This is a genomic window from Peribacillus loiseleuriae (assembly GCF_001183985.1).
GTDB lineage: Bacteria > Bacillota > Bacilli > Bacillales > DSM-1321 > Peribacillus > Peribacillus loiseleuriae.
In genome coordinates this window covers 4,418,634-4,475,496 of record NZ_LFZW01000001.1, presented here as the reverse complement: position 1 = coordinate 4,475,496, position 56,863 = coordinate 4,418,634, and the positions used below count along the sequence as shown (strand labels likewise).

General features: G+C 39.4%; 57 protein-coding genes, 22 tRNA genes and 3 rRNA genes (2 of these 82 only partly in view). 64 read left to right on the top strand and 18 right to left on the bottom strand.

Going from position 1 to position 56,863, the window contains the following annotated elements; translation table 11 throughout:
• The 3 genes from AC625_RS20750 to AC625_RS20740 form a co-directional block, all read left to right on the top strand.
• Positions 1-755, top strand: partial view of a methyl-accepting chemotaxis protein gene (locus tag AC625_RS20750; protein WP_049683004.1) — the 3' portion only. Its footprint begins 499 nt before the window's first position; 755 of the gene's 1,254 nt are visible here — the last part of the coding sequence; its start codon lies beyond the left edge, outside the window; the stop codon is at positions 753-755.
• A gap of 368 nt (positions 756-1,123) precedes the next feature.
• A complete protein-coding gene (locus AC625_RS20745; protein ID WP_049683003.1) occupies positions 1,124-1,942 on the top strand; it encodes a GNAT family N-acetyltransferase in 819 nt (272 codons plus the stop codon).
• A gap of 145 nt (positions 1,943-2,087) precedes the next feature.
• Positions 2,088-2,981 (top strand): DUF4349 domain-containing protein, encoded by an 894-nt coding sequence (locus AC625_RS20740; protein ID WP_049683002.1) that lies wholly within the window; start codon positions 2,088-2,090, stop codon positions 2,979-2,981.
• Between the two features lie 128 nt (positions 2,982-3,109).
• Here the strand turns inward: AC625_RS20740 and AC625_RS20735 are convergent, their stop codons facing one another.
• Together AC625_RS20735 and AC625_RS20730 are read right to left on the bottom strand one after the other, a co-directional pair.
• Entirely contained in the window at positions 3,110-3,442 is a 333-nt protein-coding gene (locus AC625_RS20735; RefSeq protein WP_049683001.1) for a phage holin family protein, read from the bottom strand.
• Between the two features lie 278 nt (positions 3,443-3,720).
• On the bottom strand, positions 3,721-4,623 hold the full coding sequence (locus AC625_RS20730) for a TetR/AcrR family transcriptional regulator (protein ID WP_049683000.1): 903 nt from the start codon (positions 4,621-4,623) through the stop codon (positions 3,721-3,723).
• Positions 4,624-4,889: 266 nt separating this feature from the next.
• Here AC625_RS20730 and AC625_RS20725 point away from each other — a divergent pair, with 266 nt between their 5' ends.
• Both AC625_RS20725 and gntK read left to right on the top strand, forming a co-directional pair.
• The gene (locus tag AC625_RS20725; RefSeq protein WP_049682999.1) at positions 4,890-5,729 is read left to right on the top strand and encodes a YitT family protein; all 840 of its coding nucleotides are present in this window, start codon (positions 4,890-4,892) and stop codon (positions 5,727-5,729) included.
• Between the two features lie 193 nt (positions 5,730-5,922).
• Positions 5,923-7,467 (top strand): gluconokinase, encoded by a 1,545-nt coding sequence (gene gntK / locus AC625_RS20720; protein WP_049682998.1) that lies wholly within the window; start codon positions 5,923-5,925, stop codon positions 7,465-7,467.
• A 148-nt stretch (positions 7,468-7,615) separates the two neighbouring features.
• Here the strand turns inward: gntK and AC625_RS20715 are convergent, their stop codons facing one another.
• Positions 7,616-8,203: a GNAT family N-acetyltransferase gene (locus AC625_RS20715; RefSeq protein WP_049682997.1), complete on the bottom strand. Its 588-nt coding sequence runs from the start codon at positions 8,201-8,203 to the stop codon at positions 7,616-7,618.
• A gap of 108 nt (positions 8,204-8,311) precedes the next feature.
• On the opposite strand from AC625_RS20715, the gene pdxR reads away from it, so the two are divergent.
• Positions 8,312-9,706, top strand: coding sequence for a MocR-like pyridoxine biosynthesis transcription factor PdxR (gene pdxR, locus AC625_RS20710; RefSeq protein WP_049682996.1), 1,395 nt, complete (start codon positions 8,312-8,314; stop codon positions 9,704-9,706).
• 89 nt (positions 9,707-9,795) lie between these two features.
• On the opposite strand, the gene AC625_RS20705 is transcribed toward pdxR, so the two are convergent.
• A complete protein-coding gene (locus tag AC625_RS20705) occupies positions 9,796-10,221 on the bottom strand; it encodes a hypothetical protein (RefSeq protein ID WP_049682995.1) in 426 nt (141 codons plus the stop codon).
• Positions 10,222-10,617: 396 nt separating this feature from the next.
• Here AC625_RS20705 and tnpB point away from each other — a divergent pair, with 396 nt between their 5' ends.
• From tnpB to AC625_RS27970, 15 genes are all read left to right on the top strand, one after another.
• A complete protein-coding gene (gene tnpB, locus AC625_RS20700) occupies positions 10,618-11,811 on the top strand; it encodes an IS200/IS605 family element RNA-guided endonuclease TnpB (protein WP_049682994.1) in 1,194 nt (397 codons plus the stop codon).
• Between the two features lie 70 nt (positions 11,812-11,881).
• Complete coding sequence (locus AC625_RS20695) at positions 11,882-12,457, top strand: hypothetical protein (RefSeq protein ID WP_049682993.1); 576 nt, start codon at positions 11,882-11,884, stop codon at positions 12,455-12,457.
• A gap of 202 nt (positions 12,458-12,659) precedes the next feature.
• The gene (locus tag AC625_RS20690; protein WP_049682992.1) at positions 12,660-13,292 is read left to right on the top strand and encodes an FMN-dependent NADH-azoreductase; all 633 of its coding nucleotides are present in this window, start codon (positions 12,660-12,662) and stop codon (positions 13,290-13,292) included.
• A 435-nt stretch (positions 13,293-13,727) separates the two neighbouring features.
• A complete protein-coding gene (locus tag AC625_RS20685; protein WP_049682991.1) occupies positions 13,728-14,918 on the top strand; it encodes a M14 family metallopeptidase in 1,191 nt (396 codons plus the stop codon).
• A 462-nt stretch (positions 14,919-15,380) separates the two neighbouring features.
• Positions 15,381-16,217 (top strand): peptidoglycan-binding protein, encoded by an 837-nt coding sequence (locus AC625_RS25185; protein ID WP_053178156.1) that lies wholly within the window; start codon positions 15,381-15,383, stop codon positions 16,215-16,217.
• Positions 16,218-16,604: 387 nt separating this feature from the next.
• The gene (locus AC625_RS20675) at positions 16,605-17,306 is read left to right on the top strand and encodes a polysaccharide deacetylase family protein (protein WP_245645057.1); all 702 of its coding nucleotides are present in this window, start codon (positions 16,605-16,607) and stop codon (positions 17,304-17,306) included.
• A 15-nt stretch (positions 17,307-17,321) separates the two neighbouring features.
• Complete coding sequence (locus AC625_RS20670; protein ID WP_049682990.1) at positions 17,322-17,918, top strand: DedA family protein; 597 nt, start codon at positions 17,322-17,324, stop codon at positions 17,916-17,918.
• Between the two features lie 176 nt (positions 17,919-18,094).
• Positions 18,095-19,231, top strand: coding sequence for an MGDG synthase family glycosyltransferase (locus AC625_RS20665; RefSeq protein WP_049682989.1), 1,137 nt, complete (start codon positions 18,095-18,097; stop codon positions 19,229-19,231).
• A 50-nt stretch (positions 19,232-19,281) separates the two neighbouring features.
• Complete coding sequence (locus AC625_RS20660) at positions 19,282-19,701, top strand: hypothetical protein (protein ID WP_049682988.1); 420 nt, start codon at positions 19,282-19,284, stop codon at positions 19,699-19,701.
• Positions 19,702-19,994: 293 nt separating this feature from the next.
• A complete protein-coding gene (locus AC625_RS20655; protein ID WP_245645056.1) occupies positions 19,995-20,393 on the top strand; it encodes a hypothetical protein in 399 nt (132 codons plus the stop codon).
• A 299-nt stretch (positions 20,394-20,692) separates the two neighbouring features.
• Complete coding sequence (locus AC625_RS20650) at positions 20,693-21,313, top strand: TetR/AcrR family transcriptional regulator (RefSeq protein WP_049682986.1); 621 nt, start codon at positions 20,693-20,695, stop codon at positions 21,311-21,313.
• Between the two features lie 58 nt (positions 21,314-21,371).
• Positions 21,372-21,533 carry a DNA-binding anti-repressor SinI gene (gene sinI / locus AC625_RS20645; protein ID WP_156187599.1) on the top strand — a complete coding sequence of 54 codons (162 nt, stop codon included), beginning with the start codon at positions 21,372-21,374 and terminating at the stop codon, positions 21,531-21,533.
• A 516-nt stretch (positions 21,534-22,049) separates the two neighbouring features.
• A complete protein-coding gene (locus AC625_RS20640) occupies positions 22,050-22,364 on the top strand; it encodes a thioredoxin family protein (RefSeq protein WP_049682984.1) in 315 nt (104 codons plus the stop codon).
• Positions 22,365-22,827: 463 nt separating this feature from the next.
• Positions 22,828-23,010, top strand: a complete 183-nt coding sequence (locus tag AC625_RS20635) for a hypothetical protein (protein WP_034310968.1) — start codon at positions 22,828-22,830, stop codon at positions 23,008-23,010.
• 236 nt (positions 23,011-23,246) lie between these two features.
• The gene (locus AC625_RS27970; RefSeq protein WP_245645055.1) at positions 23,247-23,378 is read left to right on the top strand and encodes a DUF6254 family protein; all 132 of its coding nucleotides are present in this window, start codon (positions 23,247-23,249) and stop codon (positions 23,376-23,378) included.
• Positions 23,379-23,605: 227 nt separating this feature from the next.
• Here AC625_RS27970 and AC625_RS27350 read toward each other — a convergent pair whose 3' ends face one another.
• Positions 23,606-23,773, bottom strand: coding sequence for a hypothetical protein (locus AC625_RS27350; RefSeq protein WP_180320126.1), 168 nt, complete (start codon positions 23,771-23,773; stop codon positions 23,606-23,608).
• Between the two features lie 572 nt (positions 23,774-24,345).
• Here AC625_RS27350 and AC625_RS20630 point away from each other — a divergent pair.
• The 3 genes from AC625_RS20630 (at position 24,346) to AC625_RS20620 (ending at position 26,346) form a co-directional block, all read left to right on the top strand.
• Positions 24,346-24,546, top strand: a complete 201-nt coding sequence (locus AC625_RS20630) for a cold-shock protein (protein WP_028393766.1) — start codon at positions 24,346-24,348, stop codon at positions 24,544-24,546.
• 372 nt (positions 24,547-24,918) lie between these two features.
• Positions 24,919-25,479, top strand: coding sequence for a hypothetical protein (locus AC625_RS20625; RefSeq protein WP_049682983.1), 561 nt, complete (start codon positions 24,919-24,921; stop codon positions 25,477-25,479).
• A 387-nt stretch (positions 25,480-25,866) separates the two neighbouring features.
• Positions 25,867-26,346, top strand: coding sequence for a C40 family peptidase (locus AC625_RS20620; protein ID WP_049682982.1), 480 nt, complete (start codon positions 25,867-25,869; stop codon positions 26,344-26,346).
• A gap of 111 nt (positions 26,347-26,457) precedes the next feature.
• Here the strand turns inward: AC625_RS20620 and AC625_RS20615 are convergent, their stop codons facing one another.
• From AC625_RS20615 to AC625_RS20605, 3 genes are all read right to left on the bottom strand, one after another.
• Complete coding sequence (locus AC625_RS20615) at positions 26,458-26,997, bottom strand: GDYXXLXY domain-containing protein (protein ID WP_049682981.1); 540 nt, start codon at positions 26,995-26,997, stop codon at positions 26,458-26,460.
• The gene (locus tag AC625_RS20610) at positions 26,987-28,048 is read right to left on the bottom strand and encodes a DUF2157 domain-containing protein (RefSeq protein WP_049682980.1); all 1,062 of its coding nucleotides are present in this window, start codon (positions 28,046-28,048) and stop codon (positions 26,987-26,989) included. The genes AC625_RS20615 and AC625_RS20610 overlap by 11 nt, the downstream gene beginning before the upstream one ends.
• A gap of 170 nt (positions 28,049-28,218) precedes the next feature.
• Positions 28,219-28,291 (bottom strand) — tRNA-Ala (locus AC625_RS20605).
• A 297-nt stretch (positions 28,292-28,588) separates the two neighbouring features.
• Here AC625_RS20605 and AC625_RS28400 point away from each other — a divergent pair.
• From AC625_RS28400 to AC625_RS20595, 3 genes are all read left to right on the top strand, one after another.
• Positions 28,589-28,804, top strand: coding sequence for an aldo/keto reductase (locus AC625_RS28400; RefSeq protein ID WP_342671004.1), 216 nt, complete (start codon positions 28,589-28,591; stop codon positions 28,802-28,804).
• Complete coding sequence (locus tag AC625_RS20600) at positions 28,785-29,378, top strand: aldo/keto reductase (protein ID WP_342671003.1); 594 nt, start codon at positions 28,785-28,787, stop codon at positions 29,376-29,378. The genes AC625_RS28400 and AC625_RS20600 overlap by 20 nt, the downstream gene beginning before the upstream one ends.
• Before the next feature lie 143 nt (positions 29,379-29,521).
• Positions 29,522-30,106, top strand: a complete 585-nt coding sequence (locus AC625_RS20595) for a DUF421 domain-containing protein (protein WP_049682979.1) — start codon at positions 29,522-29,524, stop codon at positions 30,104-30,106.
• A 123-nt stretch (positions 30,107-30,229) separates the two neighbouring features.
• On the opposite strand, the gene AC625_RS20590 is transcribed toward AC625_RS20595, so the two are convergent.
• Entirely contained in the window at positions 30,230-30,604 is a 375-nt protein-coding gene (locus AC625_RS20590; protein WP_049682978.1) for a nucleotide excision repair endonuclease, read from the bottom strand.
• Between the two features lie 145 nt (positions 30,605-30,749).
• Here AC625_RS20590 and AC625_RS20585 point away from each other — a divergent pair, with 145 nt between their 5' ends.
• Positions 30,750-31,052 carry a type II toxin-antitoxin system HicB family antitoxin gene (locus AC625_RS20585; RefSeq protein ID WP_049682977.1) on the top strand — a complete coding sequence of 101 codons (303 nt, stop codon included), beginning with the start codon at positions 30,750-30,752 and terminating at the stop codon, positions 31,050-31,052.
• A 112-nt stretch (positions 31,053-31,164) separates the two neighbouring features.
• Here AC625_RS20585 and AC625_RS20580 read toward each other — a convergent pair whose 3' ends face one another.
• Positions 31,165-31,893, bottom strand: a complete 729-nt coding sequence (locus AC625_RS20580) for an MgtC/SapB family protein (RefSeq protein WP_245645054.1) — start codon at positions 31,891-31,893, stop codon at positions 31,165-31,167.
• Positions 31,894-32,032: 139 nt separating this feature from the next.
• On the opposite strand from AC625_RS20580, the gene AC625_RS20575 reads away from it, so the two are divergent.
• The 25 genes from AC625_RS20575 to AC625_RS20455 all read left to right on the top strand — a co-directional run bounded on the left by AC625_RS20575 (position 32,033) and on the right by AC625_RS20455 (position 40,440).
• Positions 32,033-32,923: a DMT family transporter gene (locus tag AC625_RS20575; protein ID WP_049682976.1), complete on the top strand. Its 891-nt coding sequence runs from the start codon at positions 32,033-32,035 to the stop codon at positions 32,921-32,923.
• Positions 32,924-33,597: 674 nt separating this feature from the next.
• A 16S ribosomal RNA gene (locus AC625_RS20570) occupies positions 33,598-35,147 on the top strand.
• A gap of 233 nt (positions 35,148-35,380) precedes the next feature.
• A 23S ribosomal RNA gene (locus AC625_RS20565) occupies positions 35,381-38,316 on the top strand.
• Positions 38,317-38,383: 67 nt separating this feature from the next.
• Positions 38,384-38,499 (top strand): 5S ribosomal RNA (gene rrf / locus AC625_RS20560).
• Together the 16S, 23S and 5S rRNA genes with 21 tRNA genes alongside form the textbook arrangement of a ribosomal RNA operon.
• A gap of 12 nt (positions 38,500-38,511) precedes the next feature.
• Positions 38,512-38,587 (top strand) — tRNA-Val (locus AC625_RS20555).
• Between the two features lie 11 nt (positions 38,588-38,598).
• A tRNA-Thr gene (locus tag AC625_RS20550) sits at positions 38,599-38,674 on the top strand.
• Positions 38,675-38,703: 29 nt separating this feature from the next.
• Positions 38,704-38,779: transfer RNA gene (locus AC625_RS20545), tRNA-Lys, on the top strand.
• Between the two features lie 6 nt (positions 38,780-38,785).
• A tRNA-Leu gene (locus tag AC625_RS20540) sits at positions 38,786-38,867 on the top strand.
• A gap of 11 nt (positions 38,868-38,878) precedes the next feature.
• A tRNA-Gly gene (locus AC625_RS20535) sits at positions 38,879-38,953 on the top strand.
• A 12-nt stretch (positions 38,954-38,965) separates the two neighbouring features.
• Positions 38,966-39,054 (top strand) — tRNA-Leu (locus tag AC625_RS20530).
• Positions 39,055-39,068: 14 nt separating this feature from the next.
• Positions 39,069-39,145, top strand: a tRNA-Arg gene (locus tag AC625_RS20525).
• A 6-nt stretch (positions 39,146-39,151) separates the two neighbouring features.
• Positions 39,152-39,228, top strand: a tRNA-Pro gene (locus AC625_RS20520).
• Between the two features lie 23 nt (positions 39,229-39,251).
• Positions 39,252-39,327 (top strand) — tRNA-Ala (locus tag AC625_RS20515).
• A gap of 23 nt (positions 39,328-39,350) precedes the next feature.
• Positions 39,351-39,427 (top strand) — tRNA-Met (locus AC625_RS20510).
• Positions 39,428-39,435: 8 nt separating this feature from the next.
• A tRNA-Ile gene (locus AC625_RS20505) sits at positions 39,436-39,512 on the top strand.
• A 14-nt stretch (positions 39,513-39,526) separates the two neighbouring features.
• Positions 39,527-39,619: transfer RNA gene (locus AC625_RS20500), tRNA-Ser, on the top strand.
• A 30-nt stretch (positions 39,620-39,649) separates the two neighbouring features.
• A tRNA-Met gene (locus AC625_RS20495) sits at positions 39,650-39,723 on the top strand.
• Positions 39,724-39,726: 3 nt separating this feature from the next.
• A tRNA-Asp gene (locus AC625_RS20490) sits at positions 39,727-39,803 on the top strand.
• A gap of 42 nt (positions 39,804-39,845) precedes the next feature.
• Positions 39,846-39,918 (top strand) — tRNA-Phe (locus AC625_RS20485).
• A gap of 25 nt (positions 39,919-39,943) precedes the next feature.
• Positions 39,944-40,019, top strand: a tRNA-His gene (locus tag AC625_RS20480).
• A 5-nt stretch (positions 40,020-40,024) separates the two neighbouring features.
• Positions 40,025-40,098 (top strand) — tRNA-Gly (locus AC625_RS20475).
• A 6-nt stretch (positions 40,099-40,104) separates the two neighbouring features.
• A tRNA-Ile gene (locus AC625_RS20470) sits at positions 40,105-40,181 on the top strand.
• Between the two features lie 17 nt (positions 40,182-40,198).
• A tRNA-Asn gene (locus AC625_RS20465) sits at positions 40,199-40,273 on the top strand.
• 1 nt (position 40,274) lies between these two features.
• Positions 40,275-40,365 (top strand) — tRNA-Ser (locus AC625_RS20460).
• Positions 40,366-40,368: 3 nt separating this feature from the next.
• Positions 40,369-40,440: transfer RNA gene (locus tag AC625_RS20455), tRNA-Glu, on the top strand.
• A gap of 136 nt (positions 40,441-40,576) precedes the next feature.
• On the opposite strand, the gene AC625_RS20450 is transcribed toward AC625_RS20455, so the two are convergent.
• Entirely contained in the window at positions 40,577-40,768 is a 192-nt protein-coding gene (locus tag AC625_RS20450; protein ID WP_049682975.1) for a hypothetical protein, read from the bottom strand.
• Between the two features lie 225 nt (positions 40,769-40,993).
• On the bottom strand, positions 40,994-41,923 hold the full coding sequence (locus AC625_RS20445; protein WP_049682974.1) for a 1,4-dihydroxy-2-naphthoate polyprenyltransferase: 930 nt from the start codon (positions 41,921-41,923) through the stop codon (positions 40,994-40,996).
• 274 nt (positions 41,924-42,197) lie between these two features.
• On the opposite strand from AC625_RS20445, the gene AC625_RS20440 reads away from it, so the two are divergent.
• The 8 genes from AC625_RS20440 (at position 42,198) to AC625_RS20410 (ending at position 51,574) form a co-directional block, all read left to right on the top strand.
• Positions 42,198-43,607 carry an isochorismate synthase gene (locus tag AC625_RS20440; RefSeq protein ID WP_049682973.1) on the top strand — a complete coding sequence of 470 codons (1,410 nt, stop codon included), beginning with the start codon at positions 42,198-42,200 and terminating at the stop codon, positions 43,605-43,607.
• On the top strand, positions 43,600-45,348 hold the full coding sequence (menD, locus tag AC625_RS20435; protein ID WP_049682972.1) for a 2-succinyl-5-enolpyruvyl-6-hydroxy-3-cyclohexene-1-carboxylic-acid synthase: 1,749 nt from the start codon (positions 43,600-43,602) through the stop codon (positions 45,346-45,348). The genes AC625_RS20440 and menD overlap by 8 nt, the downstream gene beginning before the upstream one ends.
• A complete protein-coding gene (menH, locus tag AC625_RS20430) occupies positions 45,345-46,151 on the top strand; it encodes a 2-succinyl-6-hydroxy-2,4-cyclohexadiene-1-carboxylate synthase (RefSeq protein ID WP_049682971.1) in 807 nt (268 codons plus the stop codon). The genes menD and menH overlap by 4 nt, the downstream gene beginning before the upstream one ends.
• A 13-nt stretch (positions 46,152-46,164) precedes the next feature.
• A complete protein-coding gene (menB, locus tag AC625_RS20425) occupies positions 46,165-46,983 on the top strand; it encodes a 1,4-dihydroxy-2-naphthoyl-CoA synthase (protein ID WP_049682970.1) in 819 nt (272 codons plus the stop codon).
• 289 nt (positions 46,984-47,272) lie between these two features.
• The gene (locus tag AC625_RS20420; RefSeq protein ID WP_049682969.1) at positions 47,273-48,760 is read left to right on the top strand and encodes an o-succinylbenzoate--CoA ligase; all 1,488 of its coding nucleotides are present in this window, start codon (positions 47,273-47,275) and stop codon (positions 48,758-48,760) included.
• A 3-nt stretch (positions 48,761-48,763) separates the two neighbouring features.
• A complete protein-coding gene (gene menC, locus AC625_RS20415; RefSeq protein WP_049682968.1) occupies positions 48,764-49,873 on the top strand; it encodes an o-succinylbenzoate synthase in 1,110 nt (369 codons plus the stop codon).
• A gap of 151 nt (positions 49,874-50,024) precedes the next feature.
• On the top strand, positions 50,025-50,165 hold the full coding sequence (locus AC625_RS26990) for a hypothetical protein (protein ID WP_156187597.1): 141 nt from the start codon (positions 50,025-50,027) through the stop codon (positions 50,163-50,165).
• A gap of 386 nt (positions 50,166-50,551) precedes the next feature.
• The gene (locus AC625_RS20410) at positions 50,552-51,574 is read left to right on the top strand and encodes an IS1595 family transposase (protein ID WP_049682967.1); all 1,023 of its coding nucleotides are present in this window, start codon (positions 50,552-50,554) and stop codon (positions 51,572-51,574) included.
• A 102-nt stretch (positions 51,575-51,676) separates the two neighbouring features.
• Here AC625_RS20410 and AC625_RS26985 read toward each other — a convergent pair whose 3' ends face one another.
• The 3 genes from AC625_RS26985 to yidD all read right to left on the bottom strand — a co-directional run bounded on the left by AC625_RS26985 (position 51,677) and on the right by yidD (position 53,504).
• The gene (locus AC625_RS26985) at positions 51,677-51,847 is read right to left on the bottom strand and encodes a hypothetical protein (protein WP_156187596.1); all 171 of its coding nucleotides are present in this window, start codon (positions 51,845-51,847) and stop codon (positions 51,677-51,679) included.
• A gap of 299 nt (positions 51,848-52,146) precedes the next feature.
• On the bottom strand, positions 52,147-53,130 hold the full coding sequence (locus AC625_RS20405) for a metal ABC transporter solute-binding protein, Zn/Mn family (RefSeq protein WP_049682966.1): 984 nt from the start codon (positions 53,128-53,130) through the stop codon (positions 52,147-52,149).
• Positions 53,131-53,267: 137 nt separating this feature from the next.
• Positions 53,268-53,504, bottom strand: coding sequence for a membrane protein insertion efficiency factor YidD (gene yidD / locus AC625_RS26140; protein ID WP_082191187.1), 237 nt, complete (start codon positions 53,502-53,504; stop codon positions 53,268-53,270).
• A gap of 163 nt (positions 53,505-53,667) precedes the next feature.
• Here yidD and AC625_RS20400 point away from each other — a divergent pair, with 163 nt between their 5' ends.
• Positions 53,668-54,141 (top strand): S-ribosylhomocysteine lyase, encoded by a 474-nt coding sequence (locus AC625_RS20400; RefSeq protein WP_049682965.1) that lies wholly within the window; start codon positions 53,668-53,670, stop codon positions 54,139-54,141.
• 167 nt (positions 54,142-54,308) lie between these two features.
• On the opposite strand, the gene ytzI is transcribed toward AC625_RS20400, so the two are convergent.
• On the bottom strand, positions 54,309-54,467 hold the full coding sequence (ytzI, locus tag AC625_RS26135) for a YtzI protein (protein WP_082191186.1): 159 nt from the start codon (positions 54,465-54,467) through the stop codon (positions 54,309-54,311).
• A gap of 133 nt (positions 54,468-54,600) precedes the next feature.
• Between ytzI and AC625_RS20395 the strand changes: the two genes are divergently transcribed.
• Positions 54,601-55,086 carry a Dps family protein gene (locus AC625_RS20395; protein ID WP_049682964.1) on the top strand — a complete coding sequence of 162 codons (486 nt, stop codon included), beginning with the start codon at positions 54,601-54,603 and terminating at the stop codon, positions 55,084-55,086.
• A 119-nt stretch (positions 55,087-55,205) separates the two neighbouring features.
• On the opposite strand, the gene AC625_RS20390 is transcribed toward AC625_RS20395, so the two are convergent.
• Positions 55,206-55,463: a DUF6154 family protein gene (locus AC625_RS20390; RefSeq protein ID WP_049682963.1), complete on the bottom strand. Its 258-nt coding sequence runs from the start codon at positions 55,461-55,463 to the stop codon at positions 55,206-55,208.
• A gap of 164 nt (positions 55,464-55,627) precedes the next feature.
• On the opposite strand from AC625_RS20390, the gene AC625_RS20385 reads away from it, so the two are divergent.
• Positions 55,628-55,972, top strand: a complete 345-nt coding sequence (locus tag AC625_RS20385; protein WP_049682962.1) for a hypothetical protein — start codon at positions 55,628-55,630, stop codon at positions 55,970-55,972.
• A 229-nt stretch (positions 55,973-56,201) separates the two neighbouring features.
• Here AC625_RS20385 and AC625_RS20380 read toward each other — a convergent pair whose 3' ends face one another.
• Positions 56,202-56,863: the 3' portion of a DUF6612 family protein gene (locus tag AC625_RS20380; RefSeq protein WP_049682961.1), read on the bottom strand. 208 nt of this gene lie beyond the right edge of the window; 662 of the gene's 870 nt are visible here — the last part of the coding sequence; the start codon falls outside the window, past its right edge; the stop codon is at positions 56,202-56,204.

Here is a 56,863-nt window from a genome sequence, read left to right as displayed (position 1 = left end):
TTTATCAAATGTCTGCTAGTTTATCTCAAGTATCTACGAATGCGGTCACAGTAACAGAAAGCATGGATGAGACCCTGAAGAAAGCAGATAGGGGCTCCGTAACGATTGAAGTAGCTGGCAAACAAATGGAGTCCATTCATACAAATGTAACTGAATTAGCTCGAGTAGTTAAAGGTTTAGGAGAACGTTCGAATGAAATTGGTAAGATATCGGATGTAATCACTGGAATTGCTGCACAGACGAATTTACTTGCTCTGAATGCAGCCATTGAAGCAGCTAGAGCAGGAGAACATGGAAAAGGTTTTGCGGTTGTTGCGGATGAAGTGAGGAATCTGGCTGAACAATCTGGACAGGCAACAAAACAAATCAGCGAGATCATTTCTCATATTCAAAAAGAAACGATTGAAGTAGTGGCAACAATGGAGGCTGTGAACCATGAAGTTGGTGAAGGAATTGAAGCGATGAGTGGGGCTGGAGATGCGTTCTTGCAGATTCAAGAATCCGTTAATTTTGTGTCAGAACAAGTGGAGCAGGTTTCAGCTGCAATCCAGCAAATGACTGCAGGAACGGGAATGGCTGTATCGTCCATGGACGAGATCTCGAATGTCGCAGCGGAATCCGCAACTTCTACTCAAAGTGTGTTAACAGCGACGGCAGAACAAGCAGAATCAATAAAGGAAATTAGCTCTTTTGCTGATTACCTAAAGAAACAAGCAGTGGAATTACAGGAAATGATCTATACATTTAAGCTATGAGAATGAGCGCCTATGTAAAATAGGTGCTTTTTTTTGTATGAGGACATGGGAACGGGTCTTCGCTATGTGGGTTTTCTATGTTTGGGAAATATAGGATTATTTTAGCTCAATCTTTAATTTCAATGAAACTTATTCAAAGGTCCGTTGTCAAAGTTAATGTGTGGCCCACAAAATAGAACAAATACGAGAAGCTGGTAATGACGTTTGGAGAAAATATTATGGAAGGCTCATCTTAAAAGGCACAGGCCTCTTTTTAGCTGTTTATATCATAATCATTATGATTGCTTTGTTGATGAAGTAGCGGCTTGTGATTGGTAAAATGTAGTATTATAATAATGAGATATTTTACCACAGAGGGGCTGAATTGATTGAAAGAAAAGCAATTAGTAGAAATAGCGGAATTACAAAAGGGCTGTGAACAAGGCACATTTTCTTTAAAACTAAATTGGGAGACATTACGAAGTCGGGTAGGAAAAGCGGGTGAAGATTTCTTCCATTATGAAGGAAATACGCTTATCGGGTATCTTGCAATCTATGATTTTGGAGGAAAAATCGAATTATGCGGAATGGTTCATCCAGACTACCGAAGACAAGGAATTTGTACAAAACTAGTAGAGAAGGCTCTTCTGACAGCGAAGAAGCGGGACTCGCGAGCAATCTTGTTAAATGCTCCAGCCGAGTCCCAATCAGCAAAGGGTTTCTTAGCTACTCTTCCATGCCGATTTGACGTAGCTGAATATCAAATGAAATGGCAGGAAACAGAGCTTACAGATTATGAAGGCGTTACACTCCGTCCATCTAAAGAAGCAGATAAAGCGTTGGAAATTCAATTAGACGTCGATTGCTTTGGGCTTTTACAGCATGAAGCAGCTTCCTATTATGAGCGGATAAAGAAAGAACGCTTGAACACATTTGTGATTGTGTATGAAGATCAAGTTGTTGGGAAAATTCGCGTTGAAGAACGTGATGGGGAAGCTTGGATTTATGGGTTTGCCGTTGCTCCTGCTTTTCAAGGAAAAGGTATTGGCAAGAAGGTACTTAAGCAAGTGATTCTTGAACAGCAGAAGAAGGGGAATCCTATCTATCTTGAAGTAGAGGCAACGAATCCAGCAGCGTTAAAACTTTATGAATCTTGTGGTTTCAGAAGCTATCACCAGCAGGATTATTATTTGTATAACGGATCATAAGAAAGTTAGAGAACGTCACATATAAAATCATTTCATAAATGCCGATTTTTGGATTGTTTCGGGTACCCGATACAAATCTGAATTAGAATATTCTGTAACCTTTTTTCTTGTACTCCGTCTTATAAGGTAAAGAGGGGGGAGTCCCATGATAAAAAAGGTGATATTACGTATGATGCTGTTTTGGATAATCGTCGTTTTAGCATCGTGTAGTAGTCATGATATTGAACAAGCAAAAATGAGTGATGACACAGCATCTTCTTCCAACGAGTATAGTGACTCTAAGATGAAGAATGAGCTTCAAGACACTTCAAGTAAGCAAGATAAGGCGGAAGAAGTAGTTGTGACGGAAACAGAACGGATGGTCATTCACCAAGCCCAGTTAGTGGTGAAAGTAAAGAAGTTAGATGAAGCCCAGTTGAAAATTGAAGAACGAGTGGCGAAATATGGTGGTTACATCGTTGAATCCAATGTTTATCGCGAAGAATCTGCAAGGATGAATGCCAATATAACGGTTCGTGTTCCAGAAGCCCATTTTCAAGATTTTTTGCGAGATACGGAAGATACTGCTGCAGAAGTGCTTGAGCGAAATGTGACAGGTCAAGATGTCACCGAGGAATATGTGGATTTACAGTCAAGGCTGAAATCAAAACGCACGGTTGAAGAAAGATTGCTTGAATTCATGAAACATGCATCAAAAACGGAGGATCTACTCAAAATTTCAGCGGATCTTGCCAAGGTACAAGAAGAAATCGAACAAATTATCGGGAAAGTAAAGTTTCTTGAAAACCAAACATCCTATTCGACGATTTCAATTTCACTCCATGAAAATCGCGTTATCGTACCATCTATTGATAATCAGGATTTAAATACGTGGGAAAAGACCAAGAAGCAACTGATCACAAGCACCAATTTCCTGCTTGCAGCGGGTTCTGGATTGATTGTCTTTATTATTGGGAATCTACCAATTATTGCATTCGTTGTGATTGTAGTTGGGGTAGCGATTTGGATATTTAGGAAATCAGGACGTCAAAGACAATGACGAATTTATAATAAAATCAGATGGCTTAAGAATTGAATAACTGGTAAAAAGAAAGGACAATGTATCCTTAGATCTTTGCAGTCTATGGGTACATTGTCCTTTTGGGGGTCAGACCCCATTTCCCAGGTTTACTTTTTTTTCTCTAACCAACTTTGCGCAAAACCTAACAAAATTGAACCGACGAGGGCTCCCCAAAAGGACGTTACCTCAAATCCACGTACAAGCAGGGAGGCAAGGGTAAATGTTAACGCATTAATAACAAAAGAAAACAGTCCAAATGTCAAAATGGTAATCGGGAATGTTAGGAGGTGTAAAATAGGCTTGACAAAAAAATTAACAATCCAGAGCATAAACACCGCTATTAAGGCACTACCGTAGGAGTCAATGGATATGGAGTCAAATAGCCAGTCAATTAAGAGTAAAACTAGACCACTTAATAAAAAACGTATAAAGAAATTCATGAAGTAAGCTCCTTAACGATGGAATTTTTTCTTTAAATAATTATTACTATTCTATTAGTAAAATCCCTTTTTAGAAGAATACACGTCATTATTCTATATGTCTATTTCTGTGTATTATCCGTCACGATTTATCCCTTTCCTTATGGACATCCTTGTGAAGTAAATCTAAGGGAGAGTACAGTGCCGTTACTCGCCACTTCCTGCGTTGAAACTAACTAGAGGATCAGGACGAATGTCTACTCTACAATGTCATGATCCCCCTGTCGTTGATCGTGTTTTCATTTTCCAAAATGTGTCTCAATAAGATTGCTTAATTTCTTAATGGAATGTAAAAGCTTTGGATGGGGGTATGAATGTAAAGTGGTAAGTACACTTTCAACGATAAATTCACGTGGCGGCTGTTCCTGCAACAGTTCTTGTTCAAGGAAGTTTATCAGTTCAAAAAATTTCAAAGTATCATTTTCAGATTGAATATGCTTTTGAGCCGTTCTTTTTAAGGAATGAATGATCAAAAGCAGCTCTTCTTGAAGAGTCAGCGGCTCCTCTTTATAATCTGGTAGCCATTGCTTTAATAATTCAGGATAGAATAGCTGTTCACCTTGTATCGAGACATCTTGGACAATACTCGAAATTCTGTTAAAGCTATAGCGAATCAAATTTGAAACCTGGTATCCATCACGACCTTGATTAATGACGAAGCAAGTATGCATCAAGTGATGGAGCATGCCTTCAAACAAGATTGTGCAATCTAACAAATAAGGCTTTTTTTCTTCCCCAAAAAGATCAATGAAGCGAAGATACAGCCAATTTATTCCTAACAGCTTCGTTCGTTGAATGGATCTCCTCAATTCAAGATCATTAGATACAAGAACCTCTTCAATCAAAGTGAAAAAGTTATTTTTTTTATTCGAAATTAGTTGAACTTCAATTTGTTTTATGAAGATTTCCGTGTCTTTAGGGCTTTGTCCAATCAATAGCTCATTCCGTTCTTTTTCCAAATGTTCATACATGCTGTTGAAAATAGCAATCATTAATTCACTTTTTGAGGAAAAGTAATTATAAAATGTTCCTTTCGAAATCTCGCTACTTTCGAGAATGTCTTGTATGGATGTGGCTTGATATCCTTTTTCGATAAAAAGGCGATGGGCTACATTAATCGTATGCTGTTTCCGACTGTTCATATTGGTCCCCTCCGTCCCTCATTGGACTAATGGTCTTTTAACGTATATTACCTTATTAGAAGTAGGATCACAAACCCCCTTCTCTTCGTTGGACAATAGTCTGTACTCTTTATAATAATAGTGTTGGTTGGTAATGAGCAATAAAATAGACTGTGAGTTTTGTGGGGAAAGCTGTTGTTGTCTCTCGTATTCCATCAGAGTATAATGGGGAAGGCTTGTTATGAACGTGGATTAACAGCGATTCTCTAACAGTAGTGAGGTAGGATATGAAAAAAAGAGTTGTAGACATTTTTATCATTTTGTTAGGTGCTTTTCTTTTTGCTTTAGCAGTAAATATATTTGTGATTCCCAATGAACTAGGTGAGGGCGGAGTTGTTGGGATTACGATCATTTTATACTATCTTTTTCAATGGTCTCCTGGACTTGTGAGTCTACTATTAAACAGTTGCTTACTGATTGTCGGATATAAGTTCTTAAGTAAATTGACAATTATCTATACGATTATTGCAGTGATCTTCCATTCGCTTTTCCTCCATTTAACAAAAAGTTGGAGTATTGATTCGGGTGAAATGATGGTAAATGCAATCTTCGGAGGAGTTTTTGCAGGGGTTGGGATCGGCTTGATCATTCGGGTTGGCGGCACAACCGCTGGGACAACGATATTGGCAAGAATTACGAACAAATACCTAGGATGGAGTATCAGTTATGGTCTTTTGTTTTTTGATTTAATAGTTGCCTTTTCTTCCTATTTTATTATTGGTGCAGAAAGGCTGATGATGACCATTATCATGTTGTACGTGGGAACAAAAGTGATGGAATTCATCATAGAAGGGGTCAATCCAAAGAAGGCGGTTACTATTATCTCGGATGCACCAGATGAGATTGCCAAACAAGTTAATGAACTGATGGACAGAGGGGTTACGGTTTATTCTGGACATGGCTACTATACAAAAACACCCAAGGAAATTCTTTACATTGTAATTAGCAAGCAAGAAGTCGTTAAGCTTAAGAAGATTGTTAAATCTACTGATGCAGATGCATTTATTGCCATTCACGATGTACGGGATGTTTTTGGAGAAGGATTTATCGATATTTTAAAAGCATAATTTGTCAGAGGCGTTACCGGAAGTATATCAGCTCCCTCCATTGTTATTGTACATAATAACTGAGCTAACATTTTCGTATCTTACGCGTCTTAAAGAAAAACAATTCAGTAAACAAAGCTGGCTTGTTTTTTCTTTTTATATAAGTGTAGTAATATAGATGAGTAAATGACTTCTAAAAATTCGAGGTGGAAAATTGTTGAAAACCAAATATATGATGGGAATTGATATGGGAACTACGAGCACAAAAGCTGTTCTTTTTTCCAGAGAAGGAGAAGTTATTACTTCTTTTACAAAGGGTTATCCTCTACATAGTCCGACTCCTTCGGTGGCAGAACAAGATCCTGAGGAAATTTATCAAGCGGTTGTATTAGCAATTGGTGAAGTAATGAAGACAGGTGGGATTAAGAAAGAAGAGTTAGGATTTATTTCATTCAGTTCTGCGATGCACAGTGTTATTGCTGTTGATTCTAATGGACTACCGCTAACGAACATTATTACCTGGGCAGATAATCGAAGTGTCAAATATGCAGAGCAGCTAAGAGCAACGGAACAAGGGCATTCATTATATCGTCGTACAGGAACGCCCATACATCCAATGTCTCCGATTACGAAGTTGATGTGGCTTCGTCAGGAACATCAGGAAATATTCGCTAATACGGCTAAATATTTAGGGATTAAAGAATATATTTTCTATAAATTTTTCAATGAGTATGTGATGGATTATTCACTTGCCTCTGCAACAGGCATGTTTAATATCAATGATCTGACATGGGATGCAGAAGCATTAAGCATAGCTGGAATTGATGAGGAGAAGCTTCCTAAGCTTGTACCGACAACTTATACTACGTCAGGTTTACATAAGGACCTTGCCGAACAGATGAATATAGCAGAAGATACTGTATTTGTCATTGGTGCAAGTGACGGAGTTCTGGCTAATTTAGGACAAAACGCGATTGAACCAGGTGTACTTGCTGTAACCATTGGGACAAGCGGTGCGATCCGAACAGTTAGTGACCGACCGTTAACGGATCCGAAAGGTCGAACATTTTGCTACGCTTTAGTAGATAATCTTTGGGTGATAGGTGGTCCTGTTAATAATGGCGGAATTACTTTTAGATGGGCTCGAGATCAATTTGGCCGTGCTGAAATTGAAGCAGCTAAAGAGACCGGCCAAGATCCGTATGAAATCCTAACCGATATGGCTGCAACAATTGCACCCGGAGCGGACGGTCTCATCTTCCATCCGTATATGGCAGGGGAGAGAGCACCGTTATGGAACGCTCATGCTAGAGGTTCGTTCTTCGGACTTGCTCTTCACCATTCAAGAGATCATATGGTAAGAGCAGTTCTAGAAGGTGTGATGTATAATCTATACAGCGTGTTGCTTGCTGTTCAAGAGTTAGCTGGCCCACCGAAAAAAATTCATGCAAGTGGCGGATTTGTTCGCTCAAAGCTATGGCGTCAAATTATGGCTGATGTGTTTAACCAAAACGTGACGATACCTGAAAGTTTTGAAAGCTCAAGCTTAGGTGCTGCTGTACTTGGATTGTATGCATTAGGTGAAATTGATAGTTTAAATGTGGTTTCGGAAATGATTGGCGACACGAATGAGCTCGAGCCAATTGCTGAAAACGTAGAAGTATATGAAGAATTGATGTCGATTTATTTATCAGTCAGCCGTCAATTAGAAAGCGATTATAGCCGTATTGCGGATTACCAACGCCGTCATTTAGAATAAATGTTGAGAAGAGGATGACCTTTGTTGGTGATCCTCTCTTATTTTTGAAAAGTCTCCTTTGAAGAAAAATATGAGCTGAAGGCAGATATGCGTCAATGTCTAGATATATGCATTGAATATAGAATACATGCGTCCATCTTAACGTATATCACTTTTCATGCTGGGACAAAAAATCATGCAAACGCTGCTTCACACTTGGCCATTCATCATTTAGGATGCTATAGACCATCGTGTTTCTCATCGTTCCGTCTGTTAATCTTTTTTCTCTACGTAATTTACCTTCTTCCACAGCGCCCAAACGGAGTATGGCTGCACGTGATCGTGTATTTTGTTCGTCTGTACGGAACTCTATTCGGCCTAATTTCCATGTCTCAAAGGCGTGTTGTAAAAGTAAATATTTGCATTCAGTATTGACAGCTGTCCTCCATTTAGACGGATGATACCAGGTTGATCCAATTTCTAAGCTTTCATTATCAAACTGAATGTTTCGATAAGAAGTGCTTCCAATAATCTTGCCTGTTCCATTTTCAATCACAACGAATGGGTATTGCTCCTCCTCTTCCTTCGCGCGCAATCCTTGATTCATATAAGCAACAGCATCTTCACGAGAATAAATCTTCGTTACTAACCAATCCCAGATCTCAATGGGTTTGGACGCTTCATAAAATCCTTCGAAATGTTCTTCAGATAGAGGCAAGAGTGTAACGGTTTTCCCTGTTAATTCGATGTATTCCATATGAATTTTCTCCTTTTTTTATCAAGTATGTTAGCATTGTAATAAAAAACTGGTTCCAGCATAAGAATCAGATTGGGTCTATTTAATAGAACCAGTTAGGAGAGCGCGATGTTTGAAATGACCCCGCATTTTCAAAAATTAAAAAAACACCCTTTGTATCTTCAACTTTATGAGTTTATTAAACAAGAAATACAAGAGGGAAGGATTCAAGCTGGAAGGAAGTTGCCTTCGAAACGAAAGCTGGCTGTTCATCTTAACCTCGGTTTGAATACGGTGGATGCGGCTTATCAGCAGTTAATCGCAGAAGGCTATGTAGAAAGCGTATTACGAAAGGGATACTTTGTGGTCGAGCTTGAAGGGAATATCATAAAGAAAAAGGACCAGAAACCTCCACAGCAACCAAATTTTCCAGAAATAAAGTCTGAATATAAGATTGACTTTAATCATGGCGAAGTAGATTTGAAACAGTTCCCTTTCTCTATTTGGCGGAAGTTGCTTTTGAATACATCCTGTCAACATGAGCTATTCATGAATGGAAATCCTCAAGGTGAACGAAACCTTCGCGTGGCCATTGCTGATTCTATTTTTCAATCAAGAGGAGTACGTTGCTCGCCTGATCAGATTATTATTGGAGCGGGTACACAATATTTGATGCAGCTTCTTTGTTTGCTACTTGGTAAGAATAGAACCTTCGCGATGGAAGATCCCGGCTTTCATAGAATTCGCCATGTCTTTCAAGATTTTGAAAGGAAAATTGAAGGAATCCCATTGGATGAAGATGGGTTAACTGTCGAGCATTTACGGCGCATTCGTGCTGACATTGTCTATGTGACACCATCACACCAATTTCCAACTGGCACAATCATGCCGATTTCAAGGAGAATGGAATTATTGAAATGGGCGAGAGAAAAGCAAGCTTACATTATTGAAGATGATTATGATGGGGAATTTCGTTATGTCGGTAAACCAATTCCTTCTTTACAAGGGCTTGATACGAATAGCAGAGTCATCTATTTAGGGACGTTTTCAAAGGCATTCATTCCATCCATTCGAGTAAGTTATCTAATTTTACCACCTGATTTGCTGAAGGTATATCATCAAAATTTCAGTGGGTACAAGCATACCGTCCCGCGCATCATCCAAGAAGCACTTTATCAATTTATCGATAATGGCCATTGGGAACGACACATAAATAAAATGAGAACCATTTATCGAAAAAAGAACCATATTTTGACCGAAGTAATTCAGCAGCATTTCGACAATCGCGTAACTGTAATTGGCGAGAAGTCAGGGTTGCATATTCTTCTGCAAATTAATAATGGATTGTCTGAAACGGAGCTTGTGGAAAGAGCTACGCAAGTAGGCGTGAATATCTACCCTACTTCGCTCTATTATGAAAAAGGAAAATACAGTCATGAACCAACTATCTTATTAGGCTATGGTGGACTTTCACATGAAGAGTTGCAAGAGGGAATCCTTTTGTTGAAAAAGGCGTGGTTTTAAATGAAAAGAAGGTATCGAATAAAATCATCTTCTTTTTTAGCACTCTACTATTCAAATGAAAGAAAGAGACCTTAATCAGGTCTCCATGCTTATTTATGGTAAAGTTCCTTATAGGCGATAACTTTTAAAGCAAGTAGTTCTTCTTCAGATAATTTTCCTTGAAGGTCTGCAAGCACTTCTTCTTTAGATAGTGTTCCATCTTGAGCTTGCGCTTTTATGTTCAGAAGTTTAGTAACGCCGACCTTTTTGACAAGAACACGTGTCGCCTCTTCTTTTGTCGTGAAAGGCAATGAACTTTCGTCAACAGATTTCGCTTCTTCTACGAATTTTTTCAGCTCTGGGTCATTTTCGATAAATTGCTTTACTTCTTCTGTTTGTCCACTTTTCTCTAGCTCAGTCGAAACAGCATTCATTAACTTATGAGAGGCTAAGTTTGTGCCGTAATAATAAATGGCATACCCAGCAACACCTACAAAGACTACTAGCACCACAATGAATATTAAGAACTTCTTCATCGTCTCACTCCTAACTTAGAGATTACTATACTATAAATAAAGGAGATAGAGAAGAATATCATTGATCCCAGTTTTTACAAGCGGTCATGTTAACGATTGGGGTAATACGGCTGTGTCCAGTGATCTATCCTTTCTAGAAAGGATAAAAACATTAGTACTTCACAATGTATTATGGACGGGGATTTCCTCTTAAATAATTTTATCATTTTCCGAAAGAAGACTCCCTCTTCAATCGTGTGAAGGGTGTAGCCCAACGATAAGGGGGAGATGAATTTCGGTTAGGCGTTAGCCTAATGGCCCTTATTTTTTCTGTTTTTTTGACTTTTAATAGAACGTACGTTTGTATTATTATGTAACCAATGGCAAAATGTAAGTAGGATATAGGGGGTGAATCGTATGTTGGTTAATAAGGCTTATAAATTTCGTATCTATCCAAACAAGGATCAAGCCATACGGATTAATAAAACGATAGGTTGTTCACGTTTCGTATATAACTTCTTTCTTGGTAAACAAAAAGAAGAAGATCTCTATTGGTACGTCGTGGAAGAAATGAAACAAAATGGCCAACTTCCTTCTAATGATTGGAAAGGTACATACCTGAATAAATACGAAACGGTTACATTCCTTCCTGAACTAAAAAAACAGTACACTTTTTTGAAAGAAGTAGATAGTATTGCTTTGCAAAAAGCTGTTGAAAATCTAAGTGATTCCTATAATCGTTATTACAAAAAGCAGAATAAACAACCACGATTTAAGTTTAAAAAGAACCCTGTTCAATCTTACACAACAAAGCATACGAACGGAAATATTGCTGTTATTGAAAACAAAATTAAATTACCTAAACTGGGGCTTGTTCGTTTTGCTAAAAGTCGTGAGGTAGAAGGACGCATTCTTAGTGCTACCATCAGACGAAACCCTTCTGATAAATACTTTGTGTCGATAGCAACCGAATCAGAAGTATCAGAATTACCTAAAACAGAGTCAGCGGTGGGGATCGATTTGGGAATCAAAGATTTTGCGATTCTTTCAGATGGAACGATCTACTCGAATCCAAAATTTTTCCGCAGCTTAGAAGAAAAGGTAGCCAAAGCACAAAGAATCATGAGCAGACGGACAATAGGTGGTTCGAATTGGTACAAAGCTAAAATCAAAGTGGCACGTATCTATGAAAAAATGTCAAATTCTAGAAAGGGTTACTTAGATAAAATTTCAACCAAGATTGTCAAAAACCACGACATGATTGGGATGGAAGATTTGTCCGTATCTAATCTGCTTCAAAACCATAATCTTGCCAAAGCCATTAGTGAAGTATCCTGGTCACAATTCAAAAGGATGATTGAATACAAGGCGAAATGGTACGGGAAACAAGTCATAATGGTCGCAAAAAACTTCCCTTCCAGTCAACTTTGTTCATGTTGTGGCTATCAAAATGAAGACGTTAAACATCTTGGATTGCGTGAATGGGACTGTCCGGAGTGCCATACCTATCATGATCGAGATATAAACGCAGGAATAAATCTAAAAAAAGAAGCCGTAAGACTTCTAACCGTAGGGACTACGGGGATCGCCTACCCCATAACTGATCGATAGATTGGTGTTCCTAGGAATCCCCTACTTCAAATTTTCGTTAGAAAATTAAGTGGTGGGTAGTTCAATAGCCGTGTTATATGGTATATTTGTTAGCTTGTTTATATTTCCATTGAAATGGAGAGATCTAAAAAAAGATTTCACTCAGCACTTAGCGTGTATCACGGGTATTGGTTATTTGATCTGGGCCATTGTTGCACAAAACATTGATAAACCTAGACATATTCTTCCTTTAGTCATACTTTTTCTTTTTATTGTATTGATTAATGTATTAAGAGAGACGAAAGAGATTAGAAAATTTGTCCTATCTATTTTTTGTTGTCTCCTATTAATATCACAAACATACCATTCATCTATATTGATTATAAAACAAGCGAATGAATCTTCAGCCACCTATCAATTATCTAACTATTTACAGTCTCTAGATCAACCAGCCATTGTATATGCCTGGGAAGAAACGAGGGTGTTACAGTACATGAATAGTACAATTCCCTATAAAAAGGTACAAACTTATCAAGTTTTTCTACATGATAAATCCTATTACCAGAACAGAAAAATCCTACTAACAAATAAAGCAGTAGAAGGGTTTACAGGACAAGGTATAGACCTTACTGGTAAGTTGAAAAAAAATAAAAGAGTTTCATTCTAATTCTATTTCTGATCCGGTATATAATAATATTGTATTGTATGAATGAAGAAATGAATAAGATGTGGAGTTTGATGTCGTAAGCACCGAGTATCTGATATTTTTAGCTGTAGTTTGAGTTCGTTTCGTTGACATTTACACTAAAACAATATATTATGAATTCGAGATGATTAAATTGACGATAAAAAAGGAGAGTTACAATATAATGAACGTATTAGTAGTAAAAGCAAATAACCGTCCAGCAACAGATGCTGTTTCAAGTAAAATGTATGAAACTTTTATGGAGAACGTAGAAGGTGTTAATGTAACAACTTACGATGTATTTGCAGAAGATATGCCTTACTTTGGTCAAGATTTATTCAACGCTTTCGGTAAAGTAGAATCTGGCGAAGAAATGACAGACGTAGAACAACGCATCTTAGCTGCGAAACAAAAAGCAATGGATGCTTTAACAGCAGCAGACGTAGTTGTATTTGCCTTCCCATTATGGAACTTAACGATCCCTGCTAAATTACAAACATTCATTGACTATGTATACCAAGCTGGTTTCACATTCAAATACGGCGAAAATGGCCAATTAGTAAGCTTAATGACTGACAAAAAGGCAATTATTCTAAGTGCACGTGGTGGTGTTTACTCAACGCCAGAAGCAGCACCTATGGAAATGGCTTCTAACTATATTAAAAATGTGGTTGGTGGCGTATTCGGTATGGCAATCGAACAAGAAGTTATTATTGAAGGTCATAATGCAATGCCAGGTCAAGCTGAAACAATTATCGCTGAAGGTTTAACAAAAGTTGCAGCGGTAGCAAAAAATCTCTCAGCAGTGACGGCTTAATAAATCTGTTATAGATGAAATCTAAGAAAATGATCATTATTTTTGAAGACTTTTAAACAAAAAGGGGTCTGACCTCGTACTCTAAATCAGTAAGTAGTGTTTCATACACATATCTTATACTGTATTTAGTTGTTGCGGGGTCTGACCCTTTTTCATTTTTGCCCCACTTTTTCCAATCTATCCAATTTAGCATATATTATTTTTTTAGATCCCTATATGCTCTCATAAAGTAGTTCCTTCAAATTCCTCTAGAAATAAACTCTATTTCAAGAAAAGGATGACCTATTCAATGAAATTAGAAACCCCACCAAAGTTTTGCCTCTTAATTTGATGGGGGCAATAAAGGGCATTCGCCCTTCTGCAAAACTAATTCTGATTCTTAATTTATTTGCATATAGTGTATATAGCAGCCTTGGTCAAACGAGGAGGAGAGCTATGGAAGTCATTGTGAGAAAGGGAGATTCCCTTTGGGATTATAGTCAGTTGTTCGGTGTGAATGTCCATTTAATTGTTGATTCGAACCTAGGTGTGAATGCGAGCCTGCTTACGATTGGGCAGAGGGTTAAGATTCCAGGGTATATTTCGGTTGATTATCAAGTTGTTGCTGGCGATTCATTGTGGTCGATTGCAAAGCAGCGGCATATATCGGTTGAATCAATTAAGCTTGTGAATGCAAATATAAATCCGAATGCTTTGCAAATCGGTCAGACGATACAGGTACCATTACGGATTACTTGGCGACTTGTACAGGGGAAACAAAATTATGACTATGAAACAATGAAGAGAGATCTAACAAGGCTGCAAAATGTGTATCCTTTCATACAGGTGCCTTCGATTGGAAATTCGGTACTGGGAAATGAAATTCCAGAGGTTTTAGTTGGAAGTGGGAATAAGCGGGTTCACTACAATGGAGCATTTCATGCGAATGAATGGATCACGACACCTGTTATTATGACGTTTCTCAATGATTATTTATTGTCTTTGACAAACAACGTATCGATTCGTGGGCTTCATACATTCCTACTTTATCAGGAGACGATGTTGTCCATCGTGCCCATGGTGAATCCCGATGGAGTGAATCTTGTTTTGAAAGGACCGCCATCCATTGAACCCTATCAAACGAAAGTAGTTGAATATAATAATGGCAATACTGATTTTAAAAGTTGGAAAGCGAATATAAACGGAGTCGACTTGAATGATCAATTTCCGGCAGAATGGGAAAAGGAAAAAGCACGGCGCAGGAATAGTCCTGGACCACGAGATTATCCGGGAAAAAGTCCACTATCAGAACAAGAAGCAATAGCGATGGCTGCTTTGACGAGAAAGCGGGACTTCGAAAGAGTCCTTGCCTTTCATACACAAGGTAAAGTGATTTATTGGGGATTTGAAAATCTAGAACCGCCTGAATCGGAAACAATCGTGAAAGAATTTAGCAGAGTAAGCGGCTACGAACCAGTCCAAACCATTGATAGTTATGCAGGTTTCAAGGATTGGTTTATTCAAGATTGGCGTAGACCGGGATTTACTGTAGAGCTTGGCATGGGGATCAATCCGCTTCCATTATCACAGTTCGATGAAATTTATGAAGATACACTTGGGATTTTGCTCGCGGGGTTGTATATGTAGAAATAGGGAATCCTTTTCAATGGGATTCCCTGCTTTGTGTTTTAAGAGGATGTTCAAAAAGTCCGGTAAAAAAGCTTGCGAATTGCTTCAAAGCTCATTAATGACCTTCTGTTAAGATCGCGCACATCCTGTGCGCAACACAGAAGTCAGCACAACCTGTGCAAGTCCGGTCCTCCGTATTACTGCATACGCGAAAGGTTCGGGACGATCGCTCGCAGAACTTCTCGGCTCTTTTTATCCTCCTTTTGAACACGCACTTTAAGAAAGAAGCTAACAAAAAAATCTACAGGAGCAGAGGAGAAAGGGGAGAGTTTATCTTAAAATAGTCGATCCGATTTTGAATATTCACCTTATAAAGTAATTGAATAACTAGTTTCAGTCGCTATTTGCTGTAACTCATAGACAATAGTCCGAATCGGTTGTTCAATTTTTAAATAGGATAGTAGAAAAGGAGCGAAAAGAATGGCATTTAAAATGACATATAATCAAAGGAGTCTGGCTAATATTAACAAACTAGCAAACAACACAAAAAAAGCCGCCTTACAATGGTACCAGTACTGTTGTGAACAGGAAATTGACCTTCTGATTTACGAAACGACAAGAACGTTGGAAGAACAAGCGAGGAACTATCAATTAGGTGCTTCACAAACAATGCGTTCCTACCATCTGGTTGGTCAAGCGCTGGACTTTGTACCAGTTAAAGACCGTAAGACTATCTGGAATGGATTTGGTTCGACAAAAATTAAAAAGGCCATTGCAAAGGCGAAGCAACTTGGATTTACGTGGGGGGGAGATTGGACGACACTTGTGGATAAGGTCCATCTGCAGTATGAATATAAAGGATACGGCACAGATCCTTTTGGCAGTGGGCAAGGAGCAGCCACTGTTCCAAGTCCAATAAATGTAGGAAGCAAAACAGTTATGAACATACAAGGAACATTAAATAATAGGTATGATACCGGATTGAAAGAGGATGGAAGATATGGACCTGCTACAAAAAAAGCACTCATAAAAGGCTACCAAACAGAATTAAACAAGCAATATAAGGCAGGACTTACTACTGACGGAATTTGGGGACCAAAAACAAGAGCTGCCGTTCGAGTTGTTAAAAAAGGGGCAAGAGGCAATATCACTTACATTCTTCAATCCACACTCTACATCAGAGGTTTTGATCCGCAAGGCATAGACGGTATGTTTGGAACAAACACGGAAATGTCCGTAAAGAGCTACCAAAAATCGAAAAATCTTAAACAAGATGGAATGGCAGGATGTGACACGTGGACCAAGTTATTTGAATAATGCTTACTGGCAGAGAGGTTGCAAACGGGCCTTACTCTGATATTGCAATAATATTGGAGAATATGCGTCGAAACAGGAAGCATTCATTTACCCAAAGTAATCTAATCCCCTCTACCGTTTAGGTCTCGCGATCCAAACCCGAGATGGTGCATCAAAACGAGTTTTTTTAATTTGAAGAGAGAACGAGAAAACTTAAAGTGGAGTGGGACGTGAAGAAGCTAATGTCAGCCGGTGTTACAACCCAAGCATTTCTGTCACATAGATTAAGCCCAAAAAGCCAGAATTCAGGTGACTATAGAAAAACATAAAATAAAACATTATAATAGGGGGAAAACGTAAAAAGGCTGCATAGAATGGATAAATAGTCACTGAAAGGAACTGTTTTACGTGATAAAGATCTGGATAATTAGTTTCACTGTTATTGTACTGCTCGTTCTCCTTTATTCAGTGATCCCGACACTGCTTATTCGTATTTACAATTTAGGAATAACAAAGAAAGTCCAAGGTGAAAACAGGATAGTCTTAACGTTTGATGATGGCCCTAATCCTCACTATACGCCACAATTACTTGATTTACTAAAAAGGTATGGGGTGAAGGCAACTTTTTTTGTAGTGGGTAGCAAGGTGAAAAGAAACCCTAAGATCATAAAACGAATGCATGAGGAAGGCCATACAATTGGTATCCATCATTACGACCATATTTCTAGCTGGCTTATGTCCCCATTTAAATTAAGGAACCAGCTCATTATGACTGAAAAAGCAATAACTGAATGTACGAATGAAAAGGTCACTTTTTATCGGCCACCATGGGGGCATTTTAATCTATTTACACGATTGATAAGTAAGAAATATAAGATCATCATGTGGTCGGATATTTTTGGGGACTGGAAGGTAGAAACGTGTAAAACTGAACTACTCGATCAATTAAGAAAAACGACAGATGGCGGCTCTATTCTTCTGCTCCATGACTGCGGCGAAACATTTGGTGCGGACATAGAAGCACCGCGCTATATGCTCGAAAACTTAGAAATTTATCTCAAAGAAATGACAGAAAGGGGAAGGCGTTTTATCACATTTAGCGAATTATAATTAGATGAGGGTTATATGAATATTGATACGATTTTACATTATATTGATTTATATGGATATTTCATTATTTTTGTTTTTTTATTCTTTGGTATTGTAGGGATTCCCGCTCCAGAAGAGTCCTTGCTATTTTTAATTGGAGTATTGATTGTTCACCATAAGATTTCATTTGGATGGGCTGTATTATGTTCTATATCTGGCGCTTTTAGCGGGATGCTTACAGCGTATGTTTGTGGAAAATACATTGGGTATCCATTCATTGAAAAATATGGAAGGTTTGTAGGGATAACCAAAGAGCGATGGGAAAAAGCGAGAGGTAAATTTACGAAAAATGTTTACAGGACGATCTTGTTAGGATTTTATTTGCCAGGTTTGCGGCAAATAAATCCGTATTTTGCGGGTATTTCCCACATCCGTTTTAGAGGATTTCTCTTATTTTCTCTAATAGGCTCGATACTTTGGACAGTCCCGTTTATTCTCGCCGGATATTATGCTGGAGGGATCTTTCATATTAACCCAGCCTATGTGCCATATCTAGGAGTCTTTTTCTTAGTTCTCTTTTTACTATATGTTACGATTAACTTCTTTTTTAAAAAAAGGAAAGGCTTGAAATAGGTAAGAATTCTATATAAAAATACCCTAATAATATCATTAAAAATTCATTAAAACCTGAGCATTACATAAAAAAAGTGATACATTGTAAGAGGAGAAAGTCCTAAATACTGTAGATAGTCTTTTTAAGGTAAATGTATAATAAAATGGATTGTTTATGAAATTAGGAGATGACATATATGAAAAAAATATTGTTTTTACCTCTCTTACGAATGCAGTCTGGACATCATCAAGTGGCCGACGCGTTAATGGATATGTTAAAAATGAGGACAAGTGGGATTGTTCTTAAAAAAATTGATTTGTTGAGTTATACAAATGAATCGTTAGAGAAAATGATTTCCAATGGCTATCTAAACTGGATTCGGTATGCGCCTGAAACTTATAATCTCGCCTATAAGAATTTTTTCTATGTACCTCCAACAAAGGTACATTCCTTTAAATGGTATAAACATATTTTCTTGAAGAAAATGGAGCGATTGTTATCAGAGGAAAATCCGGATTTAATTGTGTGCACACATGGTTTCCCTTCTTATCTCCTCAGTCAGTTAAAAAGGAAAGGGAAATGTAACATCCCGATTATTAACGTGTACACCGACTTTTTTATTAATAATGTATGGGGGAAAGAAGGGATTGATGTTCACTTTCTTCCTAGTCAAGAAGTGAAAGAATCCTTAATAAGGAAATATCAAATTGCGAATCAAAACATGATTGTTACGGGGATTCCGGTACATGAAGAAATTACGATGACCGCTCGTATACCGAAAAGCGTAAAACGACCAAAGATCTTAATATCTGGAGGCAATAGCGGGCTTGGAGGGATATTAAAGTTATCTGAAGAGTTAAAGAAATCTCCAGGCCTTGATTTTTATGTACTTTGCGGCAATAATCGAAAGCTGTATGACGAAATCATTACGTGGAATTTAGATCATATTAAACCATTACCTTATTTATCATCAAGGTCAGAAATGAACAAGCTATATGAAGAGGTAGATGCAATCGTTACGAAACCTGGTGGTGTCACCATTAGTGAAGCATTAAGAAAAAAACTGCCAATTTTTGTCCATTCAATGCTTCCAGGCCAAGAGAAAATCAATTTACGATATTTAAAAGACTCGTCGCTTGTATTCGAACTTGATCATAAACAATCATTTGAAACACAACTGTTTAGTATTTTCAATGATCATGAAAAAATGGAACGTTGGAATTTGGCTGTTGATTCGTATCATTTGGGACTAGAGCTGACAAGTGCGGAGTATTTGGTAGAAGTTATGCAAGGGTTCCTTGACCTTAAGTTGGGATTGAGTACAAATGCTTAATCGGTTTAATGTATCATGAATGAACATCTGGAAAGAAAGGGGGCGCAATTGTGAGTAGGATACGATTATTATCGCTCGTGCTAGAAGAGCTGGCGATTTCACCTCCAGGTAGAATCTTCATGAGTACAGAATATCTTTACTATACGAACAAAATAAATAGGCTGCCTTTGGCAGCCTATTTATTTCTATCAATCAATGAGTATGATACTCAGCTGGGTTATGTCCATATATCGGGTTTTGCATATGTGGATAGCCATGATGATCCCATTCGCCGTGTCCTTGATGCTGTCCTTGATGCCAATTATGCTGAGGGTGCCAATGTGGTTGATGATGCATTTGTTGATGAGGGTTCCACTGTTGATGATGTTGCCAAGGCTGATAAGGGTTCCATTGATTCCCATAATGATGACCTGGAAACTGTACATATTGATATTGAGGGTATACCATCTCTCCACCTTCTCTTTCTTTGAATTCTATACATGATATGTGCGGATATAGTATGAGAGTATGTCTCATTGATAAATGGGCAGGAGCGGAGTAGGGAAGCTTTGGATGAACGTCGAATTACCTGTAGGTATGTATCATATAGATATAGAAAACATTTTTATAAAATCAGTATTTGATAGGGGATATCGCATAAATGAATGTTGACATCATTATATTCCCTAATAAAATTTTCTGAGTATGTAGTAAAGTAAAGGGCATATCTCCCCTTGTTTCACAATATGATGGAGTATCAATATGAGGAATGAGGGGATTTAAGTTGAAACAAGATGAAGGTCATTTAATTACAAGAGAAAAGCTTGCTCAATACATGGAGTTGAGCCAGAAAAAAAAGGATATAGAATCCCAATTAGATGCCCTGAAAAAAGACTTTAATCAACACTTTGATCAATCAGTTGGAAAACTAGTTAAAGGTGATCTAATGATAAGTGATTACAAAGTACAAAGACAAATAAGAACAACAGAAAAGTTTGATCAAGAAGTTACAGTTCATAGATTAGAAGAGTTGAATTTAACAGATCTAATTCAGAAAAAGCCGGATGAGGGGAAGATAAAATCTGCCTTAAATCTACGATTGTTGAGTGAAGCCGATTTAGAAGGCTGTATAAGTACAAGTTTCTCACAGGCTATTTATGTCAAACAGATAGATTCAAAATAAAAAGGATTTTTTGTACAAAAGAGAACAATCGTAAGTATCATTCATCCATATTTTTATAGATCAAGAAAGAGGTTGTCTAAACAGATTGTCACACAAAAAAAACTACTATCTACAGTTCAGATTAACTGTGTTTAGTGTTGGGGCAGCACCTAATTGGACAGTCTCTTTCAAGGAAAACGAAAGTGTTTAATTATTTAATAATTTTGTAAATTCTGAAAACTAATCGACTGAATCATGAGATTTATAGGATAATAATACTATCGAGTAATATATAATAATCAACTTGGAGTTGTCATATAATGGGTCAGAGAGGAAGGGAAAAGGGAGCGAGTGGGGAAGAGAGTAGGGCGCTGCTATTGAAGATTGCGGCTGATGAGTTTGCACAAAAAGGCTATTATGAAACAAAAGTCAGTACGATTGTAAAAAGGGCGAACTTAACCCAACCTACCTTTTATTTATATTTTCAAAGCAAGGAGGCAATCTTTCAAGAATTAGTAGATGCATTTCGCCAAAATTTGTTTGCATATACGAAAAAGAGCAGTCTTGAACCAGGAATCGATTCACATTCCGTCCCGGAGGCGCTTACAAAACATTTGGCAGCAATCTTCACGTACTTTGTTGAAAACCCAAATCTTGCGCGTATTGGATTCTTGATCGCGCAAGAGGCAGAGGAATTGAAAAAACAACTTGCCGCACAAATGACCGATAATCTAGTTTCAGGACAACAAAATAAGTATTACCGTTCGAATATTGACATGAGCATTGTAGCTGAAAGTTTAGTTGGAATTATTGAACGTCTAACAGTTACTCAGTTACTGCAAGGAAAAAAGCAACCAGAGGAAATAGCAAATGAGATTGTCCCTCTTTTTTTGTACGGCATGCTTTTTCATGAAGATGGAGGAGAGAATCATAAGGACTAAATGATTGATCGGGACCCAATCGACTCAACTGTATAAAAATAAGGGGATGGTATTCAAGATGAAGTTGGTCGAGGAAACACAGAGAGAAGAATTTGATTTTGAGTGGGTTACCCTTATGCTGACAGCAAAACAAATTGGAATCACGCCAACAGAGGTCAGAAAATTTTTACAGGAAAGTCAGAAGCTACAGTCGAATAAAAAAGGGCTAAATGCAAAATAGGCATCAAAAATGATGCTTATTTTTTATGTTTATCAGCCAGTTCCCATCAATCTAATATATGAACGTATGATTAGTTAGGTCTTTATTATTTAGCAGAAAGAATCTAGATGGAATATTAGTATAGATGACTCTAGCAACATTTCCTTTCGATAATCAGAATAAGATAGATTCAAGTATCAAAAAACACATACTCGTTTCGCTTGCTAACCCTCGAATTAGCATGGTAAGCTAGTGAATGTACCAAATAGTAGGTACACAAAAATATAATTAGTCAACAATCTGGCTCTTCACCAAAACATGTACTTGACGAAACTAACTTATGTTCTGTTCATATTAGTACCTTAGTAAGCCCCTTTGTTTATAACAAGTTGTGTTGAATGTACAAAGTTGTTTTTTTATGTCAAGAACAGACTTTGGCGTTGAGCCAACAATTCTTTACTAATTTTTCTAAAGGACTGTAAGTAAAGATAGAAAAAAACGTATAATAAGAAAGAGGAATCCATAGGAGGAGAAACAATGAAACAAATCAAAACTGAGCAAGAATATCGTGAAAAAATCAAACAAGATGAATTAACGGTTGGAGTATTTACGACAACTTGGTGCCCCGACTGCAAGCGTTTAGATATGTTCATTGATGAAATTACAGATGAGCATCAAGACAAACAATGGTTTACAATTGACCGTGATGAGTTTCCAGAAATTTCAGAGGAACAAAGTGTAATGGGAATTCCTTCTTTATTAGTCTTTAAAAATGGCGAAAAGCTTTCTCATTTGCACAGTGCAAACGCCAAAACGCCAGACGCAGTCAGAGAATTTTTAAACAACCTGTAAATATCTTTTTTTCGAGTCTCTTCCTGATATTGGCGATCAAGAGTAGGCTTAGACGTGACCGAAACGTTAAAGCTGGTATACCGGAAGATATCCTTTCGTCCCTTTTATAGGGATGAGAGGTTTCTTTATTTTGGGAGGGATTTTGTCAATATTATTTCTTAAACCTTTCTTCTTAGGGGTATCAGTATCAGCACTTGTTGGGCCAATAGGGACATTATGCATTAAGCAAATAAAGTATTACCACACATCATCGTCACCTCATTAATTGGATAGGGCAATCATAACAACTTGATATCTAATAATCCAAAGTGTATTTAACAGATAGGGTAACCACACTGGTACTTATTATTTTTTTATCAAAAAAACATGAAATATTATGAATTTCTGTTAAGGTTATCTGTTATAAATCGAGGTATATTTCTCCTTTCTACTCTCATACTAAAGACAAGAAGGAGGGGTATCCATGGCAAAACGAACAAAGAAAAATGACGCAGATCAAAAGAACAAACAAGGATTCGACTCAAGCAAAACCGATTCAGAGTTCTCTAAAGAATTTGGTAGCGCAAATGCCAATCAAGCACATAAAAATAAAGCGAAAAAAGAAAAAGCATCTAAAAACCAAGGTGAGTGGAAAGGAATGCATTGATTTACATTTGTCAGACTTGATACAAGATATAAAGATACCTTCACCGAATACAAGGGGTGGGGCCTTTATTGTTTTAACGCTTCTCACCGTCTTATAAGAAACGGCATAAATAAAGGATTCCAGCATGAAAATCAAATCCAAGGTTAACTTACAATTGATGAACTTTATGCCGCATTAACAGGCAGTAAGACCTCCACTGATTGAAGGTTCACTTTATATAAAGGAGACTTATCGAAATGACTCAATCTAAACGACAAGAAGAACGACAATGGAGAGAGCGGAAGCAGTCGCAAAACCCACATGGTAAAGTCAATTCTTTTGAGCAATTAGCTGAAGGTACGAGAAAAAATGAATCTGAAAACAAGTAAAACTGCGTAAGTTTAGAAGGGGTTGTCCCATGACGAAAGAGTCAGACTCCACATCTACTATATATATCGTTTAAGACGCGAACATGACTCATTAAACGATGTATAGTATGTGACTTCAGACCTTTTTGGGACAACCTCTCTTTGTTGTTACAAAATTAAATATAAAAGGCCATAATCATCGAGAGTGACAATTATGACCTTTTTAGAATTTGCATATAGGTAATAATCTAAGGCAATTCGTCCTCTTTTACCCGATTTTTAAATGCTTCGTGTGTAACAATATCTTCAACTTGTTCAAGCTGTTGACTGTGCTCTTTCTCCTCACTCAAGCTATTTGCAGGGAAGTTTCCAGGATGTCCTTTTTCTTTGTGATTAAGATGTTTACCACGACTCATGCTCATTCACTCCTTTCAATACTGACTTGTTTAGTTTGTGCCAGTACAAAAAAAGTATCCTAGAATAAACTATCACGCCTTGAATAAAATGTGTTTCATAAGAATATATGTCTTATGAAAAATGAAACTGCCAACAAATATTCTTTTGAATTTAAATGTTTTGAATATTATGTTCGTTAAACCTTTATTATATACTATATCGAGATATTAAATATACGGAAGGGTTTTGGTTATTATAAAAACTTTAGAACGAATTAGCTAATTTGTGAGAAAAACATTTGCTATATGGGTGCTTTTATTTGCTGCACTTACTAATACTTAGCTCATCCATTTTGGTATTGTGAATAAATCAATAAAAATAGCAGTTCGTCATAAATTGAATACAGGTTAAAAAAAGTAGAATGAATAATCATGTGAAATGATTTGCTATTGTTTACATTACCTGTTATGATAAAGAAGAATTATTTTTGTTCGGTGAAAAGGATTGTATAAGTTCAACTTTTCGTCTTAATGATCACTTTGGGCAGGGATAGTAATACATTGTGTGTTTTTCACACTAGGAGGCAACAAAAATGGAACAAGGTACAGTTAAATGGTTTAATGCAGAAAAAGGTTTTGGATTTATCGAGCGTGAAAATGGAGACGACGTATTCGTACACTTCTCTGCTATTCAAAGTGAAGGATTCAAATCATTAGACGAAGGTCAAAAAGTAACTTTTGAAGTAGAACAAGGTCAACGTGGACCCCAAGCTACAAACGTTCAAAAAGCATAATAATTAAAACATAAAAAGCCAGACTCTTTAATTAGAGTCTGGTTTTTTTATTTTATCCTGTATTAATGGGCAGTAAAACCCCTGCTGATTGACGTTTCACTTTATACGGGTCTTGTAATTGAAGGCATACAAATAAACGAATAGGGACTAATTATTAGTATCCAACATTCGGATCATAATTCAGTTCGTTCATTATTACACTCATTTAACTACAGGAACTACCTAAATTTACAATATAGTTGGATGGAGTACCTACACATTTATTTGTATTTCCTATGCCTATTCTAAGTATATAGATATTTAACATGGCACAACGTCATGGTATGACACATATAGATAAAGTGAAAATGATTATATGGAAGGGGCAACATTATGAATAAGGAATTGTTTACTCATATGATTGGTAAAGTTCTCAGGATAGATCGAGGCGGGCCGGAATCTCGGATAGGAATATTATTAGGCATTACAGATGACCATTTAGCTATATTAACTGAGCAAGAAGGTGTTGTTTACTATAAAACAGATCATATAAAGAGTATTACTGAAAACGTGAAAAAAGGATTAGAATTTAATCTAGAGATCCCTGAAGGCTTTTCTTATAAAACGGCTCCTACATTTAAAAGTTTACTAGGTGATCTGAAATCTCAATGGGTGAACATTAACCGCGGCGGACCTGAGAAGCTTGAAGGGGTACTTTTTGATATTAATGATGAATTCATTACGCTAATTTTTAACGAAGAAGTTATTCGCTTGGCAATGTTTCATATACGCAGTATTAGTTATGGGGTAAAAGTAGAAAAACAAAAGAATGAGGATGAAAAGTCAGGGAATAATAAAGATAATAAATCAGAAGAAAAATCAGGGAAAAATAAGGACAATAAATCGGATGAAAAGTCAAAAAAAAGTAAGGATAATAAATCAGAGAAAAAATAATATACAAAAAAAACAGTCGCTTCTGGTATAGAAGCGACGTTCGTGCGTAAGGATGACTCTAGTGTGATAAAACGAAATTTCCTATTGTAATTTGTTCACTGAAACGGATGCAAATTTAAAAAACAACTAACGAATGCTAATTAATTAAAAACAAATAAAGGTAAGGCAACAACTAAATAAAGAGTCAGTTACCACGTTCAACTGAATGAAGAACAAGAGTTTTTATATAGGGTAGAAGAAAGAACGAACTAAGTAGAAATGATGTGTCGGACCTTAGAAGTTTTGTACATAAAAAATTGGAGAGAGAAAACGAAATTCTAGGTATCAAAGCGAAAATCCATCATATATTTAAAAGTGCGTTTCAGTTTCAAAATAGGAGGAAGAAGGATGAGTATTAGTTTACCAGTTTCAAAATGGCTTGTAGTAGCATTATCATTTGTGGCATTGGTAGTAGCGTTTATTTTTGGACCAGCTAATGCATCAGCAACTATCAACTATGGCGATGAAGTTACAGCTGTAGCAGGTGACTATGTGGGAAGTCCATATAAATATGGTGGAACGACCCCTGAAGGATTTGATGCAAGTGGGTTTACACAGTATATTTATCAAGATGCAGCGACAGAAATGAAGATACCGAGAACAAGTACTGAACAATATAAAACGGGTAAAGCTGTTCAGCAAAAAGACTTAAAAACAGGTGATTTAGTGTTTTATGCAACAGGTGAAAAAGGAAAAGTTTCTTTTGTTGGAATCTTTAATGGGGATGGCACATTTGTTGGGAGCACTACAAAAGGTGTAAAGATTGTAAAAATGAGCGATAAATACTGGAAGGATCGATATATAGGGGCTAAAAGGATTATTGAGTAAAGATCTCTATTATTAAGGGCAAAAAGAGCGTCATTCCGACGCTCTTTTTGCTAGTTGCGAATGAAGAAACTAGTACTAATTGAAATTTCACCATATGTTAAATTTGTTCAATTACTCGACAATGATTTTCGTCAATACTGCATGCCCATTTTTCACTTTTATCAAGGCCACTGCAGGTTTAACAGAGGCTTTAGTTTCTATTTCTTTTGCCATTTCTTCGGGTGCGTAATAATTGTCTAAACCGTACTTAACTTGAATTGTAGCGGCGTTTTTTAGGTCATACGGAATTTCTAATTTTCCTTTTAGATATATGCCATGGCTAGGTTTTTCTTTTGTTACAAAGTCGACCTTGTATAGACCATCGCTGTCTTGTTTTAGCCGTACATACACTTTTTTGTAATCATAAATATATGCCCTTTTAAAATCGGAAATAATCGAGTCATCTAGCTGTGACAGTTTAACGGACTCAATCTCGTACTGTAAATCCACATAGCTACCCCTGAATAAATCTGTCGGATCAACTGGGGCGGTTTGTATTTTGATTTCTTTTCCGGTCAAAATCGTCAAGACGGGAGGTGTCGCCATGATTATTAAGATTAAGACTGGAATGGAAAATATGATAAGTGGTTGGAAAAGTGGCTTACTCTTCATGATGATTACCTCCTTTTTTACGTTGTTTTTCAAAGAAGAAGCCAAAACCGATCAGAATCATACCACCGATGATAAATGTAAGTGATTTTGGTAGGAAGTCAAAGGAGTCGATATAATATCTGAAAATCAATGCACATATTACGACAATGCTGGTCAAACTACCTTTATGGACGAGGTAAAGAAGAAAAAGTAAATAAGCTATAGGGAACCATAAAGAAAATTCAAAGGTAAGGAATATAGCTGTGATCCCGTGTAAAATATGTCCTTGGATATGCATGGTTCTTTGTAATTTCGTCGGAACTGGAATATGCACCAGTATTATGCCCAGAATAAACAGAATGGTAAGGATGACTGTGCCTGGATTGTGAAAATTGAATTTCGGCACAAGTTTCATTACTAATAAGACAATGGTATTGATGGCTAAGGCGTTAATACAAAAGGTCAGGATCTTAGGATAATCAAATTTTTTCAATAGAACGTATAAAGCCGGTAAAAATACAAGAATGGCAAGTGGGTAGGACGTTTCATTAAGGAATATGCTTCCGTTCAGATAAATGAAAAGTAGGACGGAAGTGAAAAGAAGGATGGCGGTATCTTTTAAATAGTAGCCAATGAATATCGTTCCGATGGCCCATAATAAAAAGGAGCTGTTAAAATTAATACTGATGTTAAACATCTGTTCAATTAGAAAAATACCTGCTCCAAATATCAAAATACCAACATAATGCAGACTTCTTGCTGTTTTTGGAAAGCGTGTCTGCCATTTAACCCCTGCGAAATTCACCCCAATAAGACATACAATAATAATCAGGAATTTAACCCCTTTATTTAAATAAATCCAGTTGCTCGCTATGAAGGTTAACACCCCTAGGCCTAAAAGGAGTGCCCCGATGGCTAATAAAATCGAAATGAAACTTAATCCAGTCCTTGCGATATAGGAGCGTAAAATTTTTTCTTGATCTTGCTTGGAAATAATCCCTTCATTTTTAAGATACTTTAGTTCATGGTCAAGAAAATCAAACTGTTTTTTCGTTATTTCCTTTTTTCTCAAAATCATTCCTCCTTCCATCTTCTTCTATTATACAATTTGAAAAGAAGATGATGAATGTAATTGGTCAAGATTAACTTTTTTGTGATTTATATTGACGTTGAAAAAACAAAAAGAACAAATGCTCAACCTCTTGTTTGTCATGAGATTGAGCATTTGTTCTTTTTGTTTTATGGAGACTAGCGGGATCGAACCGCTGACCTTTTGGCTGCCAGCCAAACGCTCTCCCAGCTGAGCTAAGCCCCCGAAAGGTATATTTCTAATTTTATCTATTTTTCTGAAAAAGTCAATGGTTTTTGGTAGAAAAATGTTCTTTGTGTCTATCTTTCTAGAACGAAGTTGAAAATATCCTTTATATGAGGATAACATATCTGAAAAACTAGTGAAAAATTCCCGAATTCACTTTCAATTATAGGAGTTTTCTCTTTATAGCAGGGACATTGAACAGTATAGTTATATCCATAAATTCACATTTTTTATAAGGGGGAGTATGAGAAGAGTAAATGATTTGATGACAAGATTTAATTGAACAATGATGTGTGAATGCAGCAGCATGGTTTTGGCGTATATTTGATTGAAGACCCATCAGAAGGTGAAATGGTGATTAATAAAGCGCTGGAGGTAGGATACCGTTCATTTGATACAGCTCAATTATACAAAAATGAAGGCTTGCTGGGCAGGATATTAAAGAAAAGCCCTATAGATCGCAGTGAGTTATTTATTACAACGACGATCAACAATGATAAGCAAGGCGTATGATACGACACTTTCATCTTTTGAGCGGTCGATGAAGAAATTAGAATTGTCTCAGTTGGATTTATTACTAGTTCATTGGCCGAGTGAGGCTCATTTCTTTGATACGTGGCGTGCTTTTGAACGTCTATATGATGAGAAGCTTGTTCGGGCAATCGGGGTTAGTAATTTTCAAATCGAGCATCTTGAAAAAATAGCAACGAAGGTACATATCATACCAGCGGTTAATCAAATTGGAATTCATCCATATCTCACACAATACCCACTCAAAAAATATTTGAATGATCATCATATTGCAGTTGAAGCATGGAGTTCGCTTGGAAGAGGGGATGTATTGAAGGATGAAACCAGTGAAGAAATTGCGAAGCGCTACAATAAGAGTATCGCCCAAGTGATATTACGCTGGCATCTTCAGCAGGCTGCTATTATTATTCCGAAGTCTAGCACACCGAGCAGGATCGAACAAAATGCCGATATTTATGACTTCTCTCTTTCAGAAAGTGATATGAAGAAAATTGATGGGGTAAATAAAGACCGCCGTAGAGGTCCAGATCCTGATGAAGTGTATCCAACCATTTGATTTTAAACAAAAGCATTAGATGATAATTTTTTTAAGCGACTGATTCCTTGGTTCTATGCAGCTGTTTCAGTAATGAACAGTATAGCAAATCCTAACATGGTTATCATATCTCTATCCGTGAATCTGACAGGCAGGGGAAATACATGAATCTTGTTTTTATTTGGCAGTCGGTTGTATTGATGATATCTGGCCTTCTTCTATTAAGGTTAGCTGGGCGAAAATCCATTGCGCATATGACATTATCTCAAACGATGGTAATGGTTTCGATAGGAACAATTATTGCACACCCGATTGTTGGGTTTAGTGTAGGTAAAGCAATCACCGCAGCTGGAGTGTTTGTTGTGTTTTTGGTTGCTTTAGAATACTTACAAGTTAAATTTAATGGCTTTGAGAAGTTTTTAACGGGGAAGTCAGTGACAGTTATCGAGAATGGAATGGTGCAGATGGATACCTTAAGGAAACTACGTCTTACGTTGGAGCAGTTAGAAATGCAGATGCGCAATCAAGGACTCAATAATATTCATGATATAAAAATAGGGACGATTGAACCGAATGGACATCTAGGATATGAGTTGAATGACGATGCCAAACCGCTTACAGTTGGACAATTTAAACAAATGATGGCTAGTTTTTCTTCTCAGAACCCCTTAGTTCCCGCTTTAGAAAATGAAAAGAAAACACAGGATGATTCGAGTATTTTTCAAGACATAAAGAGACTGCACAAATAAATTTCTCCATTCTTAAAGTAGGTGATAGGGTGGAGGGAAGAAATAAGTGAGTGACTTACTAACAACTGCTATGGGTCAATAATAAAAAAGCTGATTGCTCCTGCAGTCAGCTTTTTCCCTATATTATTTAAAAAACACTTTCTCGATATTATATTTTGCTTGAAGTTCATTGATAATGAAGGTCTCGTAGATTTCTCTTTCCATCGGATCTTCTACATAGCAAATCTCGATTCTGGATACTTCGTTTCTATGCAGCTTAATCGGTGAAACGGAATCCTCGAAGTGCTTCTTGATTCTTTGACGCAGCTTTCTAGCTTTCCCAACGAAAAGTAATTGTCCCTCATTGTTAAAGAACGTAAAGATTCCGCCTTTATCTCTTGGAATCAGGTGAAAATCAATAAAACCGTAAATATCAGGAATAATTGGCTCGTCCCCTTCTGCGATTTGTTTTCGCTGCTTGATGGTTAGATCTGCTGTAGGGATTGTAATATTAATCATGAACAGTCACTTCCTCTATTTAATAAAGATAAATGGTATCATAAGTAAAGAAGAAAAGCTATTTGAGAAGAGAATCAATATTGAATGAGTAATATGAAGTTTATTTTGCTACAATAATGAACTAGAGCGTTGAAGGGAGATAGTTATGACACAATATCCAGTGATTTATTACTATGAAGCAAGAGTGATGAAAGAAGATTATACAATGCATGTAGTTTTTCCTGATCTAAAAGCAGTGGGATTGTCAGCTTCCACAGCTGGAAATGATCGTGAGGATGCGAGGGAGGCGGCCCAGGATTTATTGGCCATTGCGATAGACATGGCGGTAGATGAAGGAAAAACTATGCCAGAAGCAACTCCAATTGAGAAAGTTGATATTGCGCAATTTTACGTAGAAGAAGAAGTAGGAAAACCATTTCGTATTGAAGTAGAATATATTTCAGTATAAGGAAAAGCGGATGTTCTTATGGGCCTTGACCTGTACTCTATACAATTCGTTTTATGTATAGGGTTACGAGGTCTGTCTCTTTGTTTTAGGACAGCCGCTTTTCATTATTCCATTATAAGTTTTCGATTTCTACTTTTGAGATTTCTTCAAACGTCGACACAAAATAATAGACATCCGTTGTTTTTCGTTTTGTGTCAACTAGGACTAGCAGTTGGACATAATGAAGATCGTCTTCAAGATCGTTAATGCGAATATTTTTTACAAAAATATTATCCTCTTTAATCTTTTTCATTACGATGGCGATATCATATTTGTTTGGAATCATCAATTTTAACATAATTTCCTTTTGTCGAAACTGTTTTGGACCTATTAGGGCAACTAACCAAGGGATAAGTTCGACACTGATGATTAATAAAATGACTCCTGCCGTTGCTTCGATAAAGAATCCTGCGCCGACTGCAATCCCGATCCCGGCTGCCCCCCAAATAATTGCAGCGGTGGTTAACCCGGATATACTATTGTTATCACGTCTAAGAATGACTCCTGCTCCGATAAAACCAATACCTGAAACAATTTGGGCTGCAAGTCTGAGTGGGTCCATTGTAATATTCACGTGATCGCTGCCTGTAAACGTATAAGCAGACTCAATCGAGACAACCGTCAGCAAACAGCTGATAATGGAGATGACTAGGCTCGTCTTCAAGCCAACAGGTTTCCGCTTAATTTCCCGCTCTAAGCCGATTACTAAGCCTAGTAAAGCTGATACTCCGAGCTTTACTAAAATTTGTGCTTCTGAACTTAAGTTTAAAAACCAATCCATGGCCATATCATCACCATTCATATGGGATTTTCTGTTACTATGTATTTGGTGTGCTATACCCTATACAAGGTTTCTTAAACGTATAGGTCTTCTGAATGTCAAAAAAGCTTACAGTATAACAGTATTACTTTCTATTATAAGTCTGAAAAGAGGAATTACTATGCTTCAACCTAAAATAAACCCTTATTTTGTATTATTACTTGCTGTAACATCTATTTCATTGTCAGCAATATTTGTCAAATTAGCCTCAGCACCGTCAGGCGTTATTGCGTTTTATCGGTTATTTTTCACGGTAGTAATCATGCTGCCATTCTTTCTGGCGAAATATCGTCACGAACTGAAACATATAAATAAGAAAGACTGGCTACTTTCTAGCATTGCTGGAATATTTCTAGCGTTTCACTTTATTTTATGGTTCGAATCGTTGAATTACACATCCGTTGCCAGTTCAACGGTTCTTGTAACACTTCAACCGCTGTTTGCCTTCGCTGGAGCTTATTTCTTTTTTAAGGAACGGTTTTCAGTGCGGGCGATCTTAAGTAGTGTAATTGCTATTGGCGGTAGCCTTGTTATTAGTTGGGGAGATTTCAAGATTAGTGGAACGGCCTTGTTTGGTGATATTCTCGCACTTATAGCTTGTGCTTTAATAACAGCCTATTTATTAGTAGGACAAACCGTAAGGAAAAGAATCACCTCTACTACATACACCTTTGTTGTATATGGTATAAGCATGGTTACTTTATTTATTTATGTACTAGCAAAGGGAGAACCACTTGGTCCATATCCGGCAACAGATTGGATTCTATTTCTTCTTTTAGCTATTTTCCCAAATCTATTAGGGCATTCTCTGCTAAATTGGTCACTAAAATGGCTCAGCACAACAACTATTTCAATGGCTATTTTGTTAGAACCGGTTGGTGCAACTATTTTAGCTTACTTTATTCTTGATGAATCGGTTGTACTCACGCAAATAGTCGGCGGAGTTATCATCTTTGCAGGATTAATCTACTTCCTGAATGATAATAAAAAAAACAAAGAGCGTTCGACATAGAAAACGACGGTGTTTAAACGTCACCATCTTTTACGGGGGGAATTCTTATTAAAGAGAACAAAACTAATTTAAATAGGGGAGCGTAAGCTTCGACCTATTTTTCTTCACGAAAAAAAGCAGTTTACTGCTTTTTTTTACCCTTTGAAAATAAAAACCATCTAGGAAAAGATGAGAGTGGAGTAGAGTTTGTGGTCGAAGTCTCTCTTTCGACTGTTCCAACTCAAATAAAAGGAGTAATAAATTATATGTGGAAAGAAACGAATTATTCCGTCAGTACTAGGTTTATGAAAGAGTAGATGCACTGAACTCGTAGTGAAATCTTAAATATTTATGAAGAAATGAGTTGAAAACAATTAAGAGAGATGGTTAAATATAAAAAGTGATTAATAAGTAATGTAATCTTTTTTAGAAAAAGATTAAAAAAGTATTGCAATCATGTTTTTATCGTGATATATTATTTCTTGTCGCCAAGTTAGTAACGAACGCCGACAACAATTGATATGAAAAACTTTTCGAAAAAAATGTTGACGTGAGATATGAACTTGTGATAGATTATAGAAGTCGCTTCTGAGAGGAACGACAAAATTGCTCTTTGAAAACTGAACAAAACAAAGCGCCAACGTTTAAATTTAAGTGAGTACACACTATAACAACAAATGAGCAAGTCAAACACTTTATTGGAGAGTTTGATCCTGGCTCAGGACGAACGCTGGCGGCGTGCCTAATACATGCAAGTCGAGCGAATAGATGGGAGCTTGCTCCCTGATATTAGCGGCGGACGGGTGAGTAACACGTGGGCAACCTACCTGTAAGACTGGGATAACTTCGGGAAACCGGAGCTAATACCGGATAATTTCTTTTCTCGCATGAGAGAAGATGGAAAGACGGTTTCGGCTGTCACTTACAGATGGGCCCGCGGCGCATTAGCTAGTTGGTGAGGTAATGGCTCACCAAGGCCACGATGCGTAGCCGACCTGAGAGGGTGATCGGCCACACTGGGACTGAGACACGGCCCAGACTCCTACGGGAGGCAGCAGTAGGGAATCTTCCGCAATGGACGAAAGTCTGACGGAGCAACGCCGCGTGAACGAAGAAGGCCTTCGGGTCGTAAAGTTCTGTTGTTAGGGAAGAACAAGTACCAGAGTAACTGCTGGTACCTTGACGGTACCTAACCAGAAAGCCACGGCTAACTACGTGCCAGCAGCCGCGGTAATACGTAGGTGGCAAGCGTTGTCCGGAATTATTGGGCGTAAAGCGCGCGCAGGTGGTTCCTTAAGTCTGATGTGAAAGCCCACGGCTCAACCGTGGAGGGTCATTGGAAACTGGGGAACTTGAGTGCAGAAGAGGAAAGTGGAATTCCAAGTGTAGCGGTGAAATGCGTAGAGATTTGGAGGAACACCAGTGGCGAAGGCGACTTTCTGGTCTGTAACTGACACTGAGGCGCGAAAGCGTGGGGAGCGAACAGGATTAGATACCCTGGTAGTCCACGCCGTAAACGATGAGTGCTAAGTGTTAGAGGGTTTCCGCCCTTTAGTGCTGCAGCTAACGCATTAAGCACTCCGCCTGGGGAGTACGGCCGCAAGGCTGAAACTCAAAGGAATTGACGGGGGCCCGCACAAGCGGTGGAGCATGTGGTTTAATTCGAAGCAACGCGAAGAACCTTACCAGGTCTTGACATCCTTTTGCCCTCCCTAGAGATAGGGACTTCCCTTCGGGGACAAAAGTGACAGGTGGTGCATGGTTGTCGTCAGCTCGTGTCGTGAGATGTTGGGTTAAGTCCCGCAACGAGCGCAACCCTTGATCTTAGTTGCCAGCATTTAGTTGGGCACTCTAAGGTGACTGCCGGTGACAAACCGGAGGAAGGTGGGGATGACGTCAAATCATCATGCCCCTTATGACCTGGGCTACACACGTGCTACAATGGATGGTACAAAGAGCTGCAAACCCGCGAGGGTAAGCGAATCTCATAAAGCCATTCTCAGTTCGGATTGTAGGCTGCAACTCGCCTACATGAAGCCGGAATCGCTAGTAATCGCGGATCAGCATGCCGCGGTGAATACGTTCCCGGGCCTTGTACACACCGCCCGTCACACCACGAGAGTTTGTAACACCCGAAGTCGGTGAGGTAACCGCAAGGAGCCAGCCGCCTAAGGTGGGACAGATGATTGGGGTGAAGTCGTAACAAGGTAGCCGTATCGGAAGGTGCGGCTGGATCACCTCCTTTCTAAGGATATTACGTGTGGCGCTTATGTTTTGTTCAGTTTTGAATGAGTAATTCATTCAATCGTGGTAAAGGAAAGCAACAGATTCGTCTTTTGCTTATTCGTTGCCGAATCGTTCTTTGAAAACTAGATAATAGATAGAAGGCAAATTTTTGCATTAAATTTTCAAGACATCAAGTAAGACCTTTTAACAACTAGGTTGTTTGATAAACTTTCTGTTTATCAGCCACCATATGGTTAAGTTAGAAAGGGCGCACGGTGGATGCCTTGGCACTAGGAGCCGATGAAGGACGGGACTAACACCGATATGCTTCGGGGAGCTGTAAGTAAGCTTTGATCCGGAGATTTCCGAATGGGGAAACCCACTGTTCGTAATGGAACAGTATCTTTACCTGAATACATAGGGTACTGAAGGCAGACCCGGGGAACTGAAACATCTAAGTACCCGGAGGAAGAGAAAGCAAACGCGATTTCCTGAGTAGCGGCGAGCGAAACGGAAGATAGCCCAAACCAAGAGGCTTGCCTCTTGGGGTTGTAGGACACTCAACATGGAGTTACAAAGGAACGGGGTAAGTGAAGTGATCTGGAAAGATCCGTCAAAGAAGGTAAAAACCCTGTAGCTGAAACTTCGTTCCCTCCTGAGTGGATCCTGAGTACGGCGGGACACGAGAAATCCCGTCGGAAGCAGGGAGGACCATCTCCCAAGGCTAAATACTACCTAGTGACCGATAGTGAACCAGTACCGTGAGGGAAAGGTGAAAAGCACCCCGGAAGGGGAGTGAAATAGATCCTGAAACCGTGTGCCTACAAGTAGTTAGAGCCCGTTAATGGGTGATAGCGTGCCTTTTGTAGAATGAACCGGCGAGTTACGATTTCATGCAAGGTTAAGTTGATAAGACGGAGCCGCAGCGAAAGCGAGTCTGAATAGGGCGAATGAGTATGAGGTCGTAGACCCGAAACCAGGTGATCTACCCATGTCCAGGGTGAAGTTCAGGTAACACTGAATGGAGGCCCGAACCCACGTACGTTGAAAAGTGCGGGGATGAGGTGTGGGTAGCGGAGAAATTCCAATCGAACCTGGAGATAGCTGGTTCTCTCCGAAATAGCTTTAGGGCTAGCCTCGAGATGAGAGTATTGGAGGTAGAGCACTGATTGGACTAGGGGCCCCCAACGGGTTACCGAATTCAGTCAAACTCCGAATGCCAAATACTTATTCTCGGGAGTCAGACTGCGAGTGATAAGATCCGTAGTCAAGAGGGAAACAGCCCAGACCACCAGCTAAGGTCCCCAAGTTTACGTTAAGTGGAAAAGGATGTGGAGTTGCTTAGACAACCAGGATGTTGGCTCAGAAGCAGCCATCATTTAAAGAGTGCGTAATAGCTCACTGGTCGAGTGACTCTGCGCCGAAAATGTACCGGGGCTAAACGTAACACCGAAGCTGTGGATGGATACCGTATGGTATCCGTGGTAGGAGAGCGTTCTAAGGGCGTTGAAGCTAGACCGGAAGGACTGGTGGAGCGCTTAGAAGTGAGAATGCCGGTATGAGTAGCGAAAGAAGGGTGAGAATCCCTTCCACCGAATGCCTAAGGTTTCCTGAGGAAGGCTCGTCCGCTCAGGGTTAGTCGGGACCTAAGCCGAGGCTGAAAAGCGTAGGCGATGGACAACAGGTTGATATTCCTGTACCACCTATACATCGTTTGAGCGATGGGGGGACGCAGAAGGATAGGGTAAGCGCGCTGTTGGATATGCGCGTCCAAGCAGTTAGGCCGGAAACGAGGAAAATCCCGTTTCCATCAAGGCGGAGCTGTGATGGCGAGGGAAATATAGTACCGAAGTTCCTGATTCCACGCTGCCAAGAAAAGCCTCTAGTGAGATGTAGGGTGCCCGTACCGCAAACCGACACAGGTAGGCGAGGAGAGAATCCTAAGGTGTGCGAGAGAACTCTCGTTAAGGAACTCGGCAAAATGACCCCGTAACTTCGGGAGAAGGGGTGCTTTTTAGGGTGAATAGCCCGGAAAAGCCGCAGTGAATAGGCCCAGGCGACTGTTTAGCAAAAACACAGGTCTCTGCGAAGCCGCAAGGCGAAGTATAGGGGCTGACGCCTGCCCGGTGCTGGAAGGTTAAGAGGAGAGGTTAGCCGCAAGGCGAAGCTTTGAATTGAAGCCCCAGTAAACGGCGGCCGTAACTATAACGGTCCTAAGGTAGCGAAATTCCTTGTCGGGTAAGTTCCGACCCGCACGAAAGGCGTAACGATCTGGGCACTGTCTCAACGAGAGACTCGGTGAAATTATAGTACCTGTGAAGATGCAGGTTACCCGCGACAGGACGGAAAGACCCCGTGGAGCTTTACTGCAGCCTGATATTGAATTTTGGTACAGCTTGTACAGGATAGGTAGGAGCCTGTGAAGCCGGAGCGCTAGCTTCGGTCGAGGCGTCGGTGGGATACTACCCTGGCTGTATTGAAATTCTAACCCGCGCCCCTTATCGGGGCGGGAGACAGTGTCAGGCGGGCAGTTTGACTGGGGCGGTCGCCTCCTAAAATGTAACGGAGGCGCCCAAAGGTTCCCTCAGAATGGTTGGAAATCATTCGTAGAGTGTAAAGGCACAAGGGAGCTTGACTGCGAGACCTACAAGTCGAGCAGGGACGAAAGTCGGGCTTAGTGATCCGGTGGTTCCGCATGGAAGGGCCATCGCTCAACGGATAAAAGCTACCCCGGGGATAACAGGCTTATCTCCCCCAAGAGTCCACATCGACGGGGAGGTTTGGCACCTCGATGTCGGCTCATCGCATCCTGGGGCTGTAGTCGGTCCCAAGGGTTGGGCTGTTCGCCCATTAAAGCGGTACGCGAGCTGGGTTCAGAACGTCGTGAGACAGTTCGGTCCCTATCCGTCGTGGGCGCAGGAAATTTGAGAGGAGCTGTCCTTAGTACGAGAGGACCGGGATGGACGCACCGCTGGTGTACCAGTTGTTCTGCCAAGAGCATCGCTGGGTAGCTACGTGCGGACGGGATAAATGCTGAAAGCATCTAAGCATGAAGCCCCCCTCAAGATGAGATTTCCCATAGCGTAAGCTAGTAAGATCCCTGAAAGATGATCAGGTTGATAGGTCAGAGGTGGAAGCGTGGCGACATGTGGAGCTGACTGATACTAATCGATCGAGGACTTAACCTTATTGTTCTTGAAAAAAGCAAAAAACCTTCTTATTATCTAGTTTTGAAGGAATGATATTCCTTTATTGTTTGGTGGCGATAGCAAAGAGGTCACACCCGTTCCCATTCCGAACACGGAAGTTAAGCTCTTTAGCGCCGATGGTAGTTGGGGGTTTCCCCCTGTGAGAGTAGGACGCCGCCAAGCATTATTCATAATGGAGGATTAGCTCAGCTGGGAGAGCATCTGCCTTACAAGCAGAGGGTCGGCGGTTCGATCCCGTCATCCTCCACCATTACCTATAGTGCCGGTGTAGCTCAACTGGTAGAGCAACTGACTTGTAATCAGTAGGTTGGGGGTTCAAGTCCTCTTGCCGGCACCAGTTTCATTTACAGATTATTTGAGTAGGACGAGCCATTAGCTCAGTTGGTAGAGCATCTGACTTTTAATCAGAGGGTCGCAGGTTCGAATCCTGCATGGCTCACCATTTATCGCGGGTGTGGCGGAATTGGCAGACGCACCAGACTTAGGATCTGGCGCCGCGAGGCGTGGGGGTTCAAGTCCCTTCACCCGCATTATTTATTACGCGGAAGTAGTTCAGTGGTAGAATACAACCTTGCCAAGGTTGGGGTCGCGGGTTCGAACCCCGTCTTCCGCTCCACTTTTCGTATGTGCCGGGGTGGCGGAACTGGCAGACGCACAGGACTTAAAATCCTGCGGTAGGTGACTACCGTACCGGTTCGATTCCGGTCCTCGGCACCATTTTACATCTATACGCGCCCGTAGCTCAATTGGATAGAGCGTCTGACTACGGATCAGAAGGTTATGGGTTCGACTCCTTTCGGGCGCGCCATATAGACGGGAAGTAGCTCAGCTTGGTAGAGCACTTGGTTTGGGACCAAGGGGTCGCAGGTTCGAATCCTGTCTTCCCGACCATGAATACCTAAATACCTATTAATGGGGCCTTAGCTCAGCTGGGAGAGCGCCTGCCTTGCACGCAGGAGGTCAGCGGTTCGATCCCGCTAGGCTCCACCATTTATTCAAACTTATATTATTTTGGCGGTGTAGCTCAGCTGGCTAGAGCATTCGGTTCATACCCGAAAGGTCGTGGGTTCGACTCCCTCCGCCGCTACCAAAATATAAGGACCTTTAGCTCAGCTGGTTAGAGCAGACGGCTCATAACCGTCCGGTCGTAGGTTCGAGTCCTACAAGGTCCACCATGTATAATGCTATTGGAGGTATACCCAAGTTTGGCTGAAGGGATCGGTCTTGAAAACCGACAGGGGAGTCAAATCCCGCGGGGGTTCGAATCCCTCTACCTCCTCCATTTTTTTAAAAATTTTATCATTCTTATTATCGCGGGGTGGAGCAGTCTGGTAGCTCGTCGGGCTCATAACCCGAAGGTCGCAGGTTCAAATCCTGTCCCCGCAATCTGGTCCGGTAGTTCAGTTGGTTAGAATGCCTGCCTGTCACGCAGGAGGTCGCGGGTTCGAGTCCCGTCCGGACCGCCATTTTTATTCAATAGTTAAATTTGCTTTTGACATGAATTGATTGGCTCAGTAGCTCAGTCGGTAGAGCAAAGGACTGAAAATCCTTGTGTCGGCGGTTCGATTCCGTCCTGAGCCACCTTTATTACTCAATATATTTTATGGCGGTTGTGGCGAAGTGGTTAACGCACCTGATTGTGGTTCAGGCATTCGTGGGTTCGATTCCCATCAGTCGCCCCATTTACGCGGGTGTAGTTTAGTGGTAAAACCTCAGCCTTCCAAGCTGATGATGAGAGTTCGATTCTCTTCACCCGCTCCAAAGAATGGGCCTATAGCTCAGCTGGTTAGAGCGCACGCCTGATAAGCGTGAGGTCGATGGTTCGAGTCCATTTAGGCCCACCATAATCCTATATTTTTGTTCCGCAGTAGCTCAGTGGTAGAGCATTCGGCTGTTAACCGAACGGTCGTAGGTTCGAGTCCTACCTGCGGAGCCATGGGGAAGTACTCAAGAGGCTGAAGAGGCGCCCCTGCTAAGGGTGTAGGTCGGGTAACCGGCGCGAGGGTTCAAATCCCTCCTTCTCCGCCATTTGGCCCCTTGGTCAAGCGGTTAAGACACCGCCCTTTCACGGCGGTAACACGGGTTCGAATCCCGTAGGGGTCATATAGAAAAGGTGCATACATTTACGTATGCACTTTTTTTATTTGGTCTTTTTCTAGGATTCTATTAGAACATTAGTTAAGTACTTCAGTCAGATCTTCTGTAGAGGGTATCTATATATGTTTTAAGATTTTCCTCGTCATTGCTTTTTATTAGGGTAAACATTATTTCTTATATAAGCTTCGTATTCCTCTGTAAAGCCACCTGTTTCATCTTCATTATCATAAAGGCTAATATAGCTCTCGTGATTGCCATTGTAGTCGGAAGGCATCTCTGAGATTCTAAAACGGGCAACAAACTCAAAGTTATCTTCCTTGTTATTTGATTTCATCTCCAAGGTGACGCTTTTCGAAATGGTTTCCTAGGTTGGGACAAGTACATTTTCTTCTACAGGTCGTTTAATAGGGATGTTTATATGCCAGACACTGTTCACTACCTGAATATATATTGGTAGAAATGTAGAGGGGGGAAGGGAAAGAGGATGTTGATAGAAACTTCTTTTACTTTTTGGTAGTTAGAACTAAAAAACCTCTGACTGAGTCAGAGGTTTTTTTCATTAAACAAAATAGCTAATTAATAATCCTATAGATAGAAGTAAACCGAAAATGGTGTTTGTCTGGGCGGTTGCTTTCATGGCGGGCATCATTTCAATCGGAATTGTTTTTCCTACAAAGCCTTTTGTTGCTTTTGTCGCCTTAGGGATGCTGAATAGAGTTAGCAGAATCCAAGGTGTTATGATTCCTAGCATAACAATTACAATAACCCATAGGTAGGCAATAGCAAACATGATAACCATGAAGCGCACTCCTTTTTCACGCCCTAGTAAAATTGGAAGCGTGCGTCGCCCGTTCGCTTTGTCACCATCATGGTCACGCAGGTTATTAGACATATTAATTAAGCCAACTAGAATAAGACTAGGGATTGCTACGATTGCAACTATACCTGAAACATCACCGGTTTGGATGAAATAAGCAATGAGTATAATGACGTAGCCCATGAAAAATCCCGAAAAGAGTTCGCCAAATGGTGTAGATGAAATAGGGATGGGTCCACCTGTATACAAGTAACCGGTAAGCATGCAGATTAAACCAACTGCAGCAAGCCACCAAGAAGACACAGCACAGATATATACGCCAAGCAAAAGGGCGATTGCATAAAAGCTGAGTGCCAAATTCATGATCAACTTTGGCGTCATTCCATGGCGAACGATTCCGCCACCAATGCCAACTGATTCAGCGGTGTCCAGACCGCGTTTAAAGTCATAGTATTCATTAAATAAATTAGTAGCTGCTTGAATTAATAGGCTGGCAATTAGCATTGCTGCAAATAGGATCCAGTTTACTTCCTCTGCTATTAAAGCGAGCAAAGTACCAATTAGTACAGGTACAAACGCTGCTGTCAACGTATGTGGACGAATCAGCTCCCACCAAATCTTCCAGCTGCGTTTTTCTTGTTGGGATGGAACGGAATTAGATTGTATAGACATTTCTCTTCTCCTCTAAAGTTAGCTTGCAAATGTGATCATAATTCAAATATTGGTACAGAATAAGTGTAGGAAAACTAATTAAGTGTGTCAATGTCTATTTGTGATTTTCTTAACAATAACGTTTGTTTGTTTTTAGAAGAGAATATATTAATAGGAAAAAAGTTGTCATAAAACGATGAATAAAGACCGCAATAATTGACATTGAGTCGAAATGAGGTGTATCTTTAAATAGGTTTGTATGCTTTTAAAATGTTGACATTAAGGGGGATTTTTTTTGGCTATCTCACATGAAACTGAATGGTTTTATGGACTTCAGCAAGCTGTGCAAAAAGCGAAACAGCAAAAGCAAAAAGTCTTGTTCAGTGTAGTAAGGGAAATCGATGATTTAGACCCCCTTTCATTTTATCATGCTGGAAGAGAACGGTATGCAGGTGAACGCTTTTACTGGCAAGATCCTGAAAAAGAACTGACCATTGCTGGTTTAGGTATAGTGGAAAAAATCCAAGTGAAGGCAGACGCTAAAAGAGTGAGGAATATTGAAGCGAACTGGACTGAACTTCAGAAAAATGCCGTTAAAGTAGGTGTTTCTGGAGTAGTAGGTACAGGTCCGTTAGTGTTTGGTGGATATTCTTTTGATTATAATAAAACGGATTCCCTGCTTTGGGATCAATTTGGTGATAGTTTGTTTTATATTCCTGCCTTCATGCTATCCATTGTGAAGGGACAAGCATATTTAACGACCAACATTGTTTGCACATCGGAAGATGAAGCAAATCTCTTCATAGATCTGATAAATGAACGGGAAAATGATATTAGAAATCGTTTGACGAATGTGGCTGTAAGCGTAAATGAGTATGTGGAACAAATCGAGGATAATCCTGAAGGTTGGAAGAAGATTGTTGCAGAAGCCGTTTTACATATGAAACATTCGGAATTGGACAAAGTTGTTTTAGCAAGAGAATTACGAATTGTGTTTAAGGAGCGAATTGAAACAGTTGCTGTTCTTCGGCGGCTCCAAAAGGAACAAGCAGGAAGCTTTATTTTTTGTTTAGAATCGGCAGGAGATTGTTTTATTGGGGCAACCCCTGAGCGTCTCGTAAAAAAACACGGAAATGAATTATTCTCTGCGTGTCTTGCTGGCTCAATTGCTCGCGGGAAAGATGCAAAAAAAGATAGGAAGTTGGAACATGAGCTGTTACATGATCAAAAAAACCTATTGGAACATCAATATGTCGTTTCAATGATTAAGGATGCACTAAGTTTGGTTTGTAAAAAGCTTGATGTACCTAAAGATCCGACTGTTATGAAAAATAGGCATATTCAGCATTTGTATACACCAGTTAGTGGAGAATGCGATGCGAATGTGTCTATTTTCGACGTAATAGGCAAGCTTCATCCAACACCTGCAATGGGGGGACTTCCGACAGAACAAGCAGTTGCATGGATTCGTGAAAACGAAGAACTGGAGCGTGGCTTTTATGCATCCCCTATTGGCTGGTCTGATTCTTATGGAAATGGCGAGTTTGCAGTAGGCATACGTTCAGCGCTCATTCAAGGCAATGAAGCTTCCTTGTTTGCTGGTTGTGGAGTGCTGGAAGATTCTACACCTGAAAGTGAATACGAAGAAACTGGAATAAAATTCAATCCGATGCTAAGTGCTTTAGGAGGGAACCTTCATGAATGACCGTGATGCATTAACGGTGTATGCGACGGCTTTTGTCGATGAATTAGCTCAAAATCAAATAAAGGACGTAGTAATTAGTCCAGGTTCGCGGTCCACGCCATTGGCCTTGCTTTTGGCGGAGCATCCTGAGATAAAGATTCATATTAATGTAGATGAGCGTTCTGCTGCCTTTTTTGCATTAGGGCTTGCAAAAGCAATGAAAAAGCCAGTAGCGATGCTTTGTACATCAGGAACAGCAACCGCTAATTATTATCCCGCAATAGTAGAAGCGTTCTACTCTCGGATTCCTCTGATTGTCCTAACGGCAGATAGACCGCATGAATTGCGGGATATCGGTGCACCGCAGACGATCAACCAAATTGGGCTGTATGGCAATCACGTGAAATGGTTTGTTGAGATGGCGCTACCAGAGAGCAGTATGAGTATGGTACGTTATGCGAGAACGGTTTGTGCAAGAGCTGTAGCGACTGCAGCTAATGAGCCCGCTGGTCCGGTTCATTTAAATTTCCCTCTGCGAGAACCGCTTCTTCCGAATTTGGCAGAAGCGAAAAAGTACCGTCAGGAGAAGAAACAAGCTGCTGTAGCGATTGAACCTGGTATATTAACATTATCGATGAACCAATTGGATGCAATTGCACAAGAAATTGGGCAAGCTAAACGAGGGCTGATTATTTGCGGAGACATGAAGAATGATGACATAAAAGGGGCCGTGACGGAGCTTGGCGAAAAATTAGGATTTCCCATTCTTGCAGATCCACTTTCACAGTTGCGAAGCGGTCAACATTCGTTTGCAAATGTGATAGACTGTTATGATACATTTTTGCGTGATGAACAAGTGATGGATGCTTTTTATCCTGATGTCATCCTTCGCTTTGGAGCCATGCCTGTGTCGAAGCCTTTGTTGCTATGGTTAAAAAAACAGCAAGTCGAGAACTTTGTCATTGATGGTGGAGCAGGTTTTCGGGACCCAAGCGGTCTTGCCACGCGTATGGTGTACAGTGAAGAAGAACGCTTTTGCCAAGATATTGTCGAACGGCTGCCTGAAAACCGTGACCAAGGCTGGTTACAACGCTGGGTTAGGGTTAATGAAGCGACAAAACATGCGCTCTCAAGCATTCGCAATGAAGAAGAGCTAGATGAAGGGAAACTATTTTACAAATTGAATGAGCTCATGCCAGAGCATTCTCACTTATTTGTCGGAAACAGTATGCCTATTCGAGATTTAGATACGTTTTTCTTTGTAAATGGTAAGAATGTAGAAATCTATGCAAACCGGGGTGCAAACGGAATTGATGGCATCGTTTCGACTGCTCTTGGTGTGAGTACGGTTAAAGAAAAGACGGTACTTGTGATCGGTGATTTAAGCTTTTTCCACGATATGAATGGTTTGCTTGCCGGAAAGCTTCAAGGCCAAAATTTGACCATTTTGGTGATTAATAATGATGGAGGCGGGATATTCTCATTCTTATCGCAAGCTTCAGAAAAAGAATATTTCGAAGTGCTATTCGGTACTCCGCATGGACTTGATTTTTCATATACAGCTCAACTTTATAACACAACATATCAAAAGGTTCAGAATTGGGATGAATTTAGCGAGGTCTTTACAACATCATTTTCAATACCTGGATTAAAAATCATTGAGATTCCGACAAATCGCGAGTCGAATGTTCTAAAACATCGTAATTTGTGGAGTTTTGTTTCCCGGGAAATAGCATCAGCTTTAAACGAGGAAATACAGTGAAACTTGTCTGTCGAAGTGTCGAGTACCATATAGACATTATAGGACAGGGTGAACCTTTGCTCCTTTTACATGGGTTTACAGGCAGCCTTGAAACATGGAGATTTCTTGAGCCTATGCAAAAGAAGTATCAGCTGATTATGGTGGATATCATTGGCCATGGTTCTACAGAATCTCCTCATAATGCCGAGCGATATACTATGCTGGAAGCAGCGAAGGATCTTCGGGAAATCTTAGAAAAACTTTCGATTCAAAAAACTCATGTGCTTGGCTATTCAATGGGCGGAAGGCTTGCGCTAAGTTTCGCTTGTTTATTTCCTGAATATGTTCAGTCACTGATTCTTGAAAGTGCTTCTCCAGGTTTGAAGACAGAGACTGCCAGACAAGAGCGTAGGATCCAAGATGCAAAGTTAGCTGATAAAATCATCGAAAAAGGCATTTTGACTTTTGTCGATGACTGGGAGAACATATCCCTTTTCGATACACAGAAGAAAATGCCTCAGGAGAAACAACAGATTATTAGAAAAGAGCGGCTTGCGAACACGGAACTGGGGCTTGCTAACAGTTTACTTGGAATGGGGACGGGGGCTCAGCCTTCCTGGTGGAATCAGCTTGAAAACTTATCTATGCCAATCCTTCTTCTCACAGGTGAGTTGGATAAAAAATTCTGTGACATAGCAAAAACGATGCAACGACTCATGAAAGAGTGCGCATGGCAGATAATAAATGATGTTGGTCATGCAATTCATGTGGAAGATGAAGAGAAGTTTGGTAAGATAGTAAGTGAGTTTTTATCAAAACAATAAAGGAGGATATAACATGACAATTCAGTGGGAAACAATTCGTGAATATAAAGAAATTTTATTCCAAAAATATAATGGGATTGCTAAAGTATCAATTAACCGACCACATGTACATAATGCATTTACGCCGAAAACAGTGTCTGAAATGATCGATGCATTCGCAAGAGCACGTGATGACTCTAGCATTGGTGTCATTATTTTAACAGGTGAGGGCGGCAAAGCTTTCTGTTCAGGCGGTGACCAAAAAGTACGTGGGCATGGTGGGTATGTCGGCGACGATGATATTCCACGTTTGAATGTATTAGATCTACAGCGCTTAATTCGTACGATTCCGAAACCTGTTGTTGCCATGGTAGCGGGTTATGCGATTGGTGGAGGGCATGTACTACACATCGTGTGTGACTTAACGATTGCTGCTGACAATGCGGTATTCGGACAAACAGGACCAACTGTAGGAAGCTTTGACGCGGGATACGGGTCTGGCTACTTAGCACGGATTGTTGGACATAAGAAAGCGCGTGAAATCTGGTACCTATGCCGTCAATACGGTGCACAGGAAGCATTGGACATGGGCTTGGTCAATACAGTTGTTCCTTTAGATCAATTGGAAGCTGAAACGGTACAATGGTGTGAGGAAATGCTTGAAAAGAGTCCGACGGCTCTTCGTTTCTTAAAAGCTGCATTTAATGCGGACACAGACGGCCTTGCAGGACTTCAGCAATTTGCCGGAGACGCTACGCTTCTGTATTACACAACAGACGAAGCAAAAGAAGGTCGCGATGCTTTCAAAGAAAAACGTAAACCTGACTTCGGTCAATTCCCGCGTTTTCCTTAATAAGAATAGACAAAGCAGCTTGGCGAGTTTCTCGTCGAGCTGTTTTTATATAGAAAACCTAAAATGGCGTTAAAATGCCACCAGTTACTATGAAGGATAGATCATTAAGAATACTACACTCGCCTAATTACAATGGTAGCGGTGCAGAGCCGGAATTTTGGATGCTTTCTCGATAAAATGAGTATACCTGTTAAGTAGACTGACTATAGTAGTAAGTCGCGAAGCCCCGTCCCCGTGTCCTTCATACAAAAGCGGAGCTAAACCTTGATTACAGAAAGAAGGGATTGCCATGAATACAACCGAAAGACTACCCAATTGGCTGAAGAAACGAGCTATGCTGTCGCCACATCGACCAGCTGTTGAATTTGAAGGAAAGGTTCTTACTTTTCGCGATCTTGATTTGCAAGCGGAACAGATGGCAGCAAAGCTTGCTACTCAAAATCTAAAGCGGGGAGATTCTTGTGCTGTATTAATCCGGAATCACAAGGATAGTGTCATAATCATTCATGCTCTTTTTTATCTTGGTGTGAAGATTGTTATGCTCAATACCCGTTTAACTGCGGCTGAACTCATTTGGCAGCTGTGTGATAGTGAAGCAAAACTGCTTTTGTCTGAACAAACCTTCTTTGAAAAAATAAATGAGATTCAATCTTCCATGCAAGAGTTGCCCATTATTGAAAAAGAGGCGTTGGCTTCTATTAGTGGAGTAGAAGGCGTACCTATTTTAGAAGAATTTGATTTGAGTGATACTGCGACCATTATGTATACATCGGGGACAACTGGGAATCCGAAGGGTGTCATCCAAACCTTTGGAAATCATTGGTGGAGTGCAATAGGCTCTGTTTTGAACCTTGGACTGACTGAGCAGGATAGCTGGTACTGCGCGGTTCCCATTTTTCATATTAGCGGGCTTTCCATCTTCATGCGAAACGTCATTTATGGAATGAAGGTTGTGCTCGTTGAGAAATTTAATGAAGCAGAGGCCAATCAAATGATTATCGAAAATGGCGTGACAATCATTTCGGTTGTAACGGCTATGTTAAACAGGATGCTTACTAATCTTGGAGGAAAACGCTATCCTGACAGTTTCCGTTGTATGCTACTTGGAGGTGGTCCGGCACCTAAGCATATGCTTTTAGAATGCAAGGAAAAAGGGATTCCGGTTTATCAGACATATGGCATGACGGAAACAAGTTCGCAAATTGTCACCCTTTCACCTGAGGATAGTTTGCAGAAAATCGGTTCAGCTGGGAAAGCATTGTTTCCATCGCAATTGCGAATTGAAAAGGATGGAATGGAAGCAGAGCCGAATCAACCTGGTGAAATTGTTGTAAAAGGACCGAATGTAACAGAAGGTTATTTGAATCGAAAAGAAGCGACGGGCGAAACAATCAAGAATGGTTGGCTGTATACAGGTGATATTGGTTATGTGGATGAAGAGGGCTTTCTGTTTGTCATGGATCGTCGGTCTGATTTAATCATTTCCGGCGGTGAAAACGTATACCCTGCTGAAATTGAAGCAGTAGTAGGTAGTCATCCAAGCGTGTTTGAAGTAGGTGTCACGGGATTGTCTGATGAAGCATGGGGCCAGATTGCCGTTGCCTTTGTTGTCGGTAAACCAGGACATGTATTGACTGAGCAGGAGATTATTGAACATTGTCTAACGCGTTTAGCATCCTATAAAGTACCAAAAAGAATCATTTTTTACGAAGAACTGCCGCGGAACGCTTCGAATAAACTGTTGAGAAGAGAATTAAGAAAGCGATTGGAGGACTAGTTTATGAAAATTTCCTCGATTTCTCTCTCTCTTATTTCTGCTCCTTTAAAGCTACCATTCATGACTCATTTAGAGACGGTGACAAAACGGGAAGCGATTGTGATTGAAGTACGAGATAGCGATGGAAGAATCGGCTATGGTGAAGCGGTTCCGTTTTCAAGCCCGTGGTATACGGAAGAAACGATTAAGACATGTCTGCATATATTAGAGGATTTTTTAATTCCACTTGTGTTGCGCCATTCGATTCACCACCCTAAAGAACTTGAGTCTTTATGGGCTAGTATTCGAAGAAATTCAATGGCGAAATCTGGTCTTGGACAAGCCGTTTGGGACTTATATGCAAAGCAGCAGGAAATGTACCTCGGCCAATTATTCGGAGGGATAAGGAAAACTGTTGCGGCAGGAGTTGTCATTGCAGCCGATGATGTGAAGAAGGCTCTTAAGCAGATTGAAGAATTTGCTACAATCGGTTATCAGCGCTATAAAATAAAGATTCAACGATCTACAGACGTTGAAGTTTTATCGGAAATCCGGCATCATTATCCGGATATTCCGCTTATGGCAGATGCGAATTCTTCGTACTCCCTTGGAGATATTGAGCATTTGAAAAGGCTAGATGAATTCAATTTGCAAATGATCGAACAACCACTCGGGCATGATGATTTAATGGAACACGCGATTTTACAAAAAGAAATTGAAACGCCCATTTGCCTTGATGAAAGCATCTGCTCGTTTCATGATGCTAAACAAGCCTTACTGCTTGGAAGCGGTAAAGTGATTAGTATTAAGATGTCACGCGTTGGTGGATGGATAGAGGCTGTCAACATTCATAATCTGTGTGTAGAAAAAGAAATTCCGGTTTGGTGCGGTGGAATGATTGAATTTGGCATTTCGAAAGCTCATAATATTGCGCTTGCCTCGCTTAATGGATTTACGATTCCAGGTGATGTATCGTCTTCTTCACGTTACTGGGAGTATGATATTGTTGATCCAGAAATCATTGTTGAGGATGGGTTTATAACGGTTCCAGATGGTGTGGGAATTGGTTTTGAAGTGAATGAACAGAACTTGAGAGCTATGACGGTTCATCAGCAATTATATAAATCGGAATAGTAATATTGGACAAGAAGTGAGATACAATTTCACTTCTTGAGTTGGTTTTTTTGAAGATTTAGTAAAATAGGCGGCTGACTGTTTTTTCCATAGACTTTTTTCGCTATAATGGAGGTAATAAGCATCCAGAATCTGTATGGGAGATGATCTGATGACAAAGCCTTATCTAATTGCGGATATTTTACTAAGACGTGGCCTGCCAGAGAATGTTGTTAAAGAGATCACAAGACTTGCGGAAAATGAAATTGTTTGGTTAAAGAAAAAATGGAGTTTGGATGAAGTGGAACGCTAACTGGTGCTAACAACCATACAAGATCAATCTAACGTTAAAACACCACCAGATACTGTGAAGGATAGATCATGAAGCACGCTACACTCACCTCATTACAATGATGGCGGTGCGGAGCCTAAATTTCGGATTTAATCTCGATAAAATAAGTATACCTGTTAAGTTGATTGGCTATATGAGTGAGTCGTGAAGACCCGTCCCCATGTCCTTCATACAAAACAAAGGCAAGCTCTGCATATGGGGTTGCCTTTTTAACATTGGTTCAAAGGGAGGAAATCAAGGTAAGGGTTTATAAAAATAAGGCTATGTTAAAGTTATTGGTTGATTTTGAATAAAACGTCCTCTTTTGTAGTATCCTGACTGTATACATTACAAAAGGGGCAATTCAAATGACTTTAACGAACATAATAGCTAATATTTCTTCTTTAAATGATAAAGACAAAGAATACATTTTAGATTATCTAACTCGCCATTTCTCGCCTTCATCCTCACAACAAGGAGCTTTAATCGGTGAATTGAGGGAGAGAAAGTTTTCTCATGGTTTTCATTGTCGGCATTGTGGAAGTACATCAGTGGTTCGTTACGGGAAGCGAGATGGTCGCCAACGTTATAAGTGCAAAGATTGTCATAAATTAAGCAGTGATTTGACTAATTCCCCTATGTATCGTTCGAAAAAGGCAGACAAATGGATTCCATTTATTGAGTGTATGTTGAATGGTCTATCACTTCGTGAAACAGCTTCACAAATTGGCATTACTCACGTAACCGCTTTTTACTGGAGGCATAAAGTGCTGTCTGCTCTCACAAAAGAAAGCATCGGTATATTTGAAGGACTCGTAGAAGTAGATGAAACATACTTCTTAGAAAGCCATAAAGGACGTAGAGTTATTCCGAATCGCAAACCAAGAAAACGTGGCGGTTCTGCTTCCAAAAGAGGTATTTCCAATGAACAAGTCTGTGTATTAGTAGCTAGAGACCGAAACAAAACAACCCTTTCAAAACGGGTAGGTTCAGGTAGGATTCTAATGGAACAAATTGATAACACCCTTACATCGCATTTTAAGAATGATACGGTGCTTATTTCCGATGCTCACAATTCTTACAAATCTTACACATCTACTAACGATGTGGAGCACATCATCATAAACGGAAGTAAGAAAGAATATGTAAAGAAAGGCATCTACCACCTCAATAATATTAATAGTTACCATTCCCGTTTAAAGAAATGGATAAGTCGTTTTAATGGTGTTTCTACGAAGTATTTACAACTTTATTTAGTTTGGTTTCAATTCCTAGACAATAGAAAAATGGAAAGCGATTTGAGTAAGAAAAAGCAAATGCTTATCTTGGCAAGTGTTCATGGAACATGGGAAACCGCAGACAAGTTAAGGCTGAGAGACTATGCATTCTAAATAAAAAGTGCACATAAAAATGAGCAAGGAAAATGTATCTCCAAGCCCATTGCATTTTAATGTCCACTTTTTACTAAAGTACCCGTTAATTGAGCACTTTATCTATACTTTTTCAGACTTATCCTTTAGAAATAATCCGATTAACGTAACTACAAATCCACCAGTTACAATAAAGAACTCTTTATCACCACGCAATATTCCACCATATTCTTGTATCCAGAAACCTAAAATCATTATTGCAATGCCAAGTAACATTATTTTAGTAGAACGCATTATTCTCCCTCTTTTCTTATTGAACTAACCTGCGGCGTTAGTTTAAGTGTAAACCTTCACAAACTTGTTCTCATTTTAACATAAATATCCAGTTAAAGTGGATTTACTTTAAACAGATGTAGGGTATGTGTCACCATACCATTTCACTATAAATCAACCTTTACCTTTAACATAGCCAAAAATAAAAAGGATGCCCCAATGGTCTAACCTCGCACTCATCATACAGTGTATCGTGTCACTTACACTTCTTTTAAACTGTATGTAGTAGTTATGAGGAAAGAACGGACATCCTTTTCCATTTAGTTTAAAGCTGTTTTTAACGTTTCAAGGTTTTTATCCATTATGCTGAAATAATCTTCTTTGTTGCTGATATCATTGTCAGTGAGTACAGATAAATTATGGAGCTGCAATGATTTTGCTCCAAGTTCATCTTGGATAATTTTTGTTAGCTTGGATGAGATGTTTTGTTCATAAATGATGTATTGAATTCCATTGTCTTTTGCAGTTTTCACGATGTTTTCCAGTTGTTTTTGTGAAGGTTCACTTGCTGAAATGCCAGATACGCTGATTTGTTCAAGACCGTAACGCTTTTCCCAATAGCCGTAGGCTGCATGTGATACGATAAGTTTCTTTGTTTTTGCTGTAGAGATCGTTTCAGAAAATTGACTATCTAAATTTGTTAATTTTGTTGATAATGCTTCATATTGTTTTTGGAAGTAATCTGCTTTGGCAGGCATTTTTTCAGAAAGCTCATCTTTAATAATTTCAGCCATTTGTGCAGCATAGACAGGATCAATCCAAAGATGTGGATCTACGCCACCATGATCATGCTCATGTTCCTCAGTAGCAGCTTCACCGTCGTGCTCATGCTCATGACTATGTTCTTCAGTAGTAGCTTCATCATCATGCGCTATTTCGACTTTTTCACCTACTGCGACAACTTTTGTGCCTTCATCTTCAAGAATCGATTTCGACTTATTGACAAAGCCTTCTAAGTTATGTCCAATGTAGAAAAAGAGATCAGATTGTGCCATTCCAATGATATCCTTTTGAGATGGTTCAAAGCTATGTTCGTCTGTTCCTGGTGGATAGACCGTTTTTACGTCTACAAAATCGCCACCAATTTTTTTAGTAAAATCCTCTAGGGCATAGACAGTTGTGTAAACCATTAACTTTTCTTTGCCATCATCTGTTTGTGCCTCTTGCTTAGTAGTCGCTGAACTACAGCCAGCCAAAAAGGTGGCAAATATAAATAAGATTGCGATACTTAGCTGTTTTTTCATTTTTCTTTCTCCCCACTATCAGTTTTTGTTCATTAAACGAAACCATTACGGTTTAATAAAAATGGATATAAACGAAATCATTACGATTTGACTTATGTATCGTACCTTAATTAAGCTAAAAGTGCAAGAAAAAAATTTTAAGGTCGATGTTTGCAAGGTTTATCAGGAACTGGGTCAATGCCGCCTGGGTGAAATGGATGGCATTTAGAGATTCTTCTTATGGTAAGCCAGCTACCTTTAATGGGGCCGAACCGTTTAATTGCTTCTAATCCGTAATGTGAGCATGTAGGATAGAAGCGGCAGGTAGGTGGTTTTAAAGGAGAAATAATCTTTTGGTAAAATTGGATTCCGAAAATTAATATTTTTTTTAACATAAGAATCAGCCTTCATTCTATAGAATATATATTGGTAACAATATATCATATTTTCATTCAAAAAGATGCTGGAAATCATTTTCCTTCTAATTCAGTTTAAATAGATGAAATAAATCGGGATTAGATGTAGTATATACATATAAATGGGAAGAGGAGTGATACAATGCCTTCAGTAGAGAGCTTTGAATTAGATCATAATGCCGTGAAAGCACCTTATGTACGTCACTGTGGGGTACATAAAGTAGGGACAGATGGAGTAGTCAATAAATTTGACATTCGTTTTTGCCAGCCCAATAAACAGGCAATGAAGCCGGATGTGATTCATACGTTAGAGCATTTGCTTGCCTTCAATCTTCGTGAGCATTCAGAGAAATATGATCACTTCGATATTATCGATATTTCGCCAATGGGTTGCCAGACTGGGTACTACCTAGTCGTAAGCGGAGACCCGACTGTTACTGAGATCATTGATGTACTTGAAGACACAATGAAGGATGCTGTACAAATTACAGAAATTCCTGCAGCAAATGAAAAACAATGCGGTCAAGCGAAACTTCATGACCTAGAAGGCGCGAAGAAATTAATGAATTTCTGGTTATCACAAAGTAAAGAGGATCTTCATAAAGTTTTTGGTTAAAAGACATCCATGAGCATCTGATCTAAAACTAAAACGATGAAAAGAAGAAAAGAAGAAAAGAAGAAAAGGGTATCTCATAAGGGTCAGACCTCGCACTATACAGTATGTGTTTATACTGCATTTAGTTGTTGCGGGTTCTGACCCTATGCTTTTGAGACGCTCTTTTCTTATTGCTTGTCATTTGAAGTTTTGTTTGCTTTATTCTCATCGGGATCTGGTGATGGATCAATTGTATGTTTATAATCGTATCCTTTATTAATGGTAAAAACAGATAGCGCTAAGATTACAAGGACAATAATAATGCTAATAATTATAATCGTTTTCACCTGTATACTCCTTTACAAGTATTTTACTTTTATTATACAGGAAAATCCTACATTAAACCTTGGCTCATTAGGAAAAAATACATGTTTTAACTTAAGTAGAGAGGGAATTATAGTTAATAGGAGGGTGATAACGATGGCAAAAAATAATATTGTTGAATATAAACAAGGTGAAAACCGTAAAGTGGACCAATTGGTCGAACTGGTAAATCAAGAAATCGCAAACTTAAGTGTGTTATATACAAAATTGCATAATTATCACTGGTACGTAGACGGTCCACATTTCTTCTCTCTGCATGTGAAATTGGAAGAATTATACGACGAAGTTACAGCACATATGGACGAGCTTGCGGAAAGATTACTTGCAATAGGTGCAAAGCCTGTAGCGACGCTTAAGGAACAACTTGATATAGCAACGATTAAAGAAGCGACCGGAAAAGAAAAAACAGAAACGATGATACAAACAACGATTAGTGATTTTGAGCAATTGTCACAAGAATATTCGAAAGCCATTAAATTGGCAGAAGAAAACATGGACCAAGTGACAGGTGACATGTTTGTGGGCATCCAAAAAAGCTTAGATAAACATACATGGATGCTACGAGCGTATTTGAAGAAATAATAAATTTTTTTGGAGTCCCGCCTCATAAAGGTTGGGGCTTTTTTCGGTCTCTTAAGAAAGAGCGAATATGTAAAAGCCTCCACAGTTCGTATGAAGGCTTAGGTTATGTAAGAACGTAATCAATGAAAATTACGAGGGTTGTAGTGGGAAAGCTTTGGGTTATTCATGCTATCATGTGCAAATTTTCCTTTAAGTGATTCAATAATGTAAATACCAAGGAGGTTATTAATTTCCTGATCGTCCATTTCTTCAAGTAAGTTGAATATCTCTTTCCGATCAAGTTGTTCAAGGACGGCAAAAGTTAGCATATCAATATCTTCTTCATCCCCAGACAATTTATCACGGTATAGGTTGTACAAATCCTCGATGAGTTTCATCTTTTCACCTCTTTATCAGTTATTAAATCGTATTTATTATATGTTACACCTAAAGAAAGATACTTACTCAATTATTTTACACGTGAATTGTATTTAATGGAAGCTTAAATGAAGTATGAAGCATGGTGGGGTAAGAGAAAATAATAATAGTAGGGGGGATTGCATTGGCCGAGAATCGGAAGACTTATTATGTTTGGTTGCCGAATGGACAAATCTTTCAGGATAGTGAAAGTTCACCTTGGAATTATAAAATTGAAGCAAATGATGATGAAATCAAACAGCTTCGTGAATATTTTGATCAAAATTATTCAACAGATATTGGGAACTTTTACCGTGCACACATCCCATTTCTAGAGTATCATCATGATCCAGGAAATGATGCATATGATAAGACGCTTCACCAGGTGTACGAATTGATTTATAAGCTTGGAAATGCCGAGGCTAGAAATCATATTGAAAATATGGAGATATTATCGTCGATGCCTAGAGAAACAGGGGAGGATTATTAGATATTCTAGTTAAAATTCCAATCAAGGAATTTGCATTCGAGGCAGGGGGCTATAGCCAAAATTTAGCCTTCGTTACCCAAATGTTGATCCAAAAATAAGAATCAATCCAATTGCAAAACAGGTGAGATTTTTATAAGACAAGGGCCAGACCACGCTACAACAACAAGCAGTTACATCGATGCTGTTTATTGAGTGCGAGGTCTGACCCTCTTTTAGAAATCCTATCAAATTAGTGCGGTAGTTCAATTTCTTGTGCGGATTTAATCACTTCTTCTGGGATCGTAATTTCATTCACGCCGTTATAATTACTGAAGGTTGCATTCGTTTTTTGCTCAAGTGTCACTTCTTCACTGCCTTCAACAGTTTTGAATGATATATCAACGGTCATTGCGGTTGGGTAGAAGGTTTTTTTGTCAATCGTGTATGAGTACTTTAATCCGCTAACGTCAACACTTTGTAAATCAAAGCCTGCGCTTTGGCCGAAGCTTTGCGCAAGCTGTTCTTGCATAAACGCATTGAATTTTTCAGCGGAAGCATTTAATGTTAAAATATAAGAAGAATTGTCTTGTTCAAATGTGAAGTCTTCGATAAATTCTTGCATTTTTTTTAACTCGGTAGCAGGATCGCCTTGTTGTTCTGTTGCTTTAAGAAGTTCTGTGGACATTTCGTCAGGAAGTTTCATCCATGCTCCTTGTGCTGGTTCATACATAAAGAATCCTTGTTTGGTGAAATAACTCTCTGTTTTTATTGCATCTTCACCAGGTATATTCATGGTCATGACTTGATAGAGAGAGAGTGGGTCTTGGATTAGATCCATGTCAATGGTTGAAGTCATAGCTGTTGGTTCTGAATTACTACTCGAAGTAATGGTTTGTTCATTTTCCATTTTTA

Coding starts and splice junctions, on each gene's coding strand:
- AC625_RS20740 (WP_049683002.1), top strand. CDS start 2,088: ATGATAAAAAAGGTGATATTACGTATGATGCTGTTTTGGATAATCGTC.
- AC625_RS20590 (WP_049682978.1), bottom strand. CDS start 30,604: ATGATTAATATTACAATCCCTACAGCAGATCTAACCATCAAGCAGCGA.
- AC625_RS27970 (WP_245645055.1), top strand. CDS start 23,247: ATGACTCAATCTAAACGACAAGAAGAACGACAATGGAGAGAGCGGAAG.
- menB (WP_049682970.1), top strand. CDS start 46,165: ATGACAATTCAGTGGGAAACAATTCGTGAATATAAAGAAATTTTATTC.
- AC625_RS20615 (WP_049682981.1), bottom strand. CDS start 26,997: ATGAAGAGTAAGCCACTTTTCCAACCACTTATCATATTTTCCATTCCA.
- AC625_RS20585 (WP_049682977.1), top strand. CDS start 30,750: ATGACACAATATCCAGTGATTTATTACTATGAAGCAAGAGTGATGAAA.
- AC625_RS20685 (WP_049682991.1), top strand. CDS start 13,728: ATGGAAGTCATTGTGAGAAAGGGAGATTCCCTTTGGGATTATAGTCAG.
- AC625_RS20650 (WP_049682986.1), top strand. CDS start 20,693: ATGGGTCAGAGAGGAAGGGAAAAGGGAGCGAGTGGGGAAGAGAGTAGG.
- AC625_RS20730 (WP_049683000.1), bottom strand. CDS start 4,623: ATGAACAGTCGGAAACAGCATACGATTAATGTAGCCCATCGCCTTTTT.
- AC625_RS28400 (WP_342671004.1), top strand. CDS start 28,589: ATGCAGCAGCATGGTTTTGGCGTATATTTGATTGAAGACCCATCAGAA.
- AC625_RS20400 (WP_049682965.1), top strand. CDS start 53,668: ATGCCTTCAGTAGAGAGCTTTGAATTAGATCATAATGCCGTGAAAGCA.
- AC625_RS20575 (WP_049682976.1), top strand. CDS start 32,033: ATGCTTCAACCTAAAATAAACCCTTATTTTGTATTATTACTTGCTGTA.
- AC625_RS20405 (WP_049682966.1), bottom strand. CDS start 53,130: ATGAAAAAACAGCTAAGTATCGCAATCTTATTTATATTTGCCACCTTT.
- AC625_RS20690 (WP_049682992.1), top strand. CDS start 12,660: ATGAACGTATTAGTAGTAAAAGCAAATAACCGTCCAGCAACAGATGCT.
- menC (WP_049682968.1), top strand. CDS start 48,764: ATGAAAATTTCCTCGATTTCTCTCTCTCTTATTTCTGCTCCTTTAAAG.
- AC625_RS20640 (WP_049682984.1), top strand. CDS start 22,050: ATGAAACAAATCAAAACTGAGCAAGAATATCGTGAAAAAATCAAACAA.
- AC625_RS20625 (WP_049682983.1), top strand. CDS start 24,919: ATGAATAAGGAATTGTTTACTCATATGATTGGTAAAGTTCTCAGGATA.
- AC625_RS20580 (WP_245645054.1), bottom strand. CDS start 31,893: ATGAATGGTGATGATATGGCCATGGATTGGTTTTTAAACTTAAGTTCA.
- AC625_RS20595 (WP_049682979.1), top strand. CDS start 29,522: ATGAATCTTGTTTTTATTTGGCAGTCGGTTGTATTGATGATATCTGGC.
- AC625_RS20620 (WP_049682982.1), top strand. CDS start 25,867: ATGAGTATTAGTTTACCAGTTTCAAAATGGCTTGTAGTAGCATTATCA.
- AC625_RS20395 (WP_049682964.1), top strand. CDS start 54,601: ATGGCAAAAAATAATATTGTTGAATATAAACAAGGTGAAAACCGTAAA.
- AC625_RS20445 (WP_049682974.1), bottom strand. CDS start 41,923: ATGTCTATACAATCTAATTCCGTTCCATCCCAACAAGAAAAACGCAGC.
- tnpB (WP_049682994.1), top strand. CDS start 10,618: ATGTTGGTTAATAAGGCTTATAAATTTCGTATCTATCCAAACAAGGAT.
- AC625_RS20635 (WP_034310968.1), top strand. CDS start 22,828: ATGGCAAAACGAACAAAGAAAAATGACGCAGATCAAAAGAACAAACAA.
- AC625_RS20715 (WP_049682997.1), bottom strand. CDS start 8,203: ATGGAATACATCGAATTAACAGGGAAAACCGTTACACTCTTGCCTCTA.
- sinI (WP_156187599.1), top strand. CDS start 21,372: ATGAAGTTGGTCGAGGAAACACAGAGAGAAGAATTTGATTTTGAGTGG.
- AC625_RS20390 (WP_049682963.1), bottom strand. CDS start 55,463: ATGAAACTCATCGAGGATTTGTACAACCTATACCGTGATAAATTGTCT.
- AC625_RS20670 (WP_049682990.1), top strand. CDS start 17,322: ATGAATATTGATACGATTTTACATTATATTGATTTATATGGATATTTC.
- AC625_RS20725 (WP_049682999.1), top strand. CDS start 4,890: ATGAAAAAAAGAGTTGTAGACATTTTTATCATTTTGTTAGGTGCTTTT.
- menD (WP_049682972.1), top strand. CDS start 43,600: ATGAATGACCGTGATGCATTAACGGTGTATGCGACGGCTTTTGTCGAT.
- AC625_RS20450 (WP_049682975.1), bottom strand. CDS start 40,768: ATGAAATCAAATAACAAGGAAGATAACTTTGAGTTTGTTGCCCGTTTT.
- AC625_RS27350 (WP_180320126.1), bottom strand. CDS start 23,773: ATGAGTCGTGGTAAACATCTTAATCACAAAGAAAAAGGACATCCTGGA.
- AC625_RS20410 (WP_049682967.1), top strand. CDS start 50,552: ATGACTTTAACGAACATAATAGCTAATATTTCTTCTTTAAATGATAAA.
- AC625_RS20630 (WP_028393766.1), top strand. CDS start 24,346: ATGGAACAAGGTACAGTTAAATGGTTTAATGCAGAAAAAGGTTTTGGA.
- AC625_RS26985 (WP_156187596.1), bottom strand. CDS start 51,847: ATGCGTTCTACTAAAATAATGTTACTTGGCATTGCAATAATGATTTTA.
- pdxR (WP_049682996.1), top strand. CDS start 8,312: ATGTTTGAAATGACCCCGCATTTTCAAAAATTAAAAAAACACCCTTTG.
- AC625_RS25185 (WP_053178156.1), top strand. CDS start 15,381: ATGGCATTTAAAATGACATATAATCAAAGGAGTCTGGCTAATATTAAC.
- AC625_RS20705 (WP_049682995.1), bottom strand. CDS start 10,221: ATGAAGAAGTTCTTAATATTCATTGTGGTGCTAGTAGTCTTTGTAGGT.
- yidD (WP_082191187.1), bottom strand. CDS start 53,504: ATGTTAAAAAAAATATTAATTTTCGGAATCCAATTTTACCAAAAGATT.
- AC625_RS20420 (WP_049682969.1), top strand. CDS start 47,273: ATGAATACAACCGAAAGACTACCCAATTGGCTGAAGAAACGAGCTATG.
- AC625_RS26990 (WP_156187597.1), top strand. CDS start 50,025: ATGACAAAGCCTTATCTAATTGCGGATATTTTACTAAGACGTGGCCTG.
- AC625_RS20665 (WP_049682989.1), top strand. CDS start 18,095: ATGAAAAAAATATTGTTTTTACCTCTCTTACGAATGCAGTCTGGACAT.
- AC625_RS20600 (WP_342671003.1), top strand. CDS start 28,785: ATGATAAGCAAGGCGTATGATACGACACTTTCATCTTTTGAGCGGTCG.
- AC625_RS20735 (WP_049683001.1), bottom strand. CDS start 3,442: ATGAATTTCTTTATACGTTTTTTATTAAGTGGTCTAGTTTTACTCTTA.